Source organism: Limibacter armeniacum (genome assembly GCF_036880985.1).
In the GTDB taxonomy this organism is placed as follows: Bacteria; Bacteroidota; Bacteroidia; order Cytophagales; family Flammeovirgaceae; genus Limibacter; species Limibacter armeniacum.
In genome coordinates, this window is record NZ_JBAJNO010000007.1 from 1 (window position 1) to 56,142 (window position 56,142).

General features: G+C 42.7%; 64 protein-coding genes and 2 riboswitches (1 of these 66 only partly in view). Of the genes, 42 read left to right on the top strand and 22 right to left on the bottom strand.

Annotation, left to right across the window (positions count from 1 at the left end):
• From V6R21_RS05555 to V6R21_RS05615, 13 genes are all read left to right on the top strand, one after another.
• Window positions 1-434 (top strand): hypothetical protein (locus tag V6R21_RS05555; RefSeq protein ID WP_334241616.1); only part of this gene is annotated, 434 nt, incomplete at its 5' end.
• 203 nt (window positions 435-637) lie between these two features.
• Window positions 638-940 (top strand): TM2 domain-containing protein, encoded by a 303-nt coding sequence (locus V6R21_RS05560; protein ID WP_334241618.1) that lies wholly within the window; start codon window positions 638-640, stop codon window positions 938-940.
• Complete coding sequence (locus V6R21_RS05565; RefSeq protein WP_334241620.1) at window positions 933-1,433, top strand: hypothetical protein; 501 nt, start codon at window positions 933-935, stop codon at window positions 1,431-1,433. Before V6R21_RS05560 ends, V6R21_RS05565 begins: the two co-directional genes overlap by 8 nt.
• Before the next feature lie 247 nt (window positions 1,434-1,680).
• Complete coding sequence (locus V6R21_RS05570; protein WP_334241621.1) at window positions 1,681-2,268, top strand: hypothetical protein; 588 nt, start codon at window positions 1,681-1,683, stop codon at window positions 2,266-2,268.
• A 173-nt stretch (window positions 2,269-2,441) separates the two neighbouring features.
• Window positions 2,442-2,555: riboswitch (SAM-I-IV-variant riboswitch) on the top strand.
• 63 nt (window positions 2,556-2,618) lie between these two features.
• Complete coding sequence (locus V6R21_RS05575; RefSeq protein ID WP_334241623.1) at window positions 2,619-2,945, top strand: hypothetical protein; 327 nt, start codon at window positions 2,619-2,621, stop codon at window positions 2,943-2,945.
• A 75-nt stretch (window positions 2,946-3,020) separates the two neighbouring features.
• Complete coding sequence (locus V6R21_RS05580) at window positions 3,021-3,215, top strand: hypothetical protein (RefSeq protein ID WP_334241625.1); 195 nt, start codon at window positions 3,021-3,023, stop codon at window positions 3,213-3,215.
• A 27-nt stretch (window positions 3,216-3,242) separates the two neighbouring features.
• The gene (locus V6R21_RS05585; RefSeq protein WP_334241626.1) at window positions 3,243-3,677 is read left to right on the top strand and encodes a very short patch repair endonuclease; all 435 of its coding nucleotides are present in this window, start codon (window positions 3,243-3,245) and stop codon (window positions 3,675-3,677) included.
• A 59-nt stretch (window positions 3,678-3,736) separates the two neighbouring features.
• Entirely contained in the window at window positions 3,737-4,924 is a 1,188-nt protein-coding gene (locus tag V6R21_RS05590) for an MvaI/BcnI family restriction endonuclease (RefSeq protein ID WP_334241628.1), read from the top strand.
• A gap of 26 nt (window positions 4,925-4,950) precedes the next feature.
• Window positions 4,951-5,721 (top strand): hypothetical protein, encoded by a 771-nt coding sequence (locus V6R21_RS05595; RefSeq protein ID WP_334241630.1) that lies wholly within the window; start codon window positions 4,951-4,953, stop codon window positions 5,719-5,721.
• Between the two features lie 252 nt (window positions 5,722-5,973).
• Window positions 5,974-7,572: a DNA cytosine methyltransferase gene (locus V6R21_RS05600; protein WP_334241631.1), complete on the top strand. Its 1,599-nt coding sequence runs from the start codon at window positions 5,974-5,976 to the stop codon at window positions 7,570-7,572.
• 776 nt (window positions 7,573-8,348) lie between these two features.
• Entirely contained in the window at window positions 8,349-8,897 is a 549-nt protein-coding gene (locus tag V6R21_RS32460; RefSeq protein ID WP_334241633.1) for a 2Fe-2S iron-sulfur cluster-binding protein, read from the top strand.
• A gap of 58 nt (window positions 8,898-8,955) precedes the next feature.
• On the top strand, window positions 8,956-9,507 hold the full coding sequence (locus tag V6R21_RS05610; RefSeq protein WP_334241635.1) for a hypothetical protein: 552 nt from the start codon (window positions 8,956-8,958) through the stop codon (window positions 9,505-9,507).
• A 768-nt stretch (window positions 9,508-10,275) separates the two neighbouring features.
• Window positions 10,276-10,920, top strand: coding sequence for a toxin-antitoxin system HicB family antitoxin (locus V6R21_RS05615; protein WP_334241637.1), 645 nt, complete (start codon window positions 10,276-10,278; stop codon window positions 10,918-10,920).
• Window positions 10,921-11,767: 847 nt separating this feature from the next.
• Here the strand turns inward: V6R21_RS05615 and V6R21_RS05620 are convergent.
• Window positions 11,768-12,244: a hypothetical protein gene (locus tag V6R21_RS05620; RefSeq protein ID WP_334241639.1), complete on the bottom strand. Its 477-nt coding sequence runs from the start codon at window positions 12,242-12,244 to the stop codon at window positions 11,768-11,770.
• A 383-nt stretch (window positions 12,245-12,627) separates the two neighbouring features.
• Here V6R21_RS05620 and V6R21_RS05625 point away from each other — a divergent pair, with 383 nt between their 5' ends.
• Window positions 12,628-12,771: a hypothetical protein gene (locus V6R21_RS05625; RefSeq protein WP_334241640.1), complete on the top strand. Its 144-nt coding sequence runs from the start codon at window positions 12,628-12,630 to the stop codon at window positions 12,769-12,771.
• 144 nt (window positions 12,772-12,915) lie between these two features.
• Here V6R21_RS05625 and V6R21_RS05630 read toward each other — a convergent pair whose 3' ends face one another.
• The 4 genes from V6R21_RS05630 to V6R21_RS05645 all read right to left on the bottom strand — a co-directional run bounded on the left by V6R21_RS05630 (window position 12,916) and on the right by V6R21_RS05645 (window position 14,848).
• Window positions 12,916-13,587 (bottom strand): PD-(D/E)XK nuclease-like domain-containing protein, encoded by a 672-nt coding sequence (locus V6R21_RS05630; RefSeq protein ID WP_334241642.1) that lies wholly within the window; start codon window positions 13,585-13,587, stop codon window positions 12,916-12,918.
• Between the two features lie 205 nt (window positions 13,588-13,792).
• Window positions 13,793-14,359 carry a hypothetical protein gene (locus V6R21_RS05635; protein WP_334241644.1) on the bottom strand — a complete coding sequence of 189 codons (567 nt, stop codon included), beginning with the start codon at window positions 14,357-14,359 and terminating at the stop codon, window positions 13,793-13,795.
• A gap of 79 nt (window positions 14,360-14,438) precedes the next feature.
• A complete protein-coding gene (locus V6R21_RS05640) occupies window positions 14,439-14,681 on the bottom strand; it encodes a hypothetical protein (RefSeq protein ID WP_334241646.1) in 243 nt (80 codons plus the stop codon).
• The gene (locus V6R21_RS05645; protein WP_334241649.1) at window positions 14,675-14,848 is read right to left on the bottom strand and encodes a SymE family type I addiction module toxin; all 174 of its coding nucleotides are present in this window, start codon (window positions 14,846-14,848) and stop codon (window positions 14,675-14,677) included. Before V6R21_RS05645 ends, V6R21_RS05640 begins: the two co-directional genes overlap by 7 nt.
• 147 nt (window positions 14,849-14,995) lie before the next feature.
• Here V6R21_RS05645 and V6R21_RS05650 point away from each other — a divergent pair, with 147 nt between their 5' ends.
• Window positions 14,996-15,229 carry a hypothetical protein gene (locus V6R21_RS05650; protein ID WP_334241650.1) on the top strand — a complete coding sequence of 78 codons (234 nt, stop codon included), beginning with the start codon at window positions 14,996-14,998 and terminating at the stop codon, window positions 15,227-15,229.
• 1,051 nt (window positions 15,230-16,280) lie between these two features.
• Window positions 16,281-17,072, top strand: a complete 792-nt coding sequence (locus V6R21_RS05655) for a hypothetical protein (RefSeq protein WP_334241653.1) — start codon at window positions 16,281-16,283, stop codon at window positions 17,070-17,072.
• 81 nt (window positions 17,073-17,153) lie between these two features.
• Here V6R21_RS05655 and V6R21_RS05660 read toward each other — a convergent pair whose 3' ends face one another.
• Both V6R21_RS05660 and V6R21_RS05665 read right to left on the bottom strand, forming a co-directional pair.
• The gene (locus V6R21_RS05660) at window positions 17,154-17,378 is read right to left on the bottom strand and encodes a hypothetical protein (protein WP_334241655.1); all 225 of its coding nucleotides are present in this window, start codon (window positions 17,376-17,378) and stop codon (window positions 17,154-17,156) included.
• Window positions 17,379-17,475: 97 nt separating this feature from the next.
• Complete coding sequence (locus V6R21_RS05665) at window positions 17,476-18,510, bottom strand: replication initiation protein (RefSeq protein ID WP_334241657.1); 1,035 nt, start codon at window positions 18,508-18,510, stop codon at window positions 17,476-17,478.
• Between the two features lie 338 nt (window positions 18,511-18,848).
• On the opposite strand from V6R21_RS05665, the gene V6R21_RS05670 reads away from it, so the two are divergent.
• The 4 genes from V6R21_RS05670 (at window position 18,849) to V6R21_RS05685 (ending at window position 21,366) form a co-directional block, all read left to right on the top strand.
• Window positions 18,849-19,082, top strand: coding sequence for a hypothetical protein (locus V6R21_RS05670; protein ID WP_334241659.1), 234 nt, complete (start codon window positions 18,849-18,851; stop codon window positions 19,080-19,082).
• 140 nt (window positions 19,083-19,222) lie between these two features.
• Entirely contained in the window at window positions 19,223-20,056 is an 834-nt protein-coding gene (locus V6R21_RS05675) for a helix-turn-helix domain-containing protein (protein ID WP_334241661.1), read from the top strand.
• 41 nt (window positions 20,057-20,097) lie between these two features.
• Window positions 20,098-20,919 carry a ParB N-terminal domain-containing protein gene (locus V6R21_RS05680; RefSeq protein WP_334241664.1) on the top strand — a complete coding sequence of 274 codons (822 nt, stop codon included), beginning with the start codon at window positions 20,098-20,100 and terminating at the stop codon, window positions 20,917-20,919.
• A gap of 228 nt (window positions 20,920-21,147) precedes the next feature.
• Window positions 21,148-21,366 (top strand): hypothetical protein, encoded by a 219-nt coding sequence (locus tag V6R21_RS05685; protein ID WP_334241665.1) that lies wholly within the window; start codon window positions 21,148-21,150, stop codon window positions 21,364-21,366.
• Between the two features lie 271 nt (window positions 21,367-21,637).
• Here the strand turns inward: V6R21_RS05685 and V6R21_RS05690 are convergent, their stop codons facing one another.
• Both V6R21_RS05690 and V6R21_RS05695 read right to left on the bottom strand, forming a co-directional pair.
• Complete coding sequence (locus V6R21_RS05690) at window positions 21,638-22,303, bottom strand: hypothetical protein (RefSeq protein ID WP_334241667.1); 666 nt, start codon at window positions 22,301-22,303, stop codon at window positions 21,638-21,640.
• A 96-nt stretch (window positions 22,304-22,399) separates the two neighbouring features.
• Complete coding sequence (locus tag V6R21_RS05695; RefSeq protein ID WP_334241668.1) at window positions 22,400-23,911, bottom strand: tyrosine-type recombinase/integrase; 1,512 nt, start codon at window positions 23,909-23,911, stop codon at window positions 22,400-22,402.
• A 156-nt stretch (window positions 23,912-24,067) separates the two neighbouring features.
• Between V6R21_RS05695 and V6R21_RS05700 the strand changes: the two genes are divergently transcribed.
• Window positions 24,068-26,119 (top strand): beta clamp domain-containing protein, encoded by a 2,052-nt coding sequence (locus tag V6R21_RS05700; protein ID WP_334241669.1) that lies wholly within the window; start codon window positions 24,068-24,070, stop codon window positions 26,117-26,119.
• A gap of 194 nt (window positions 26,120-26,313) precedes the next feature.
• On the opposite strand, the gene V6R21_RS05705 is transcribed toward V6R21_RS05700, so the two are convergent.
• The 3 genes from V6R21_RS05705 to V6R21_RS05715 form a co-directional block, all read right to left on the bottom strand.
• Window positions 26,314-27,525, bottom strand: a complete 1,212-nt coding sequence (locus V6R21_RS05705) for a PD-(D/E)XK nuclease family protein (protein WP_334241670.1) — start codon at window positions 27,523-27,525, stop codon at window positions 26,314-26,316.
• A gap of 212 nt (window positions 27,526-27,737) precedes the next feature.
• Window positions 27,738-28,361, bottom strand: coding sequence for a hypothetical protein (locus V6R21_RS05710; protein WP_334241672.1), 624 nt, complete (start codon window positions 28,359-28,361; stop codon window positions 27,738-27,740).
• A 41-nt stretch (window positions 28,362-28,402) separates the two neighbouring features.
• Complete coding sequence (locus V6R21_RS05715) at window positions 28,403-29,641, bottom strand: metal-dependent hydrolase (protein ID WP_334241674.1); 1,239 nt, start codon at window positions 29,639-29,641, stop codon at window positions 28,403-28,405.
• Window positions 29,642-29,762: 121 nt separating this feature from the next.
• Here V6R21_RS05715 and V6R21_RS05720 point away from each other — a divergent pair, with 121 nt between their 5' ends.
• The 13 genes from V6R21_RS05720 to V6R21_RS05780 all read left to right on the top strand — a co-directional run bounded on the left by V6R21_RS05720 (window position 29,763) and on the right by V6R21_RS05780 (window position 40,665).
• Window positions 29,763-30,179 carry a hypothetical protein gene (locus V6R21_RS05720; protein ID WP_334241676.1) on the top strand — a complete coding sequence of 139 codons (417 nt, stop codon included), beginning with the start codon at window positions 29,763-29,765 and terminating at the stop codon, window positions 30,177-30,179.
• 203 nt (window positions 30,180-30,382) lie between these two features.
• Window positions 30,383-30,685, top strand: a complete 303-nt coding sequence (locus V6R21_RS05725; protein ID WP_334241618.1) for a TM2 domain-containing protein — start codon at window positions 30,383-30,385, stop codon at window positions 30,683-30,685.
• A complete protein-coding gene (locus V6R21_RS05730; RefSeq protein WP_334241620.1) occupies window positions 30,678-31,178 on the top strand; it encodes a hypothetical protein in 501 nt (166 codons plus the stop codon). Before V6R21_RS05725 ends, V6R21_RS05730 begins: the two co-directional genes overlap by 8 nt.
• 247 nt (window positions 31,179-31,425) lie before the next feature.
• Window positions 31,426-32,013, top strand: coding sequence for a hypothetical protein (locus tag V6R21_RS05735; RefSeq protein WP_334241621.1), 588 nt, complete (start codon window positions 31,426-31,428; stop codon window positions 32,011-32,013).
• Window positions 32,014-32,186: 173 nt separating this feature from the next.
• Window positions 32,187-32,300, top strand: a riboswitch (SAM-I-IV-variant riboswitch).
• A gap of 63 nt (window positions 32,301-32,363) precedes the next feature.
• On the top strand, window positions 32,364-32,690 hold the full coding sequence (locus V6R21_RS05740; RefSeq protein WP_334241623.1) for a hypothetical protein: 327 nt from the start codon (window positions 32,364-32,366) through the stop codon (window positions 32,688-32,690).
• A gap of 75 nt (window positions 32,691-32,765) precedes the next feature.
• Window positions 32,766-32,960: a hypothetical protein gene (locus V6R21_RS05745; RefSeq protein ID WP_334241625.1), complete on the top strand. Its 195-nt coding sequence runs from the start codon at window positions 32,766-32,768 to the stop codon at window positions 32,958-32,960.
• A 27-nt stretch (window positions 32,961-32,987) separates the two neighbouring features.
• The gene (locus tag V6R21_RS05750; RefSeq protein ID WP_334241626.1) at window positions 32,988-33,422 is read left to right on the top strand and encodes a very short patch repair endonuclease; all 435 of its coding nucleotides are present in this window, start codon (window positions 32,988-32,990) and stop codon (window positions 33,420-33,422) included.
• Window positions 33,423-33,481: 59 nt separating this feature from the next.
• Window positions 33,482-34,669 carry an MvaI/BcnI family restriction endonuclease gene (locus V6R21_RS05755; RefSeq protein WP_334241628.1) on the top strand — a complete coding sequence of 396 codons (1,188 nt, stop codon included), beginning with the start codon at window positions 33,482-33,484 and terminating at the stop codon, window positions 34,667-34,669.
• Between the two features lie 26 nt (window positions 34,670-34,695).
• A complete protein-coding gene (locus V6R21_RS05760; protein WP_334241630.1) occupies window positions 34,696-35,466 on the top strand; it encodes a hypothetical protein in 771 nt (256 codons plus the stop codon).
• Between the two features lie 252 nt (window positions 35,467-35,718).
• Entirely contained in the window at window positions 35,719-37,317 is a 1,599-nt protein-coding gene (locus V6R21_RS05765) for a DNA cytosine methyltransferase (protein WP_334241631.1), read from the top strand.
• 776 nt (window positions 37,318-38,093) lie between these two features.
• A complete protein-coding gene (locus tag V6R21_RS32465; RefSeq protein WP_334241633.1) occupies window positions 38,094-38,642 on the top strand; it encodes a 2Fe-2S iron-sulfur cluster-binding protein in 549 nt (182 codons plus the stop codon).
• Between the two features lie 58 nt (window positions 38,643-38,700).
• Entirely contained in the window at window positions 38,701-39,252 is a 552-nt protein-coding gene (locus tag V6R21_RS05775) for a hypothetical protein (RefSeq protein WP_334241635.1), read from the top strand.
• Window positions 39,253-40,020: 768 nt separating this feature from the next.
• On the top strand, window positions 40,021-40,665 hold the full coding sequence (locus V6R21_RS05780; protein WP_334241637.1) for a toxin-antitoxin system HicB family antitoxin: 645 nt from the start codon (window positions 40,021-40,023) through the stop codon (window positions 40,663-40,665).
• A gap of 847 nt (window positions 40,666-41,512) precedes the next feature.
• Here V6R21_RS05780 and V6R21_RS05785 read toward each other — a convergent pair.
• A complete protein-coding gene (locus V6R21_RS05785; protein ID WP_334241639.1) occupies window positions 41,513-41,989 on the bottom strand; it encodes a hypothetical protein in 477 nt (158 codons plus the stop codon).
• Window positions 41,990-42,372: 383 nt separating this feature from the next.
• Here V6R21_RS05785 and V6R21_RS05790 point away from each other — a divergent pair, with 383 nt between their 5' ends.
• Window positions 42,373-42,516, top strand: a complete 144-nt coding sequence (locus tag V6R21_RS05790; RefSeq protein WP_334241640.1) for a hypothetical protein — start codon at window positions 42,373-42,375, stop codon at window positions 42,514-42,516.
• 144 nt (window positions 42,517-42,660) lie between these two features.
• On the opposite strand, the gene V6R21_RS05795 is transcribed toward V6R21_RS05790, so the two are convergent.
• The 4 genes from V6R21_RS05795 to V6R21_RS05810 form a co-directional block, all read right to left on the bottom strand.
• The gene (locus V6R21_RS05795; protein WP_334241642.1) at window positions 42,661-43,332 is read right to left on the bottom strand and encodes a PD-(D/E)XK nuclease-like domain-containing protein; all 672 of its coding nucleotides are present in this window, start codon (window positions 43,330-43,332) and stop codon (window positions 42,661-42,663) included.
• Window positions 43,333-43,537: 205 nt separating this feature from the next.
• Window positions 43,538-44,104 (bottom strand): hypothetical protein, encoded by a 567-nt coding sequence (locus V6R21_RS05800; RefSeq protein WP_334241644.1) that lies wholly within the window; start codon window positions 44,102-44,104, stop codon window positions 43,538-43,540.
• A 79-nt stretch (window positions 44,105-44,183) separates the two neighbouring features.
• The gene (locus V6R21_RS05805; protein WP_334241646.1) at window positions 44,184-44,426 is read right to left on the bottom strand and encodes a hypothetical protein; all 243 of its coding nucleotides are present in this window, start codon (window positions 44,424-44,426) and stop codon (window positions 44,184-44,186) included.
• A complete protein-coding gene (locus tag V6R21_RS05810; protein ID WP_334241649.1) occupies window positions 44,420-44,593 on the bottom strand; it encodes a SymE family type I addiction module toxin in 174 nt (57 codons plus the stop codon). The genes V6R21_RS05805 and V6R21_RS05810 overlap by 7 nt, the downstream gene beginning before the upstream one ends.
• A 147-nt stretch (window positions 44,594-44,740) precedes the next feature.
• Here V6R21_RS05810 and V6R21_RS05815 point away from each other — a divergent pair, with 147 nt between their 5' ends.
• Together V6R21_RS05815 and V6R21_RS05820 are read left to right on the top strand one after the other, a co-directional pair.
• Window positions 44,741-44,974: a hypothetical protein gene (locus V6R21_RS05815; protein WP_334241650.1), complete on the top strand. Its 234-nt coding sequence runs from the start codon at window positions 44,741-44,743 to the stop codon at window positions 44,972-44,974.
• A gap of 1,051 nt (window positions 44,975-46,025) precedes the next feature.
• On the top strand, window positions 46,026-46,817 hold the full coding sequence (locus V6R21_RS05820; protein ID WP_334241653.1) for a hypothetical protein: 792 nt from the start codon (window positions 46,026-46,028) through the stop codon (window positions 46,815-46,817).
• An 81-nt stretch (window positions 46,818-46,898) separates the two neighbouring features.
• Here the strand turns inward: V6R21_RS05820 and V6R21_RS05825 are convergent, their stop codons facing one another.
• Window positions 46,899-47,123 (bottom strand): hypothetical protein, encoded by a 225-nt coding sequence (locus tag V6R21_RS05825; protein ID WP_334241655.1) that lies wholly within the window; start codon window positions 47,121-47,123, stop codon window positions 46,899-46,901.
• Window positions 47,124-47,220: 97 nt separating this feature from the next.
• Complete coding sequence (locus V6R21_RS05830; RefSeq protein WP_334241657.1) at window positions 47,221-48,255, bottom strand: replication initiation protein; 1,035 nt, start codon at window positions 48,253-48,255, stop codon at window positions 47,221-47,223.
• 338 nt (window positions 48,256-48,593) lie between these two features.
• On the opposite strand from V6R21_RS05830, the gene V6R21_RS05835 reads away from it, so the two are divergent.
• The 4 genes from V6R21_RS05835 to V6R21_RS05850 all read left to right on the top strand — a co-directional run bounded on the left by V6R21_RS05835 (window position 48,594) and on the right by V6R21_RS05850 (window position 51,111).
• Window positions 48,594-48,827, top strand: coding sequence for a hypothetical protein (locus V6R21_RS05835; protein ID WP_334241659.1), 234 nt, complete (start codon window positions 48,594-48,596; stop codon window positions 48,825-48,827).
• Window positions 48,828-48,967: 140 nt separating this feature from the next.
• The gene (locus V6R21_RS05840) at window positions 48,968-49,801 is read left to right on the top strand and encodes a helix-turn-helix domain-containing protein (protein ID WP_334241661.1); all 834 of its coding nucleotides are present in this window, start codon (window positions 48,968-48,970) and stop codon (window positions 49,799-49,801) included.
• 41 nt (window positions 49,802-49,842) lie between these two features.
• Entirely contained in the window at window positions 49,843-50,664 is an 822-nt protein-coding gene (locus V6R21_RS05845) for a ParB N-terminal domain-containing protein (protein ID WP_334241664.1), read from the top strand.
• A gap of 228 nt (window positions 50,665-50,892) precedes the next feature.
• Window positions 50,893-51,111, top strand: a complete 219-nt coding sequence (locus V6R21_RS05850; RefSeq protein ID WP_334241665.1) for a hypothetical protein — start codon at window positions 50,893-50,895, stop codon at window positions 51,109-51,111.
• 271 nt (window positions 51,112-51,382) lie between these two features.
• Here the strand turns inward: V6R21_RS05850 and V6R21_RS05855 are convergent, their stop codons facing one another.
• Both V6R21_RS05855 and V6R21_RS05860 read right to left on the bottom strand, forming a co-directional pair.
• On the bottom strand, window positions 51,383-52,048 hold the full coding sequence (locus V6R21_RS05855) for a hypothetical protein (protein WP_334241667.1): 666 nt from the start codon (window positions 52,046-52,048) through the stop codon (window positions 51,383-51,385).
• 96 nt (window positions 52,049-52,144) lie between these two features.
• Entirely contained in the window at window positions 52,145-53,656 is a 1,512-nt protein-coding gene (locus tag V6R21_RS05860) for a tyrosine-type recombinase/integrase (RefSeq protein WP_334241668.1), read from the bottom strand.
• A 156-nt stretch (window positions 53,657-53,812) separates the two neighbouring features.
• Here V6R21_RS05860 and V6R21_RS05865 point away from each other — a divergent pair, with 156 nt between their 5' ends.
• Window positions 53,813-55,864, top strand: coding sequence for a beta clamp domain-containing protein (locus tag V6R21_RS05865; RefSeq protein WP_334241669.1), 2,052 nt, complete (start codon window positions 53,813-53,815; stop codon window positions 55,862-55,864).
• A gap of 194 nt (window positions 55,865-56,058) precedes the next feature.
• Here V6R21_RS05865 and V6R21_RS05870 read toward each other — a convergent pair whose 3' ends face one another.
• Window positions 56,059-56,142, bottom strand: the 3' end of a protein-coding gene (locus V6R21_RS05870; RefSeq protein ID WP_334241670.1) for a PD-(D/E)XK nuclease family protein. 1,128 nt of this gene lie beyond the right edge of the window; 84 of the gene's 1,212 nt are visible here — the last part of the coding sequence; its start codon lies off the right edge, out of view — the gene reads right to left on this strand; it ends in the stop codon at window positions 56,059-56,061.

Here is a 56,142-nt window from a genome sequence, read left to right on the forward strand (position 1 = left end):
AAACCAATATAAAACCTATGAAAGCCTTACTTACCAGCTTGTTACTGTTATTTCTATTACCGTTAGCTGCCATTTGCCAAGATGGGGTAAACCGCAGCCTTCACCGCCCATGCCGCCTGTTTATCCAAAATAACAGCACCGAGATGGACATGACCTTGCTGATCAGGTTGACAGAACCCCGTCAGATTGTTTTCTACTACAACGGCAAGGAGCTGCGGCGCACCAAAGCACGGACTGGGGACTGCTATATGCGCCTGGAGCAGCAGCCAATTCTAGGGATTCAAACGGCGGTATGTCCGACAGAATACCGGATTTACCTTACCAGTGAGCTGGAGGAAGGCCAGTGGTTTATCGATGCGGAGCAGGAGCGGTGCAAGGAGTGTGACTTTGCGCCGGATGAGGAGAAGGGGCCTCAGGAATGGCGGGGAGTGTGAACACTATTGTTTTTTTTGTAAAGCTAGGCGATGTGATTGTCAAATAAAACAGGGCATTGATAAAGTGAACAGGGTGGAATCCGAACAAAAAAACTTAATTATCCAATTAAAGCAACTTAAAACTATTATCATCTATCGGAGGCCTTTCATTGTCCGGCAACACATGCAAAGGACTTTGAGAAGCCTGCAAAAACCTTAAAAGTATGAACAAGCACTATCTGCAATCGAAAGTAAAATCAACGGGCACGACCTATCTGTTCTGGTTCTTTTTTGGGGCCCATTATGCTTACCTCGGGATGTGGGGCATCCAGTTCCTGTACTGGTTTACGCTTGGGGGCGTAGGGGTTTGGGCCTTGATTGACCTTTTCCTGATACCTGGCAAAGTGAGTCGTTACAATGCCAAGCTGTTCGCTCAGATAGACCAGCTGGAGAAGAAGGAAAGGGATGAGGACATGGCCCGGAACATTTCCATGATACAGGCATCCAAAACAGATAGTAATGAGTAGGTGGCTACTTCTTTTACTGGTTCTGCTCACAGCCGCATGTAATATAAGTGAGAAAGATTCCGGTGTATTTGACAGTGACAAGCTGCAGGGCAGATACAAGGTGGACCTGACTCCTTTTGTGACTGAGGCACTCGGCACTCAAGAGGAAAAGGACGGTTGGGAGAAAATGGGGCAAGGGTTGATGGTGATGGCACTCTCTTCTGTCGAAATGGAGTTCAGTTTCTACGAAGGGAATCGGGCAGTTGTACATATGGATGGGGGGCTGGTCGATTTTGCCATGGCTTTCAGCGATGAGCCGATGAAGAAAACGCATGAACTGACCTACAAGGTAGAGCAGGACTCCGTACTGTATGTAAAAGGAGAGCAGGACCAGGATTTTAGGAAATGCGGGGTGATACAGCAGTATAGCGAAAGTTATGATCACTTCAAGCTGCTGGTGGGGAATGAAGGCGAGAAGAAGTTCTACCTGGACATGCACAAGGTAAAGGAATAGCGTATTGACAAGCCGCTTGATCGGTTATAAAAGCAGCCTGATACACGATCGTTTCAGGCTGTTTTTTTATGCTTATCCTTGGCTATTGCGGTGATCATAGATCTAATAAAGATCGGGACATGTGGCGATGGGTTTAAAGTATTTGTAAGAAAAGTAGGCTACTTTAATGATACTATTGTAGTTGTATTATTTCAAGAACACTTATTAAATCATATTTTTTATAATCATTTTAAAACTAAAACTAATAATGAGAAAAGCACTCATCTCCTTGTCGATGGTAGCATTACTTACTGGTTGTATGCAAACTAGATACATTACAGAACAGTATATCAAAACCAATGTAGAGAAGCACACAGAAGGAGAGTATAGTACGATTAGAACCTATACTGTATTTAAGGGTAAATCATATAATAGTAATTCTTATTTAGAACTCACAGGTTATAAATATAGGGATATTTCAAAATTGGTAATCGGTGCCGATAAATATTATCCGGACCGGAAGCAATTCGAGACTGATCAGACAAGAATAGCAGACATTACTTATATAGAACTGACATTAGAGCAGTGTAAAGCTATTTTACAAAACTATCAAATCCTTCAGGAGAAGATTAATAAAGAAAAACCTCTAAGAAACGAGGAAGTTTATCATGACTATACTGTATCAAAAGATTTATTCATTAGCTATAGAAAAGCGAAGGGGAGTATCTCGTCTACCTATATTGAATTTTGGGTACAAGGGGAGAAGTTTGTTGTTTCTACACCGATCATTATGGACAAACTTCGTAAGTTCATGGACTATGTAAAAGTGACTCCAGTACAGAATAAGGCTGTGTAATTGATAAATATGAGTCATCCCAATAATAACTCGGGATGACTCATATTCCGGTTATCCTCAACCTTACTTATTAGGATTGTCCTTTTTATTATCATCAGATTTCCCGAAGAACTTCTTGGTAGAGGTATTTATAAAAATATTTTGGATTAATTATAAAAAGAATCCTATACTTACAGTAGCATCAAGAATCCCATGGAAGGGGATACCAACCGAGCAAGACAAGCCACGGTGGTCCAGTGCGATGTGGTCCGAACCTCTTTTGGAGCAGGACAAAAAAATGCGCCTCACTATTTTCCTTCCCATTTCCTGATGCCATTTGGTTTATTTTTCACAACAAAACTAGAATGGTAATGGCAACACAATCATTTACAGAACTAATCAAGGAGTGTCGCTTGACGCTACACCGTGACAGTACCGAGCAACTGGTTGGGTACTTTAACAGACTCGTGGGCAACAAGGGATTTGCCACAAGAAAGGGGGCATATATGATTGCCCTTGCAGGAGAGTTGATCTCACGTGACCCTTCGCTGGCATCGAAGATAGTGTGTCAGTCTTCCTACCTGGAATTATGGCCCATCTACAACCTGAATAGCTGCCAACTGCTGTTTGGGGGCAATTGTATATCATTTGACCGGTGTATCAAGCTGAAAGAGGGAAAGCTTTCGATTGAGAACTGATTCCTCTTGCATGGGCCTGACTTCGATTGGGAGGAAGGCCCCCCTTCATTTTTACTGAAACAAGACTTCAATACCATGGAAAAGGTATATTACTGGTTCATTGAATGGCTGACCTCGCCTGTCACGGATTACATGACAGATCTAAGGGTTATGTTTATAGTAACAGTTGTTATGGGAGTGCCTTCGTGGCTTGATATAAGGGCTCTTAAAAAGAGGATTGCCAAGTCCAACAAGGAGCTTGAAGACGAAAAAAGGGGGAGAAAGAAGTGAATTTCGTAACTTCTCTTCCAAAAAGCGATGCCCGACAAGTTTAGCCCCGAAGTACGCAGCAGGATCATGGCCTCGATCAAGGGCAAGGATACGAGGCCTGAGCTGATTGTGAGGCGCTACCTGCACCGCCATGGCTTCCGCTTCCGGCTGCACGGCAGGTACAGGGGCAAAGTCCTGCCTGGCAAACCTGACATCGTGTTACCCAAGTACAAGACCGTGATCTTTGTCCATGGCTGCTTCTGGCATGGGCACCAAGACTGCAAGTACTACAAGCTGCCCAAGACCAACACAGAGTTTTGGCGTTGGAAAATCGCTCGGAACCGAGCCAATGACATTAGCCACCGTATGGACTTGTTGAGGGAAGGGTGGAATGTGATGACGGTTTGGGAGTGTGCTATTAGGTATGACAAAGAAAGGACCCTGAAAGTGCTAGATAGCTTGGTTGATATGATCAAGGTATGAGAATAATACTATTTATTGCTATAATGCAAACCAATTGTAAAAGCTAAACCAACTTAAACGTGAATCCATTTTTTATCCCCAATGAGGGGGAAGAACGCCTAATTGAGATTATCCAGAAATACTGTAGGGAAGAGTTTAGCCTGATCCGGATGACGGAAACAATGCTAAAGAAAAGTATTATTGACGCCTCAGGGGAGTTGAGGGAAATCCTCAAGCAAGGGAGAGTTGTGGATTTTAGTACAATGCCTCAGGGCGATGAGGGAAAGGTCTACTACAATACCGCCATCTTATCACAGAGCGAAGTGGCTGAGCAGAGGACCAGCTACTACCGGCCGAATACCAAGAAGGGGGACCCCCGATTCTGGCCATCACGCCTGCCCCGTTATGCGCAATCCAATGACTTGGTATACTTCACTGTCTACAAGGGACAGGTGATTGCTATTCCTCTCCGGGATACAGAGGGCTTTGAGGGTATGCTACTATCCTATTTTGGGGAGCCTGAAACAGCTGAGGATTATGTTGGCACCCTGATAAGCGAACTGAGAAAAATAAAAGGACAGTGGATAAGAAGTGTAAGCCCTCACAAGCTGAATCCAAAGGATGTGGGAGAAACATTGGAAAAAGCGCTGGGGATTCCGGTGAACAACCTCAAGAATGCTGACTACATGGGAGAGATTGAGATCAAGGCAAAAAGAGCGGCAACCAAGACAAAGGATACACTTTTCAGTAAGGTACCTAACTGGGACATTAGCCCTGTACCAACGGCTACAGATATGATGCTGACCCATGGCTACCAAAGTAAAAAGTACCCAGGGTACCAAGACTTGTATGTGACGGTAAGTAATACCCCGAATGCACAAGGTCTTTTCTTACAAAGTATTCCAGACAAGAACTTGCTGGTACAGAAGGCTGGACAGCTTGATGTAAACATTGACACCTGCTACTGGGAGTACGAGACCCTTAAGGAAGCGCTCTATAACAAGCACCCCAAAACGTTGTGGGTGGTTGGCGAACACAAGCTTATAGAAGGGGAGATCCACTTCCAGTACACGAAGGTGCAATTGACGCAACGACCAATTTTTTCCCAGTTCATTTCACTGATCGACCAGGGAATTGTCACTTATGACTGGAGAGGGAGAGTGCTACCGGATAGGACAGGCTATAAGGACAAGGGGCATGCCTTCAGGCTTAAATCAGCAAAAGACAGGGAAAAGCTTTTTGGCTCGGTAGAGGATATTGAGCTATAACTTTTGTAAAAAAACTAAAAACTAAAATGATGAATTTAATCGAATCTTTGAGAAAAAGAACTATTGATCAACTGTTTAAAGTGGAAAGCTTCGAAAAGCACTGGGAGCGTTGGCAAGTGGAGATTGAGAATAAATTGGGAGATGAAATAACAGCTGAAAAACTGATTGACTTAGGGGATCATCTTTCTGAAATTTTTCAGACAACTACAGAACCTGGTAGGTCCCAAGATACTTTATCTGGAGGAGGGACTGCTTGGGAATGTCTAATAACTTGGTATATCAATATGTGCAGTATTGGAAGCCGTGTTGTTGCATTTAAAAAAATGAGTGAAGTCCCTGAACCTGTAAGACGGGCGATTACAGTAAACTATGTCAATTTTAAATGTAATACAGAATCGGATATCACTGTTATTGTCTTCCCAGATAGGGACGAGTATACTCGCCCCATCAATGATATAGAATTAACAGACAGTAAGGGACGATTTAAGATCAGTAACAGTAAAGGACTTACAAACAAAAAGAGAGCTCTGGATTTTTTGTCTAATAGGGACTATGAATCTTATGAAGTGGGAATTGTCCAATGCAAAACAAACTGGAATGACAATTCACAAATTCCAATGATGTGGAGCATGATTTATAATGCTAACTCTTTCAGGGATCCCAATATATCTTTAGGGGATGCATCTTACTCATTAGACAGAATAAATAGATTCAGTTACTCATTTGTTACAGTACCTTCAAACAAAAATGAGTTTAAATCTGATTCAGTTGCCGTAAGAAGAGTAATATTGGGGTAAAGGGCATCGCCAAGGAGTTGTGAATTCTGTAAAGGACATTTTCGGTAAAAATTTCAGGAATGGATATTCTCAAAGGCAACAGATATGTTTGCAGAATGCACTGGAGGAAATCAATTCGACTTACAGTTTTATGAATCTTTCAGCATCTCAACCAGTCACGCAGGCCTGATGTTTAATAAGCATCCCTGGATTTTTTCATAATTGTATCTTAAATTTGCACAATTAGAGTGTTAGGAACTAGATACAGACAACGTGAATCATATAGAACTGTTTGCAGGATGTGGTGGCCTTTCATTGGGATTGGAATCGTTAGGATTTGAACTGGTGTTTGCCAATGAACTGTCACCGATGGCCAGCGAGACATTTGCCTACAACTTCTTTGGAGAGAACCTGACGGAGTTGGCAGGAAGAGAGGAGCCAGCCCAAATGACCTACTGGCTCAATAGCCAGTTTGAACGCAATAACCTTACTCGAAGGCTAAGGGAAAATCCACAGGAGGTTCCCGATGATGGGACTGGACACAACGACTTGCTGGATGAAGATGCAAACATACAGGGTAGTATGGTGGTGGGCAATATCATTGAACTCAACGGCTTTCTGGAGACACAACCGGAACTGCTACAGCGCATACAGCATGCGCTGGATCTGGAAGGGGATGAGGTGGATCTTGTATCCGGTGGGCCTCCTTGCCAAAGCTTTAGTATGGCGGGCCTCAGGCAACATGACAATGCCCGTAACCAGTTGCCATGGGAGTTTGCCCGGTTCGTCAGGCTGGTGAAGCCGAAAGTGGCCTTGCTAGAAAATGTTTCGGGTATTCTTAGGGCTTTCGATATAGATGGAAAAAAGCATTATGCTTGGTTTGAGGTAGCCAAGGCATTTGCCACAATCGGCTATGTCCCGATTTGCCTGCATGTCAATGCCAAGTACACTGGCACTGCCCAGAACAGGCCGAGGTATATCATGCTGGCCCTGAGGGAAGATGTTTTTCAGGAGTTTCAGGCAGGAGACAGGAACGAGGTGGAGCTATCATTGCTGGAGAACTCCCATGTTTTCTATACAGCCGTACAAGGGGAACAAGAGAACGAGATGGAGCCAGTAATGTTCGGTGATCTGGAATACCATGATATTGAGAAAAACCCTGAGCGATTTACCAATACTTTTCTCGCGCCACTGCTACAATTCAAAGAAGGGCAGTGGAGAAGCGTGACCGATGCCATTGATGACTTGCGAGGTGAAGGGATTGCACAAAGTGCATATGTTCAACAGGTTAACCATGAACTGCTGGGAAACAGGATCCTTGGAGGCTTTGAGCTGGGTAATCACGAGCACAGGGGCAATGGGGAACTTGTACAGAGAAGGTTCAGGCTGTACCAGGTGCTGGAGCAAGTAGTCCCGGCAACCAAGAAAAATATCAACGCTTTCCTGAGAAGGCCAGATGAAACCATATTGGAGGATGGGACTGTTGCCGAAATGCTGAGGTTCGATTTCCTGAACGAGGAAAACTATTATATCCGATTCAATGATGGATTGGAACTGGACCAGTACCTACGTACCCTGCTCACCAAGAAGCAGACACAACGGGCCTTGGTGGCAAATCGACCGGCACCGGCAGCACTGTCCATACCGGATGATGCCTGTCACTACCACCATGACGAGTTAAGGACCCTAACTGTCCGTGAGATGGCCAGAATACAGTCGTTCCCAGACTGGTTTGAATTCCGTTCGAAGGTGACTACCGGAGGGCAAATGAGAAAGTTTGAGGTACCGCAGTATACGCAAGTAGGGAATGCAGTACCCCCATTGCTGGGTAGGGCATTGGGGCAAGTAGTGACTAATGTACTAAATGCCTAATACCCTTTTGCATTTAAGCACAAAAAGAGGCTTGATATCTAGTATTTCAAGTCTCTTTTTTTGTGCTTAAAATTTAACAATACACAAAATTATCCTTTTGTTGGTATTAAATATTAGGCATACGAATAAGCAAATATTTAAAAGTTGATATGTACGATCAAAAGTAGTAATACTTCCCCTTCTGTACCATTTTTAATAAAAATAATTGATATAACTATTGTTACGATTGGAACATTTTAGCTTTTGTAAAGCAATGACATGTAATATTTGCATTTCAAAAATTGTAACATTATACACATTTAAAGATGTTAAATAACTCACTCCTATTAAATATATATTTGAATAATAACTCCTATATCAATATAGTTATACAAATATATATTACTTATTGATATAGATTGAATAAGTATTTTTTTGTACATATTATACATTCATCGTTTTCAACCAAATTTTTTATTATGTCTATAGCAAGACAATATAATCGACTTAAAAGAATTGATTATCTAATTCAAAAGAAAGCTACCGGCACTCCTCATGAGTTAGCTTTAAAGCTAAATATCTCGGAAAGAACCGTGCGACTTATCATTTCTGAAATGAAGAGTTATGGTGCAGAAATATATTACTCTAAAATTCATAGGAGTTATATATATAAGTATGATGGAGAGTTTATTTTAAAGTTTAACATTTTTTAATTTAATGGAAATTATATTACCGCTTCCTTTAATATGTTTGCATTATTAATCTAAATTTTTTTTAATATTTAATTATAATAACCTATGAAGTATTCAATTTTTTTCTCCCTTCTATTATTTTTTATATCATCATGTAATGATAATTCTGAAACCCTAAAGCCCGCAGATTTACAATCTTATGAAAGTTTTGTAGATACACATCAGTTTTCAAAATTTGCTAGTTATGAACAAATATGTTCCGTCTGGGGAGATTTTGCTAGCTATCAAAAATTCTATGATAGTCGTAACTCACTTCGTTCTAATAATATGTCAGGTTCAAATGAAAGAAGTGTATTTAGAGGCTACAGAGTTGGGTTAACCCAATTTGGTGGTGGTATAAATCAATTTATATCTGTTGAGCCAACTCTCTATATATTAGATGCTGCTTGGGAATATGGATTAGACCTTCCCTATTCTGATAGAGCTGGTGCTAGTAGCTCTTGTGCTTGCAAATTAACTAGTGGTACAGTTGATCAGTCTGAACAGTCTTATTTAAATGCAGAACAAATTGAACAAGGATATGTACTAATTTGTGTTGCAAAACCTACAAGTGATTGTAACTTAACAACACATATGGAAGAATTTTTATATTAATACTATATATAATAAAACACATTATTTTATCAAATAATGTGTTTTAAATACTTTTATTATGAGGATTATATTTATAATAATTACATTAATATGTATATCAAGTTGCGGTTCAAAAGTAAGTGGTGATAAGATAACATATTTGTCAAATGAAAATTACTTATATCTTGATGAGGATTACAATCCAGTAAATTTAAATAGCCAAATAATTGATTCTATTGCAAGAGGAGCTAAAGTTTTCAATAATCCATTAAAAACAAAACAAGAAATAGTTTCATTACTTATTTATGATAAAAATAATTATGCTGTAGGTCCTTCAAATTTAGAATTATATAGATTAAATGTTGGATGGCCTATAATTGGACAATATTTTATGGAAGATAGTGCTACTGTAAAAAATTGGGGAAAAGAATTAAACCTTAAATATCCTTCTGATTTACTGAGTTATTTCAATGATAGTACAATTAACAGTGTCTTTAAAAAAGAAAAAGAATTAAAACTAAGGGAGAAATGCTATTTATTATCAAAAGACTCTACAGTTTTCAATTTAGGTATTGAAGAATTAACATATTTTTCTTTCAAATTAGGTAGATCACACAATCATACTCATTGAGTATGACTTGTTATTTTTAATCATTAGTCTACTTTTTGTAAAATCCTTATCTATTATTTATAGATAAATGACAAAAATTTAGGAGATATTAGATATTCACTATTCATAATAGTTAGAATATTTTCACACACTAGATATTCTCTATACAGACGCCTAGATAATATAAAAGACTTCATACATAGCTTTGACCTCATTCAACACAGTAATCCGTTCAGTTATATCCTTTTCAGACCGGTATACCCCAAAGAACTTTTGAGAATTGTATTGTATAGGTCCAGTATCCAAAACCCATACAATAATCATTATGGTGAAGACTTTTCAGTACTCCAGAAACTCATCCAGCCCTTCTTCCTTAAAAGGTGCAGGTTTTTCTAAAGAGCAACGAAAAGGTTTAGCAGCCCTTGCACCAAGAAACTTGTATATTTTCCCTTTGGCATAAGATGACACTCTGATTCATACTGTATTTCTTCGTGCCCCACGAAACCATACCAACTATCTGGCATAGCTCCTGAGGACTTTATGGCTATTGGTTTAATTGCGCTACTACCTATATAAGTAGTAGCGCAATTATAAGCCTTGCTCAATTAAGTTCAAAGATTAAATTATAATTAATCTTAATAAAGATAGCAAATAACGAGCATACAGAAAAAAGACTCACCTATACTTAGGATATGTAGCTGCCCAACATGAAAAAAATCAAAGTAATTGTTGTGCAACTAAATACAGTTGCATAACTTAAAGCAAGTAACCATCTAAGCACCTATAACAATGAAACATTTCAAGTACAAAGGCTATACAGGTACCATAGAATACTGCACAGAAAACAAGCAACTGGAAGGAAAAGTGCTTGGCAACCATGCCCTACTCACCTATAGGGGCAGTACTGGAGAGGAACTGGAGCAAAACTTTATCAAGACTGTAGACAGTTATCTAGATGCTTGCAAGAAGCAGGGCATAGAACCTGACAAGCCATACAAGGGGAGTTTCAATGTACGCATTTCTCCAGACTTGCACCGCAGGGCGGCTCAGTTGGCAATAGATCATGACCAGTCACTGAACACTTTTGTGGAGGAGGCCATTGAGCGGCATGTGTCCATAGAGGACTTTGGCCAGGCAATCAAGCTGACGCGTGGAAGGTTTGGAGATGATCTTTCCAACTGCCTGAATAAGATGAGCCAGGAGCAGCGGGTACTGCTGGTGGCCAATGAGGAGCAGCCCTTTGCTGTAATTCCTCTGCCGGGTGGAAATTCCCTGAGTGAGACGATTTACCTGCTGTCCTCTAGAGCCAATGAGGAAAGGCTGCGGGAGTCAATCAGGCAACTGAAGCGAGGGGAAGGAATAGAAATGGATATGGAAATTTTTATGCGAGAGGGAAAGTTGGTTCCCAAAAAACATGTGAAAAGTAAGGAGTAATACTTGATGGGGTATAGCAAAGCTTATTTAGGATAACCACTCTTATCTTATGAACACCTAACCTATTCGGAGGGTGGGCTTCGCATCCAAAACCTCCGAACAGGCTACAATATTAGCCACTAGTGCCGGAAAAGCGAAAGGCTGGAGGCGAAAGCGGACAGCAGACCTAGCCGGTCACACCGAAGTGGGTTTTAGCGCGATGGCCGGCTGCTGAACGCCGCCGGAAGTCTGAAGTGAGCGGGTTGATAGTTGAATAGGTCTATTAGTTAGTTACAATCTGCAAAACAAGAAATCCCCACCGGCTTTGACTTTCACTAGTGTAGATTTTTCACATTCTAAGAAATGAGAAAAGTCTTGTAACTTGACTTTCTGTTATATAGACTTCGATCTTAATGAAACAGTGAGCAATGGATATGGCTTGTCAAATTTGGAAGTCTTTTCTACACACTGTTCACCAACTGTAAGATCCATGGCATCGATCCTTACGAATAGCTCAGGGATATACTGGAGAGAATTACTTCACATCCAATCAATCGGATAGAAGAGCTGCTACCTCAGAAATGGAAGCAAGCCAATCAGCAGCAGGAGAACTTCATAAAAGAAACCCTTTGGGAGACGCTATACCTCCCAAAGGGTTTCTGTTTTTTCAAATATGTGGTTTACCGGATGGTTACCTAATCCGGAGTATTTCTTAGTTGAATAGGATACTCATCATGTTAATAATCTGTCAATTACTAATTTTAAATGGTACTCTATTTAGCATGAATCCTTCTTAAAAGATGCTACAATTCGCAGGGCTTACGCCAAGTAAAAGCTCCTTAATTTTCAGAAGCTTTGCATTTTCCTTTTAGTTGTCAATCGGTTCAAAGGCCGGATTATCAGGTGGGAATATTACCTCAATCTCAGGGAGTGGCTTGAGGTTATCACCTCTCAATGAAATCAAAGAATCCCTATTTCTTCTAAAGAACCTTTTTTGTCCCCCTGTCAATAGATTTCTGTCATATAAATATTTATAATAGCCAATATGAAAAATTGTATCAACCTTTCCATTTTTAGGCTTCATTTCAAAATAGATAGTTGTGTCACATTTTACCAATCTGAAATTCAGAAAACTACTATCCGTTTCCAAATCATAATATCCCATTAATTCTGAGTCCTCAGTTTCTAAGTACAGGTTCAAAAATGCTTTATGCGCATCGCTTTGACTTTCCAAGTCAAAAATACCACCGCCCTGTCTAGTGATTTTCCATTGGGAACTCTCAGAAATCATTAAAGTTGGACATTGGTTGCTGATTTTTTCTAACAACATATCCTGAATCATCATTTGTTGCTCACCTTCATTTTCTTGCTTTGAATGAGAACAGGCTATGAGACACAACAAAAAAAAAGAAAACAATAAAATTCTATAGTCCAATCCTTTGTGCATAATTATGAAAATCTATGTGATCTGTAAATTCATTACGGGTAAGTTCCTGATATTGAAAGATATTGAAAACCACTTCAGGGAAATACCAGGAGAAACAATCGAATCTTAATACCTCTGGTTTTTAAAACACACAACTCGGATTCACATTGATAATCTAAAGATTGACCGTATCTGATGAGAATTGAGGGAATAAAAAAAGACACTATCCCAAAAAGTGTGTAAATCAATTTTAATTATAGGAACGAGTTGGTGGATTAAAACCAGACTCGTTCTTCAAATATATGGTATTCCCGATTAATGGAGAAAAGTTCAGTAGGGCTTGGAGCAGCGTAGTAAGCTTCTCCTCCACCTTAAACCACCCGCTAACTTCCATTGGACAGGCAGCGGGGTGGGATTATCGATTGAAGTGTATCTCTTTCCGTTAGCTGCTATCAGAAAAAAAGAAGCCCCAACTGCTTTTATTCAGTTGGGGCCATGAGCTCAAGAAGTCTTCAAAGTATGTACGAAATAAGCGACTATTAAGAACGGTATAAGCGGCTTGGTTAGCAAGTGCAAACTGTTGGCATTCCTTACACCTCCCTAGCGGCGAGTACCTGCCTCAATACTGCTGGCTGTTTTTGCAGGGTGCGGATAATGGCGGCCACCTTCTGTCTGCCTCTCAGGATAAAGTGATCGTCTTGGGCTAGGCTGATAAAGTAGACGCTGCCCAGCTTCTTCTTGCTGATACCGGCCAAGAGGTAACGCTTCGGTTGCAAGGCCATCCCATAGAAAGCGAGTTGCCGGTCATAATCAAAGCGCTCGGCATCCGAGATAAAACCCTCCAGACTCGCTGCTCTGGTGGTCTTGAGGTCTGCCACCAGCTGCCGCTCCCGCAGCAGGTCAATTCTGGCCTTGCAATCAATCTTTGTGATGGGGTCTTGCCACAATACCACTTGTTCCTTTCGGGTATAACAGCGTGCAAGCAGTTTTTCAAGGGCAGTGTTTTGCCTTGCGGCAGCGGCCAGTAGTTCTACCTTCTGGGCGGTGACTTGATCCGTTTCGGCTTTCCATTGCTGCCACCGCTCCGGCTCCAGTAGGCATAGGTGTACGGCTCTGCCAAAACGGAAGGCTGCCATGGGTTTGCTGTATGGAATACCCGCCAGCAGGTGCTTGGCTACGGTCAGGTCTGAGTTGGAGAGTGCCGGAAGGCGGCGGTAGTATTCTTCGGGCATGGTGATGATCTTGTAGTTGACTTTTAGCATTGGTATCTGTGGTTTTGTATTGTTCTTTTTCCTTGATGGAAAAGAACCAAAAAATCAAGGCTGTGGAGCTTGGGCTAAATTCTTCTTCCTTCGGCTAAAAATGCTGTAACTCGCTACGCTCAAACAGCAGCATTTTCTTTACGCCTCTGTCTGTCGAATTCTTTACGCCCATGCTCCAAGGCCGATTTCAATACTGTAGTACCGACTAGGGGTTCAGTCGGTTAAGTTCCTCGCGGGCGGCTTCTATCCTAGCCACCTCATAGCGGTGGAAGGCTTCCAGTTGGCAGGCTCCCGTGATGGTTTCGGTGCGGTAGAGTTTCATTCTGGCGGTGGCGGCTTTCAGCTTTTTGGTGGCTTCGGGGTCTGCCACTTCAAAGTCAAACTCGGCTATAAAGTACTTGGCGTTTGCTTTCTCGTTTTTCTTTTCCGAGAGGCTACAATGCAGGATAATCTCTGCCATGGTCACTTCGGAATAGAAGAGCTTGGCTGCTAGCCCTTCCAGATTCTCACGGCTGTAGCCGTGAAAGAGTAAGGCGGAAAGGCAGCCTTCGGCATCGACAAAAAACAGCTCTACCCATTTCCTTCTGTCCATGCCCAATATCTCGTCGGTAAAGAAACGCCAAGCCACGGGCTGAAAGGCCATTTGATTGCCCAGCGGCTCTATGCCGTTGAGGTTAAACTGTCCTGCCTTGCAGTCTGCCCGATACTGCTTTGGGGCGCCTTCGTAATATTTCACGGTATTTTGCGCTTTGCTTCGTGTGGTGTTTTTCATAGCTTCTCTAGCAAATGATGGTTTGTTAATATGTTATGTTGTTATGGGGCAGCTTCCAGCGATGGAAACTGCCCTTTTGTTATATATGCAGGTCATAAAAGGCTTCGGTGATTTCGGTGATAAGTCCGAGCCTTTCCACAAGGTCCGTGACATTGAGCCACTCGCCGCAGGGCTGCTGCACTTCTACCGTATGCAGGGCAAAACCGCCACGGTAACCCGTTTCGGGGTCGTCCCCGTCCACATACCCCGCTACCCTGAAAAGGAACTCCCCGCTAAACACTTCGGCGGAGAGCTCGAAAAGGTAAAAGCCTGGCATCAGCATTTTTCAATGGTGATTTTGTGGTGCTCGATGCTGACCTTGACCTTTTCGCCAGCGGCAAAGCCAGCGGTTTGGAGCTGTTTGCCTTCTAGGGCTAACGAAGGGAAGCATACCTCGCGGAAGCGGCGGCGGTAGTACTTCCGCTGCATAATCTTGAAAGTGGTTTTCATGGTTGGTGTGTTGGAATGGATGGGTGTAAAATGGGGAAGGCAATAGCCCGTAAAGGCTTACGGGCTGCAAGCATGCTAAAACGGCAGGTGGTTGAGCTCATCCTTTGAAAAAGATACGCCCCGCTCCGCTTCAAACTCCCGCCACTGGTGGCAGCGGCGAATAGCAGACAGGCGGACGCTGTAACGGATGGAGAGGTACATGCCAGCCGGCAAACCGATAATGCCGGTACAACGGTGCAAAAGGGAGAGCCACAAAAAAGCGGTATGGCGCAACTCCTGACGGTAGGCCAAATGATAGAGCATTGGCTCAGGATAGCGGGCTATATGGCTGAAATACTGCGCCATGGCCATAACAGTATGCTCCTTGACTACAGGCAGTAAGATTTTGGCATACTCAGGGGTGAAAATCTGCGGAGAATGGTTATTTTTCATAACGTTAGAATTTTTAAACGGGCTGCAACGGTTTGGCGACTTGGGCAGTCCGTTTTTTTTGTGGTTGGGTTTAAAATTGAACTTTTCAAAGAGGGGAGCGAAACGGCTAGCCTGCTCATTTCCTTAACTTGATACCTCAATATAGCCAAAAAATACCAAAATCACAACCTAAAACACTGATAAACAAGTACTTAAAGTTTAATTTTTTAGCAAAAAAACAACCCCATAAACTTGCACTAAAGAAAGAAAATCTACACACTGAGGGAGGACGGCGCATCCCCTTTTTAATGAAAAATATGAGCGAAGCGAATGCCGCTAACCGGGGCGGGTACAGACAAGGGCAAAAGCCCAGGAAAGAAAGCTACCCCGACGGAGCCACGGCTGCAGAACCCCTATGGCTGCAATTACTGCCCATGGCTTGGGCCAAAAGCAAAAGGAATTGGCAGTGGGATGGCTTGTGCGGCTTTTGCTTTTGGAATCGAGGGTTGGCATTTAGCGGCCATGGCTACCTTGCAGCATAAGGGGTACTGGCCAGTGGCGCAGTGGGGATTAGCTTTTCGGAGGGGTATTGCCCTTGACTGAGTGTGGTGGGAATAATCGCTAGAGGGGCATTTATTGGGGCGACCACTGCCCTATCGCGAAAACCAACCCTTTGCGGTGGGTGGGTTTGGCGCTTCAGCCCTCCATGCGAAGTAAAGCCCCCGGCGCCCAGCGTGGGAACCGCTGGCAGCAGGCGAATGGGAGCGGCAGACCGAAGTGGGATTTTGTGGGTGGACTGGCTGCCGAAACCCGCCGGATGACAGTGGCTAGCAGGGCATGGCAGTGGGGTGTGGGTTTTACGTGCCATCAGTTACTTCTTTCATAATCAAATGAAGATGCCTTTATATTGGTTTAAGTTAAAAGTCATTTTTTAGTTATGCATTTAAAATTAGTGGCAATAGCATTTTATTTATTTAGTATTGGAGAAAATTATTTAAACTCTACCATATTTTAAACTTATATGAGATATACAATCTTACTCCTGTTTTCATGCCTTTTATTTGCCTGTTCATCTGATACCGTTGATCTAGACGGTGATAATAATCCTGATGATTCTTTAGATAAAAAACCTACTAGATATTTATCAAGGGTTTTAGAAAATGGTAAAGTCATCAGGGAATTGACAAAATATGATAGCTATTGGGAACTGAATTTCACTGGGGGTATTTATCAGTACTATTTCAATGCTGAGGGACAAATTACCCATAGTAAATTGGTACAAGATTCACTGAACAAAAAAGAAAGGGAATATCACTACAATGATAATGGACTCCTAACTGATATCTTTTCCTATGATCTTGGTGATGGAACAAAAGCTCTTACCTTAGCTTATACATTCTCATATGATGGCAATGGAGTCTTCAAGAAATTGGTGCGAGAAAGGGCTGCTAATAAGTACATAAAAAAGAGCATTATGAAAATGGAAGTCACTTCCTATGATGAACATTTGCAACCAACCAGTCTCCATATAACTGGATATACTAATGGAGAAGTAACATATACAGATGACGTTGAATATGTTTATGACGATAAGGTTTCTACTTACTTTGGGCTTCCTGCTCCCATTACCCTTCAAATATCGGGACATTATACTCCATACTTGGTCAACAACTTCTCTTCCTTTACTGTCAAATATGAGGATGGCACTTCAAAAAAGGTAGACGAAGTATTCACCTACGATGAACAAGGCTATCCCATTCAAGGACAAGGAGGTAATGATCAGTTTAAATATGAGTATTTGCCTTGGAATTGAGATCAATAGACAATAAAAAAAACCGCCATCTCCCACAAACAGGGAAATGGCGGCTTTCCATTTAGCAACCTTCAAGGTAATCTAAGATACCTCCCAACTCCCATTCCACAGGCCTGCGGACTGGATCAGCTTTCTAAACTTATCACATTGGGAAGGTTGGTGGCGGCAAGCGGATTGATACACTTCTTTTAGCTCCTGAAGTAACTGGAAACGCTCGATGCCCAGCATCAGGTCTGGAGCAGTCACTCGTTCCAAAAGGTAAAAAAAGCGCACAGGGTCAGAAACATATTTTTTCTGTAAAGTCATCAGGTTAATAGGTTTTAGTTAAAAAAAACAACCGTATCCCCTTGGTAAGGAAACGGTTGCGTAAATATACTAATCAATACGATTTATTGAAATGCTTTTATAGTGAAAGTTGGTACCGATCCTTGAGCAGCTTCAGCGTATAGCTCTTCACGCTGGTGACCTTACCGTCCTTGACCCCCATCTTGATCTCATTGACCAGCTTCCAGATGCCGGTCTCCCCTTCTACCCCTACTTCCTTCACGACTACCATGGCCTGTCCGCTTGAAAGCTCCAGCTCCAGCAGCCGTGCATGCAGGCGGCGGTGTTTTTCGCTTTCAAAGGTAAATGTCTTGGGGACTGTCTCCCCGATGGTAAGCTGCTTGGGCGCTACACTGGAGGGACTGGCTGCCTTTTCCACTGCTTTCACTTTCACTTTCTCTGCGGGCTGCTTCAAATTCATCAGGAAACGGATGGCTGTGATCTTGTTGCGCTGCTTTTCGGCCTCTTCCCAACTTACATCCATATCGGTCTTTTCGGTAATCTCGGCGCAGGCCTTGTCCAGCACGGTCTGGCGGAACTTGCCAAACTTCTCGTAGGTCTTCAAACCGGCAATGCCCAGTATCTCCTTCAGTTCCTCGACGGAAAATTCCCGGCTGGCATAGCGGTCCACCCCTTGCTGCAACAGCTCGTAGATGCGGATGGCATAGGCACTCTTGAGCTCTGCCACATTGCGGTAAAGGTAAGAGGTGAAGTTCTTCTTCAGGTCCGTGATATGGGGCAGGATATGGCTGTTGAACTCAAAGGTGAGTTCCCCACGCATATTGTCGGCGACAATCTTGCCGAATACCGGCACATACTCGCCCAGCTGTACCTCGCCCTTGTCGTCGGTCTGCTCAAAAGCCACCATGGCAGAGGCCACACTCTTGCAGGCTTTCCGAAGGTCTCGGTACTGGCTGCTCTTGAGTTTGCGCTCGCCGAAAAAGTCCTGGAACTCGATCGTTAGCGGCCTGGAGGGCTCCGCACCATCCAGTTCGGTAATGGAAAAGAGAATCAGCTTCTGCTCCAATGCCGACAGGCTTACCTTCTCCCGGGCATTGATCAGGGCATTACTCTTGCGCACCTTGCGCGTCGTTTTGGTGATATGGTAATTCATAGGTAAAAAGTTCTCGTGACGGTTGTACAACCATTAGGGTATCGGAACAACCAAAAAGGTATCGGACGACGACCAAAAAGGTATCGCACAACAACCATTAGGGTATCGCTTAACAACCAAAAAGGTATCGGAGTGCAACCATTAAGGTATCGGAAGGTTACTTAAAACACTGTAAATCTGATAGATACACACCCTACAAATAAACAAAGAAAACAACCTTAACAAATCTCACAATACCTGGCAGTGCTCAAGAGAATTATAATAGTTTCAATTTTTTTATATCAGTTATCCAGTGTAAGGTTCTTCAAAAACCCTGTAAATGTGCACTGTACCTTGAAATGACAAGGCAAAAAAGGCACGCCAACGACCAAAAAGGTATCGGAAAACCCAATATTAACCGAGACAAGGCCCGTAACACGGTTGCGACAACCATTAAGGTATCGCATGCAGGGACCGGTTTTGGACAAAACACAGGGTTATCTAATTATTTTGAAAAAACCTTACATGCCTTTTGTCTGCATTTTGTTTACAACAAATACAGGACATTTCCCGTTGGGGTAGCTTCCGTTTGAAGCTTTCCACAAGCGATCAGGCTGCGGGCAAAGTTATCTTTTAGTGTAAAAAAAAGAAATTTTTTGCCCTTAATTCTCAATTTTCTATACTTGCAATTAAATAATAGTGTAACAAACGGGATAAACGGTAAGTAAAACGTATGATCGGGGAAAACATCGCAAGGCTTCGCAAGAAGCAAAACGTCAAGCAGAAGGAGCTGGCCGAAAAGGTAGGCCTTTCGGTGCAGGGCCTTATCAAGTGGGAAAAAGGCTCGGTGGAGATTCCTTACTCGGGGCTGTCAAAGGTGGCCGAGGTACTGGGCGTACCGCTGGATTACCTGGTAAAAGGGGAGCCGGCACGTGTGATCTCCTTTATCAACTCCAAGGGGGGCAATACCAAGTCTTCGCTGCTGCGCCAGATCGCCATGGGGCTGATTACCTTGGATGAGGGAACCCGTGTGCTTTGCGTCGATACCGATCCGCAGCAGACGCTGATGATGTATGCCGAAAACGGGGTGCACGAGCGCATTGCCGTGGAGGCGTTTGACTCCCGCTCGATTGCCGTTTCTGAAAAGTACCGCAAGCTGATTGACGAGCAGAAGTATGCCTACGACTATATCCTGGTGGACACTGCGGGTTATGTGGCCGTTACGGACCTTTTGACCAGCATTATCGCCTCTTCGGATGTGGTGGTGCCGATCACCCTGAACGAAACGGCTTTGGGGCCTACGATCTCCTCGATCAGCAACATTGCCGAGGTCAGGGACAGCCTTTCGCTGCCGACCCGCATTTTCGGGATCAAGAACCGTGTGAACCGTTCGGTGAAGGAATCCAAGATGCCTTTTGAGCTGGACGGTTATTTGGGGCTAAAGCTGCTGGAAAATTACTTGCCGGACAGCATCCGCTACCAGCGGGATACCAACTTTTCGGATACCGACGTTTCGGAAGAAGTACAGCTGATGGCCCGCGAGCTGCTTGTAGGCCTTAGCGTATAATCCTTTCCGTTTTACCGTATTCCCTAACGATATCATTACCCATGCTGAACCTGGATAAATTCAAGGCCAAGGAGGCCGAAAAAGCCAAGAACCATTCAACCGATTTCCAGCAGGCTGCCCAAGCCGAGGAGCAGCGGCAGATTACCTTCAAGACGCCGGCGGGATTCCATGTGGATCCGGCACTGGAGGCGCTGATCCGAAAGCAGACCGAGCAGGAGGCTGCCGAGTTTGAGGAGTCTGTACAGAAGGAGGGGGTGCGGGAGCCGATCCTCTACTGGCGCCACAGCGTTGGCCATTCGGTGGTGGAAACCGTGGTGGATGGTCACCACCGTTTGCGTGCTGCCCAGCGCCAGCGCATTGAGTATGTGCCTTGCCGTGAGCTGCACTTTGCTTCGGAGAATGAGGTCAGGATCTGGATGCTCAAGAACCAGCTGGGGCGACGGAACCTGTCGGATGCGGAGAAGATCTCGATCGGCTTGCAGCTGACCGCTTACCTGGAGGAGGAAGCCAAGCGCAACCAGGGCCATGGGGTAGAGAGTGAGAAGATTGACCGTTTGGCGCAGGTAGCCGAGCTGACCGATACCAGCCGCCGGAATGTGTCGAAGATGAAGAAGATTGCAGACTCTGGCGATGATGCGCTGAAGGCGGCCGTGATGGCGGGTGAGAAAAGTATCCACCGTGGGTATGAGGAGCTGAAGAGTCGTGAGCAGGAAGAGGAGAAAAAGCCTACTGCCAGCAAGGGCAAGCTGTATGCGGAGCCTGTCAAGAAGCTGTTCCGGAAGGCGGAACTGTGGAAAGCGGGCAAGCTGACCGATGACCAGTTTCGGGATGAGATGGAGAAACTGATGGGGTTAAGTGATTGAGAATAAGTAGGGACTTGAGTTTGTGCAAATTTGCACAAACGCTTTTGCCTGTAAAGATATTCGAGTTTTAATACTGAAAACTTAGGAGTGGGAGACCCTTGTGCAAATTTGTATAAGGGTCTTTTTTGTGGGGTATTTTTAGTTAGATGTAAATGACATCATTTGAATATATGTATATAATTCATGTTATTTAAGTACAAGACACTTAGCTAAACACCACTATCTGAAATGAATGGATTAATCAAAAAATACAATTTAAAACGTTTGGAACTGATCGATATGGTGGGAATAGCTTCTATGCAAATCGCTCGATACGATAAAGTTGGAGAACTTCCCAGAGGCTTTGATTCAATTGGGGAGCTGAGACAGTATCATGAAATGCTGCTGAAGCAGTATGAGATGTATACTGAAGTGTTTGAGGACTTACTGAAATATTCTTCCACCTAAAAGGGCGAACACTGCCGCAACTGCGAACACCCAAACCTTTGCCGGGGGGTGGGCCTGGCTACTTAAAGTCTAGGCGGACATCCGTTCTGGCTATTTGGGAGGGAACTTCTTGCTTTTGGCGGGACAGACCCAAGTGGCTTTTTTGTGTGCCGGATGGCTGCTCCCGATGGCACGGCAGACCGAAGTGGCCAATAGCGGGGTTTGGCTGCCGTTGCCCCTGCGGAAGCCCGAAATGGATTTGCAGGTAGGTTGGCTGGAGCAGGCCTGCCGCTTACCTTTCCGCTGCCAGTTTTTCGCCTTCTGTCTCCAGCCTGATCTTGGGTAATTGGTACCTTGCTTTCTTGTACAGTTCGGCTCGCAGCAGCAACATTTTCCTTAGGCTTATGGCCACTTTCTCCTTTTCTGTCAGCAGTTGTTTCTGTTTCAAGAGTAGTTCCATTGGGGTGATTTCGTGCTTTTCGTAGGCCTCCTTGACTATGGCAAACAGCTTCTCTTCCAGTTGTAGGATTTCCTCCAGTACCTGATGGTGTTCCAATTCCCCTATTAGCGTTTGATGGTCGATCATAACTTCCTGCAAAAGGGCATTCATCTCCAGCTCGTTTACTGCCTTGATTGCCGATAGCTTTACTGTTTTGACTTGGGTAGCCTGCCTTGCCTCATAGACCTTTCCCGTTCCCCAGCTTACCGACGGCAACCCGAAGCTGAAGCCTACTGTGGGCATATACTTCATCCACTTTCCCCGCTCCAGGTATAGGAATTCTTCCTGCTCTGCAGCCATCTTCCTGTGGTAATATTCCATGACCGATGCACTTAACGAATCGACGGATACGACACTGATCTGTGCCCAACTACTTGTACTTATAAAAGAAATCACCAATCCCACGGTTAGCATAACTTTTTTGTAATGGGGGGTGTGGGGGGTATACACTTTTCGCATTCTGTGTACACAGTTTTTGGGGCAAATGTTTACACTTTTTTTCAGGGTCAAATTTTGCATTTCCAAGAGGTAGAGGGGTGGTACAAATCCAAGGGGCTAGAAGCTGGAGCGTTTGAACGAATTGAAGAAGTAGCGGGCAAACAGCATAAAGATCATAAAGCAGCCTCCGATAAACCGCAGGGAGGTGTCGCCCACCTCAGCGGCGAGGTAACGCAGTACGGCAAGTCCGCCAAACAGCAGCAGGAAATAGATGCTCATATCGATCTGCTGCAACTCACGGCCTACATAGTTCTGCACGATCTCGGCGACCACTTCGCGGGTCAGCTCCGGTTCCTTGGCTAGCCTTTCACACAAGTCCACCATCATGCGGGGGTTGCCTTGGCTGGCCTCGTAGATCGCATTGCGGGCATAGGTATAGTCCTCGAACTTGATACCTGCCGATAGCCGGTAGATCATCTTCAGGCTGTCGGCTCTTGATAAAGGTTTCAGCTCGATACGTTCAAAGTTCCACAGGAAAGTGGAGTTCTTTAGGCTTACACTCCTGGCTGCGGTGATTATTACAAAGTGTCGGTTGAGTTTCTCGAGTGCTTTCACTACGGTGGGGGTGACCCCGTCCATATCCGAGATTTGCAGTACATATTCCCCCTTCTGCGTAACTGCCATCAGGATATCGCAGCAGCTGATAAGCGACTCCTTGCTGAGCCGGTTGGTGAGTTGCTCTTTGGAGATATCGCCAAACATCAGGCGCTTCAGCTCTTCCTTGTTGCCGTCGAGAATAAAAAGGATCGCATTCAGCACCGACTTCTTGAACTGCTTGGTGTCGTCAAAGACCAGTGTAGGCCGCAGGGCGCAGACGTTGTCCAGCAGCTGCTTTTTGCCTACGCCATAGGCACCGGTGATAATTACGTTCACCCCTTTTTCCAGTGCCGACTGGATTTTCATCACCTCCTCTTTCCGGCCGATCAGAAAGTCCTTGTCCAGTTGCTGGTAATTCAGGTTCAATACCCTTTTGCGGGAAAAGCGTCTGCGCAGTGTTTTAAGCCAGCTTTTCTTTTCGGTGCGGTTGATCATCTGACGCAGCTTCTCCTTATCCGCATGGGCATAGATCAAACTAGTGTCCACTTTCTCATGGCCCAGCAGGTCCCGGATATCCTCCAGCTTGGCATCCTCTGCCCTTAGGTGCGTGGCAAACGTATGGCGCAGCTTATGGGGATAAAGCTGTAGGTTGGCTACTTCGGGTACTTGCCTTTCGAGCCGCTTGAGCATATTGTAGACGGCGGCCCGGCTGATGGGTTTGTTTCGGTAGGTAAACAAGAGCTGTTCCCGTTCGATCCTTTGGCTGGAGCAGTAGTGGACCATGGCTTCCAAGAGGTCATCGGCCATGGGGATTTGCCTACTTTTTACTTTGCCCCGCTTTTTCAAACTCTTTTCTACGGTAAGCATCCGGTGCTTGAAATCGATATGGCGCAGCCGGATGGCGAGCATCTCGGAGACCCGTAGGCCGGCACGGAGCATCAGCAGCACCATCAGCCGGTGACGTGGGTTGTCGATACTTTCCAAAAGGGTAGAGGCCTGCTGTCGGGTCAGGAATTTTGGGGAGGTGGTCATAAATATTTGATAGTTAAAATCTTATATGCTTAGTGTTATGTGAAATGTATATGGTACTTTTTTGTAAATATTAGATGTAATTGGATTTGAACTATTCTAATATGAACTTATCTTTATAAGATAAACTATTTTTTAAAAGCTAAGAACTAAACTAACATGAACAAGGAAAGAGCAATAACATATAGTCTATTAGCCCATATAAGAAATAAAGGAACTTTAGTGGAAGGACCTATAGATATATTCAAGCCTCTTATTAAGAGAACTCTATCAAAACTTAGTAAAGATAGGGGGCAAATGAAGGGAAATGGAGTTAATGTAAAAGGTAATAGTATTCTTGAAATTAAAAAAGTGTCTGATGAGTTATACTCAATAGATTTTCCAATTCCAGTATTGAGAAATATTTTAAATGAAATTAGTGATGATATAAATACAAATGGAATTACTCATTTTTGTATTTATCAAGATAACTCTTTTGAAATATATAATTATGAATTTGATGATTATGATGATGTAATTAATAAACAAAAGAAAGTTGTGAATAACTTGGAGAAGTTATATCTTGATTTCTGTAAGTCTGAAGGTTTAAAAAATGTAAAAGGCGGGTCTATTTTTAAATTTATTGAAAAGAATAAATTTAACTTATCTAAGTATATATCAAATAAAGAATATTTAAATGGTAATAATTATACTCAAGAAGCTAAGTTTATTAACTTTTTCAAGAAAATACCTCAAGTGTATGAGCAAATTAAAGATATATATTTAGGAGCTATTATTACTAGTTTTATTGAATATGAAACTACTGATATTGAAAGGGATGTTGAATTGCTGTTAGATACTAATTTTATAGTTAGTTTGATTGATCTGAATACACCTGAATCTACTCATACATGTAAGACTCTTATAAATATAGCTAAACAAGAAGGGTTTAAAATTAAGGTTTTAAAAGATACTCTTGAGGAGACTAAAGGGTTGTTGACAGCTAAAGCATCAAACTTTCATAAAAGTTTTTTACAGAAAAAAATAAATTCAGAAGATGTTTATAATGCATGTGATAGAAAAGGATTTACAAAGGTTGACTTAGAAAGGATTATAGATAATATAGAAGATATAATAAAAGATCTGGATATACAAATAGTTTACTTAACGGATAAAGATAAAAATAAAGCTAGATTTTCAAATGAATTTACATCTTTGAAAAATGTGAGAAATAGTGAGCAAGCAGCTTTACATGACTCTTTAGCATTATTATATGTTAAGGAGAAAAGAGGGGGATTGGTTAAGGATTTTGATAAAGTTAATTGTTGGTTTGTGAATAATTCTGCTTCATCTGATAGTGGATATAATATAAATAAAAATAGATATCAGCCTGAAACAATTAAAGCAGATGAGCTATTAAATATCTTATGGCTCAGTAATCCTAGAGTGAATAAGTCAATAGATTCTAAAGATTTAGCTGAAATAGGATTAACTTCAATAGTGTCATTTACATTAAATAAAGCTTTACCCAAAGCAAAAATAATTCGAGATTTAGATGAAAATATACAGAAGTATGCTAAAGAAAAAATAACTGATCAAGATATAATTAGGATATCAACTAGAATAGTTGATAATCAATTAAATGATATTGAGGAACTTAATAGCATTTCTGAAAAGGACCAAAACTTATTTGTTAAAAGACTTGAAGAAGAGTCTAAGAAGCAAAAAGAAATTGATGATAGAAGAATTGAAGGTATAGAGAGAATAATGAAAGAATTTGAGGGTAAGATAAATAAGACTGAAGAGTTATATAAAAAAGTTCAAAGGTCTAATAAAGAATCAAAGGAAGATAAAGAAAATAAAAATAAGTATATTAAAGAGTTAGAGGATAAAATTAAGCGATCAGAACAGAAAGAAAAAGTCGTGAAATTAAAGGAGTGGGAAGATGGTGAGTTGATGAAGTGGAGAAGGAAATCTTGGATTAATTTATCTATATGTATTTTATTAATAATTACTAGTTTTGTAATTATTTTTATCGTATGCGATGGAGATACTGAGAATTTTAATGAATTATTAAAAGGTATTAAATCAAGTGTTTTGTTTCCATTATTTTCTACTTTAATAAGTCTTATTTTTTCAATTTTCATACTAAAGGCATTGTATGATAAATATCATAATCATTCAAATATTCAAAACTACTTGAACAGATTAGATAAGCCTGATTATTTATAATGGTGTTGTTTTATTAAATGTTTACCATATTAAAATAAAAAAAATAGTATGATATTAACTTTAGATATTTAATATTTAAAATATTATACCACAAACCCTTTTCCCGCTAGGCGCAGCTGAGTAGCATTTTATTTGATTGGAATAAGGACCTGCAACCTTGGTTGCTGGTCCTTTTGATTTATGATTAAGTGCCTCTACTTTTTCAGCAGTTCATCCAATGCTTCTACTGCCTTATCAACTGGTTGGGAGCTATGGTAAGATAATGCTTGAAGCAGCCTGGATTTGAGGGTTTCCTCAAAACCCTTTTCCCCAAAGTCTTTTATCTCGAACGAGATGGCGAAGATATGGTAAAAGGCTCCACCTAATGAGCCTCCGGTGCCTGGCTTCAGATGGGTTGAATAGGAGATATCCTTCAGCTTCTCTTTTAACAGGTCTCCGTATAGGGTATTGCTGCTGTTGAAAAGTTCAAAGAAAGCGACAAACTCCCCCTTGTCTTTCACCCTTTTTATATCTACCCAAACCCTGAACTTGTGTGCTGCGTCAAGATGATTTTTTATTGTTTCTGAGAGCAGCTCGCTATCTGCATTGAAGTGGAAAAACTTATGCTTGGATGGGTAGATACTCGAGGCGTTAAATCCTGCTTCGGCCATGGCGTTCACTACCGCATTGGTGACATACCTTAGCAGGTCGGCATCGAGGTTGATCAGTTTTTGAATGTTTTCTGCATTTTCATGAAATGATGTGAGTGTTGCATCCATTCTTTGTAAGTAGTTTTTGTCTTGATAAAATGAGTTGATGTTTGAGGTGTATTCTTTCAGGAAGAGCAGGTGCCTGTCGTCACTTCCCAGATAGACGGTGGGTAAGTTTCTGATTACCCTGTCTGCCAGCTCCTTGTGCGTGATGTTCACAAATGGAGGGTTTTCAGGCATTGTAATGGGGTGGAGCGAAAGCACAATTCCCAGCTTGTGGGGGCCATCCACCTCAACTGCATTCCAGTATTCTTCCAGGTCGTTGTAGAGGGCTGCATCCAGCTTGTTCTCGATGATGATGGCCCACTTGGGGTTTCCCTCTTCTACCGCTTCACATTCCTTGAGCACGAGGTCAATATACTTGCCTTTTGGGGTCAGGATTTCCCGCTCTACCGTGAACTGTGTTTCATAGTTTTCCCTGTCCGACTCGAAGCTGGGCATCTTGTCTGCATACAATCCCAGCAAGGCATCGAAAAACAAGGCACCTAAGTTGTGCTCTTCTTCCTTGTCCAGGTAAAACCTTAGCATGTTACTGTTGACGGTTTCCCGTTTGGGAAAACCTGCTATCTCGAAGATGTTTTTTCGGGTGTCAGGTTTTTTTGGAAACTCATTGACCAGTGATGCAATCCAGTCAAAGTTCATGGGTGTTTCATTCATTCTTATTCTGTCCTTTAGGTTATCAGTTATGTTGCTTGAAGCCTAACTTAGGCTATAATCTATTTTACTTCTATACCCATTTTATGCCCATAGGGTTGATATTCACTTGTCCGTTAGCTGCCATTAGCAAAGTGATGGTGTTACTGTTTGAGGCTTTGGCTACCTTGCTGGTGAGGGGCACTGCTAGTATGGTTTTAGGTTTTTCATATTAACTAATTTTGGGATTGACAGTTTTTAATTACTGCTCTCATCTTAGTTCTGAAATTATCCCATACTTCACTATCCCAGTCGCTTTTTTCCAATTCTTCTTTATATGAGTTTAGTTTTTTATCAAGTTCATCAGCAAATTTTGTAGCATTAATTGTCTTGGCTTCCAGAAGCTCTTTTTTAGGGTCTCGATTAATCATCCAACCTCCTGTAGTCTCTCCTTGATGTAGAATACCACAACGGATATGCTTATAGAAAGTAGTAGCTGACAAGGTGTTAACATTAAATATTGGATCTTTTTCGAAGAATTTTTTAAAGGCCTTTTGAGACTTTTGTTCAGTATCAGGCCATCCTTCTCTAAAAGATTGTAGTGTTTCAATTAACAAGCAACAGTTGGCCATAATAGCAAATCCATTTTTATATTGTGTTTTGAAGTTGTCATCATTATGTTGAAAGGGCTTTATATAACGACTATGCAACCTGTGGTAAATAAACTCAGCAATGGTTTTCCTTTTTTTATCTATATCCTCTTCTGCAAGCCAGTTGTTATAGATTTCGATTGTAATCTCAGTAGGGGTATCACTACTATCTTCATAATAACGAGCTAGTACTGTTCCTGAATGGTTCATAATTTTATTAGTTTTAGTTTATTTGTATCCAAGATATAAAATTACGGTGATTTGATTACCCGCCTCACCACCGCATCAAATACCTGTATCTTTTCCATCTCCATCAGCAACTGCTGCCGCTCCCGATCGAGTAGCAGCGTATCAGCCGTGACCACTTCAAAGCCCTCGATTTTAGTCTTCAGCGTCTTTAGCTCCCCAATCGCCTTGCCTTTTTCATAGTCACTCATTGCTGTAAACCCTTCCATCAGTAACTGTCGTTTTGTCTCCAGTTGCTTTAACGCTAGCCTGCTAGACTTCTCTTCTTGCCGCTGCTCAAAGATTCGGGCCTCCAGCTGGAAAAGCTTTTCGGTAAGTTGCTCACTGCGCTTTCGGGTAGGCTGGATCGTTACATGCTGGCTGTTGGTAAGGGTGGCGGAGTTACCCGTAGCCAAAAGGCCTGAGCCGTCCGGATACTGGAAAGGTTCTTCACTTCTGATTACCGCTTCAATAAAATGACCTGCCAGCAGTTGATTGAGTGAGTCGGCGCTAACGGAAACAAGGCTGACCGTCTCAATCCGGTAGCGAGGGCCATCTGAGAACGAGAGCAGCGGCTCATCGCTGCTGACCAGTTGCAGTCTGCCTGAGACCATCAAGAGCGGTTTGCCGGATTGGAAGGTGACCACATCACCTTCGACGGACTTAAACCGGGCGTGTAGCCCACGGCCTTTTTGGTATTCCTTCTCCAGGTGCATCACTGTAGAGAAGGCCTCGTTGTATTTGGTCCAGAAGCCTTTTTCATACAGGTCCCAGCAAAGGAAGTTCATTCCGATAAAAGCAAAAAACACCAGTGCCTCTGAGCGCAGGTCACCCGCCCGCAGCCGCATGGCAGGATTGGCGGGCAATACGCAGCGACGTTTGGTGAACGGTATAAAAAAAGGGATGCCCGCTCTAGTGCACATATCAAATACGAGGTGCGAAAGGTAGGCCAGGCAAGCAATCAGGGCGTAGGCATGGTGGGAGAGTTCCAGGGCATTCTCTACAAGCAGCACCATGGCGGTCACGGCAACGAGTGCGGGAAAGGAATGGGTAATGGTGCGGTGGCCGTAGTGGGTGTCCAAATACTTGGCCACTGGGTAAAACAGCTTGCCAATTAGGCTGGAGCGGTGGTCCACATCCGGCAGCAGGGCAAAGAAGGCAGTAGCGGCAATCCGTTCGGGGGTCTCGAAGATATTGGTGTCTGAGAAGCTGGCAAAGGTGGCCGTGAAGGCAAAACCGCCTGCCAGGTGGTTGAATCCCATCATAAAGTACTAGCGTGGTTGATGTAATCGGTATGTTAGGAGGCTATAGACCTTGTTAGTTAATTGGTTTTGTGTAACTTCTGATAAGTCCTTCCCAAAAGCAAACCAAACCAATATAAAACCTATGAAAGCCTTACTTACCAGCTTGTTACTGTTATTTCTATTACCGTTAGCTGCCATTTGCCAAGATGGGGTAAACCGCAGCCTTCACCGCCCATGCCGCCTGTTTATCCAAAATAACAGCACCGAGATGGACATGACCTTGCTGATCAGGTTGACAGAACCCCGTCAGATTGTTTTCTACTACAACGGCAAGGAGCTGCGGCGCACCAAAGCACGGACTGGGGACTGCTATATGCGCCTGGAGCAGCAGCCAATTCTAGGGATTCAAACGGCGGTATGTCCGACAGAATACCGGATTTACCTTACCAGTGAGCTGGAGGAAGGCCAGTGGTTTATCGATGCGGAGCAGGAGCGGTGCAAGGAGTGTGACTTTGCGCCGGATGAGGAGAAGGGGCCTCAGGAATGGCGGGGAGTGTGAACACTATTGTTTTTTTTGTAAAGCTAGGCGATGTGATTGTCAAATAAAACAGGGCATTGATAAAGTGAACAGGGTGGAATCCGAACAAAAAAACTTAATTATCCAATTAAAGCAACTTAAAACTATTATCATCTATCGGAGGCCTTTCATTGTCCGGCAACACATGCAAAGGACTTTGAGAAGCCTGCAAAAACCTTAAAAGTATGAACAAGCACTATCTGCAATCGAAAGTAAAATCAACGGGCACGACCTATCTGTTCTGGTTCTTTTTTGGGGCCCATTATGCTTACCTCGGGATGTGGGGCATCCAGTTCCTGTACTGGTTTACGCTTGGGGGCGTAGGGGTTTGGGCCTTGATTGACCTTTTCCTGATACCTGGCAAAGTGAGTCGTTACAATGCCAAGCTGTTCGCTCAGATAGACCAGCTGGAGAAGAAGGAAAGGGATGAGGACATGGCCCGGAACATTTCCATGATACAGGCATCCAAAACAGATAGTAATGAGTAGGTGGCTACTTCTTTTACTGGTTCTGCTCACAGCCGCATGTAATATAAGTGAGAAAGATTCCGGTGTATTTGACAGTGACAAGCTGCAGGGCAGATACAAGGTGGACCTGACTCCTTTTGTGACTGAGGCACTCGGCACTCAAGAGGAAAAGGACGGTTGGGAGAAAATGGGGCAAGGGTTGATGGTGATGGCACTCTCTTCTGTCGAAATGGAGTTCAGTTTCTACGAAGGGAATCGGGCAGTTGTACATATGGATGGGGGGCTGGTCGATTTTGCCATGGCTTTCAGCGATGAGCCGATGAAGAAAACGCATGAACTGACCTACAAGGTAGAGCAGGACTCCGTACTGTATGTAAAAGGAGAGCAGGACCAGGATTTTAGGAAATGCGGGGTGATACAGCAGTATAGCGAAAGTTATGATCACTTCAAGCTGCTGGTGGGGAATGAAGGCGAGAAGAAGTTCTACCTGGACATGCACAAGGTAAAGGAATAGCGTATTGACAAGCCGCTTGATCGGTTATAAAAGCAGCCTGATACACGATCGTTTCAGGCTGTTTTTTTATGCTTATCCTTGGCTATTGCGGTGATCATAGATCTAATAAAGATCGGGACATGTGGCGATGGGTTTAAAGTATTTGTAAGAAAAGTAGGCTACTTTAATGATACTATTGTAGTTGTATTATTTCAAGAACACTTATTAAATCATATTTTTTATAATCATTTTAAAACTAAAACTAATAATGAGAAAAGCACTCATCTCCTTGTCGATGGTAGCATTACTTACTGGTTGTATGCAAACTAGATACATTACAGAACAGTATATCAAAACCAATGTAGAGAAGCACACAGAAGGAGAGTATAGTACGATTAGAACCTATACTGTATTTAAGGGTAAATCATATAATAGTAATTCTTATTTAGAACTCACAGGTTATAAATATAGGGATATTTCAAAATTGGTAATCGGTGCCGATAAATATTATCCGGACCGGAAGCAATTCGAGACTGATCAGACAAGAATAGCAGACATTACTTATATAGAACTGACATTAGAGCAGTGTAAAGCTATTTTACAAAACTATCAAATCCTTCAGGAGAAGATTAATAAAGAAAAACCTCTAAGAAACGAGGAAGTTTATCATGACTATACTGTATCAAAAGATTTATTCATTAGCTATAGAAAAGCGAAGGGGAGTATCTCGTCTACCTATATTGAATTTTGGGTACAAGGGGAGAAGTTTGTTGTTTCTACACCGATCATTATGGACAAACTTCGTAAGTTCATGGACTATGTAAAAGTGACTCCAGTACAGAATAAGGCTGTGTAATTGATAAATATGAGTCATCCCAATAATAACTCGGGATGACTCATATTCCGGTTATCCTCAACCTTACTTATTAGGATTGTCCTTTTTATTATCATCAGATTTCCCGAAGAACTTCTTGGTAGAGGTATTTATAAAAATATTTTGGATTAATTATAAAAAGAATCCTATACTTACAGTAGCATCAAGAATCCCATGGAAGGGGATACCAACCGAGCAAGACAAGCCACGGTGGTCCAGTGCGATGTGGTCCGAACCTCTTTTGGAGCAGGACAAAAAAATGCGCCTCACTATTTTCCTTCCCATTTCCTGATGCCATTTGGTTTATTTTTCACAACAAAACTAGAATGGTAATGGCAACACAATCATTTACAGAACTAATCAAGGAGTGTCGCTTGACGCTACACCGTGACAGTACCGAGCAACTGGTTGGGTACTTTAACAGACTCGTGGGCAACAAGGGATTTGCCACAAGAAAGGGGGCATATATGATTGCCCTTGCAGGAGAGTTGATCTCACGTGACCCTTCGCTGGCATCGAAGATAGTGTGTCAGTCTTCCTACCTGGAATTATGGCCCATCTACAACCTGAATAGCTGCCAACTGCTGTTTGGGGGCAATTGTATATCATTTGACCGGTGTATCAAGCTGAAAGAGGGAAAGCTTTCGATTGAGAACTGATTCCTCTTGCATGGGCCTGACTTCGATTGGGAGGAAGGCCCCCCTTCATTTTTACTGAAACAAGACTTCAATACCATGGAAAAGGTATATTACTGGTTCATTGAATGGCTGACCTCGCCTGTCACGGATTACATGACAGATCTAAGGGTTATGTTTATAGTAACAGTTGTTATGGGAGTGCCTTCGTGGCTTGATATAAGGGCTCTTAAAAAGAGGATTGCCAAGTCCAACAAGGAGCTTGAAGACGAAAAAAGGGGGAGAAAGAAGTGAATTTCGTAACTTCTCTTCCAAAAAGCGATGCCCGACAAGTTTAGCCCCGAAGTACGCAGCAGGATCATGGCCTCGATCAAGGGCAAGGATACGAGGCCTGAGCTGATTGTGAGGCGCTACCTGCACCGCCATGGCTTCCGCTTCCGGCTGCACGGCAGGTACAGGGGCAAAGTCCTGCCTGGCAAACCTGACATCGTGTTACCCAAGTACAAGACCGTGATCTTTGTCCATGGCTGCTTCTGGCATGGGCACCAAGACTGCAAGTACTACAAGCTGCCCAAGACCAACACAGAGTTTTGGCGTTGGAAAATCGCTCGGAACCGAGCCAATGACATTAGCCACCGTATGGACTTGTTGAGGGAAGGGTGGAATGTGATGACGGTTTGGGAGTGTGCTATTAGGTATGACAAAGAAAGGACCCTGAAAGTGCTAGATAGCTTGGTTGATATGATCAAGGTATGAGAATAATACTATTTATTGCTATAATGCAAACCAATTGTAAAAGCTAAACCAACTTAAACGTGAATCCATTTTTTATCCCCAATGAGGGGGAAGAACGCCTAATTGAGATTATCCAGAAATACTGTAGGGAAGAGTTTAGCCTGATCCGGATGACGGAAACAATGCTAAAGAAAAGTATTATTGACGCCTCAGGGGAGTTGAGGGAAATCCTCAAGCAAGGGAGAGTTGTGGATTTTAGTACAATGCCTCAGGGCGATGAGGGAAAGGTCTACTACAATACCGCCATCTTATCACAGAGCGAAGTGGCTGAGCAGAGGACCAGCTACTACCGGCCGAATACCAAGAAGGGGGACCCCCGATTCTGGCCATCACGCCTGCCCCGTTATGCGCAATCCAATGACTTGGTATACTTCACTGTCTACAAGGGACAGGTGATTGCTATTCCTCTCCGGGATACAGAGGGCTTTGAGGGTATGCTACTATCCTATTTTGGGGAGCCTGAAACAGCTGAGGATTATGTTGGCACCCTGATAAGCGAACTGAGAAAAATAAAAGGACAGTGGATAAGAAGTGTAAGCCCTCACAAGCTGAATCCAAAGGATGTGGGAGAAACATTGGAAAAAGCGCTGGGGATTCCGGTGAACAACCTCAAGAATGCTGACTACATGGGAGAGATTGAGATCAAGGCAAAAAGAGCGGCAACCAAGACAAAGGATACACTTTTCAGTAAGGTACCTAACTGGGACATTAGCCCTGTACCAACGGCTACAGATATGATGCTGACCCATGGCTACCAAAGTAAAAAGTACCCAGGGTACCAAGACTTGTATGTGACGGTAAGTAATACCCCGAATGCACAAGGTCTTTTCTTACAAAGTATTCCAGACAAGAACTTGCTGGTACAGAAGGCTGGACAGCTTGATGTAAACATTGACACCTGCTACTGGGAGTACGAGACCCTTAAGGAAGCGCTCTATAACAAGCACCCCAAAACGTTGTGGGTGGTTGGCGAACACAAGCTTATAGAAGGGGAGATCCACTTCCAGTACACGAAGGTGCAATTGACGCAACGACCAATTTTTTCCCAGTTCATTTCACTGATCGACCAGGGAATTGTCACTTATGACTGGAGAGGGAGAGTGCTACCGGATAGGACAGGCTATAAGGACAAGGGGCATGCCTTCAGGCTTAAATCAGCAAAAGACAGGGAAAAGCTTTTTGGCTCGGTAGAGGATATTGAGCTATAACTTTTGTAAAAAAACTAAAAACTAAAATGATGAATTTAATCGAATCTTTGAGAAAAAGAACTATTGATCAACTGTTTAAAGTGGAAAGCTTCGAAAAGCACTGGGAGCGTTGGCAAGTGGAGATTGAGAATAAATTGGGAGATGAAATAACAGCTGAAAAACTGATTGACTTAGGGGATCATCTTTCTGAAATTTTTCAGACAACTACAGAACCTGGTAGGTCCCAAGATACTTTATCTGGAGGAGGGACTGCTTGGGAATGTCTAATAACTTGGTATATCAATATGTGCAGTATTGGAAGCCGTGTTGTTGCATTTAAAAAAATGAGTGAAGTCCCTGAACCTGTAAGACGGGCGATTACAGTAAACTATGTCAATTTTAAATGTAATACAGAATCGGATATCACTGTTATTGTCTTCCCAGATAGGGACGAGTATACTCGCCCCATCAATGATATAGAATTAACAGACAGTAAGGGACGATTTAAGATCAGTAACAGTAAAGGACTTACAAACAAAAAGAGAGCTCTGGATTTTTTGTCTAATAGGGACTATGAATCTTATGAAGTGGGAATTGTCCAATGCAAAACAAACTGGAATGACAATTCACAAATTCCAATGATGTGGAGCATGATTTATAATGCTAACTCTTTCAGGGATCCCAATATATCTTTAGGGGATGCATCTTACTCATTAGACAGAATAAATAGATTCAGTTACTCATTTGTTACAGTACCTTCAAACAAAAATGAGTTTAAATCTGATTCAGTTGCCGTAAGAAGAGTAATATTGGGGTAAAGGGCATCGCCAAGGAGTTGTGAATTCTGTAAAGGACATTTTCGGTAAAAATTTCAGGAATGGATATTCTCAAAGGCAACAGATATGTTTGCAGAATGCACTGGAGGAAATCAATTCGACTTACAGTTTTATGAATCTTTCAGCATCTCAACCAGTCACGCAGGCCTGATGTTTAATAAGCATCCCTGGATTTTTTCATAATTGTATCTTAAATTTGCACAATTAGAGTGTTAGGAACTAGATACAGACAACGTGAATCATATAGAACTGTTTGCAGGATGTGGTGGCCTTTCATTGGGATTGGAATCGTTAGGATTTGAACTGGTGTTTGCCAATGAACTGTCACCGATGGCCAGCGAGACATTTGCCTACAACTTCTTTGGAGAGAACCTGACGGAGTTGGCAGGAAGAGAGGAGCCAGCCCAAATGACCTACTGGCTCAATAGCCAGTTTGAACGCAATAACCTTACTCGAAGGCTAAGGGAAAATCCACAGGAGGTTCCCGATGATGGGACTGGACACAACGACTTGCTGGATGAAGATGCAAACATACAGGGTAGTATGGTGGTGGGCAATATCATTGAACTCAACGGCTTTCTGGAGACACAACCGGAACTGCTACAGCGCATACAGCATGCGCTGGATCTGGAAGGGGATGAGGTGGATCTTGTATCCGGTGGGCCTCCTTGCCAAAGCTTTAGTATGGCGGGCCTCAGGCAACATGACAATGCCCGTAACCAGTTGCCATGGGAGTTTGCCCGGTTCGTCAGGCTGGTGAAGCCGAAAGTGGCCTTGCTAGAAAATGTTTCGGGTATTCTTAGGGCTTTCGATATAGATGGAAAAAAGCATTATGCTTGGTTTGAGGTAGCCAAGGCATTTGCCACAATCGGCTATGTCCCGATTTGCCTGCATGTCAATGCCAAGTACACTGGCACTGCCCAGAACAGGCCGAGGTATATCATGCTGGCCCTGAGGGAAGATGTTTTTCAGGAGTTTCAGGCAGGAGACAGGAACGAGGTGGAGCTATCATTGCTGGAGAACTCCCATGTTTTCTATACAGCCGTACAAGGGGAACAAGAGAACGAGATGGAGCCAGTAATGTTCGGTGATCTGGAATACCATGATATTGAGAAAAACCCTGAGCGATTTACCAATACTTTTCTCGCGCCACTGCTACAATTCAAAGAAGGGCAGTGGAGAAGCGTGACCGATGCCATTGATGACTTGCGAGGTGAAGGGATTGCACAAAGTGCATATGTTCAACAGGTTAACCATGAACTGCTGGGAAACAGGATCCTTGGAGGCTTTGAGCTGGGTAATCACGAGCACAGGGGCAATGGGGAACTTGTACAGAGAAGGTTCAGGCTGTACCAGGTGCTGGAGCAAGTAGTCCCGGCAACCAAGAAAAATATCAACGCTTTCCTGAGAAGGCCAGATGAAACCATATTGGAGGATGGGACTGTTGCCGAAATGCTGAGGTTCGATTTCCTGAACGAGGAAAACTATTATATCCGATTCAATGATGGATTGGAACTGGACCAGTACCTACGTACCCTGCTCACCAAGAAGCAGACACAACGGGCCTTGGTGGCAAATCGACCGGCACCGGCAGCACTGTCCATACCGGATGATGCCTGTCACTACCACCATGACGAGTTAAGGACCCTAACTGTCCGTGAGATGGCCAGAATACAGTCGTTCCCAGACTGGTTTGAATTCCGTTCGAAGGTGACTACCGGAGGGCAAATGAGAAAGTTTGAGGTACCGCAGTATACGCAAGTAGGGAATGCAGTACCCCCATTGCTGGGTAGGGCATTGGGGCAAGTAGTGACTAATGTACTAAATGCCTAATACCCTTTTGCATTTAAGCACAAAAAGAGGCTTGATATCTAGTATTTCAAGTCTCTTTTTTTGTGCTTAAAATTTAACAATACACAAAATTATCCTTTTGTTGGTATTAAATATTAGGCATACGAATAAGCAAATATTTAAAAGTTGATATGTACGATCAAAAGTAGTAATACTTCCCCTTCTGTACCATTTTTAATAAAAATAATTGATATAACTATTGTTACGATTGGAACATTTTAGCTTTTGTAAAGCAATGACATGTAATATTTGCATTTCAAAAATTGTAACATTATACACATTTAAAGATGTTAAATAACTCACTCCTATTAAATATATATTTGAATAATAACTCCTATATCAATATAGTTATACAAATATATATTACTTATTGATATAGATTGAATAAGTATTTTTTTGTACATATTATACATTCATCGTTTTCAACCAAATTTTTTATTATGTCTATAGCAAGACAATATAATCGACTTAAAAGAATTGATTATCTAATTCAAAAGAAAGCTACCGGCACTCCTCATGAGTTAGCTTTAAAGCTAAATATCTCGGAAAGAACCGTGCGACTTATCATTTCTGAAATGAAGAGTTATGGTGCAGAAATATATTACTCTAAAATTCATAGGAGTTATATATATAAGTATGATGGAGAGTTTATTTTAAAGTTTAACATTTTTTAATTTAATGGAAATTATATTACCGCTTCCTTTAATATGTTTGCATTATTAATCTAAATTTTTTTTAATATTTAATTATAATAACCTATGAAGTATTCAATTTTTTTCTCCCTTCTATTATTTTTTATATCATCATGTAATGATAATTCTGAAACCCTAAAGCCCGCAGATTTACAATCTTATGAAAGTTTTGTAGATACACATCAGTTTTCAAAATTTGCTAGTTATGAACAAATATGTTCCGTCTGGGGAGATTTTGCTAGCTATCAAAAATTCTATGATAGTCGTAACTCACTTCGTTCTAATAATATGTCAGGTTCAAATGAAAGAAGTGTATTTAGAGGCTACAGAGTTGGGTTAACCCAATTTGGTGGTGGTATAAATCAATTTATATCTGTTGAGCCAACTCTCTATATATTAGATGCTGCTTGGGAATATGGATTAGACCTTCCCTATTCTGATAGAGCTGGTGCTAGTAGCTCTTGTGCTTGCAAATTAACTAGTGGTACAGTTGATCAGTCTGAACAGTCTTATTTAAATGCAGAACAAATTGAACAAGGATATGTACTAATTTGTGTTGCAAAACCTACAAGTGATTGTAACTTAACAACACATATGGAAGAATTTTTATATTAATACTATATATAATAAAACACATTATTTTATCAAATAATGTGTTTTAAATACTTTTATTATGAGGATTATATTTATAATAATTACATTAATATGTATATCAAGTTGCGGTTCAAAAGTAAGTGGTGATAAGATAACATATTTGTCAAATGAAAATTACTTATATCTTGATGAGGATTACAATCCAGTAAATTTAAATAGCCAAATAATTGATTCTATTGCAAGAGGAGCTAAAGTTTTCAATAATCCATTAAAAACAAAACAAGAAATAGTTTCATTACTTATTTATGATAAAAATAATTATGCTGTAGGTCCTTCAAATTTAGAATTATATAGATTAAATGTTGGATGGCCTATAATTGGACAATATTTTATGGAAGATAGTGCTACTGTAAAAAATTGGGGAAAAGAATTAAACCTTAAATATCCTTCTGATTTACTGAGTTATTTCAATGATAGTACAATTAACAGTGTCTTTAAAAAAGAAAAAGAATTAAAACTAAGGGAGAAATGCTATTTATTATCAAAAGACTCTACAGTTTTCAATTTAGGTATTGAAGAATTAACATATTTTTCTTTCAAATTAGGTAGATCACACAATCATACTCATTGAGTATGACTTGTTATTTTTAATCATTAGTCTACTTTTTGTAAAATCCTTATCTATTATTTATAGATAAATGACAAAAATTTAGGAGATATTAGATATTCACTATTCATAATAGTTAGAATATTTTCACACACTAGATATTCTCTATACAGACGCCTAGATAATATAAAAGACTTCATACATAGCTTTGACCTCATTCAACACAGTAATCCGTTCAGTTATATCCTTTTCAGACCGGTATACCCCAAAGAACTTTTGAGAATTGTATTGTATAGGTCCAGTATCCAAAACCCATACAATAATCATTATGGTGAAGACTTTTCAGTACTCCAGAAACTCATCCAGCCCTTCTTCCTTAAAAGGTGCAGGTTTTTCTAAAGAGCAACGAAAAGGTTTAGCAGCCCTTGCACCAAGAAACTTGTATATTTTCCCTTTGGCATAAGATGACACTCTGATTCATACTGTATTTCTTCGTGCCCCACGAAACCATACCAACTATCTGGCATAGCTCCTGAGGACTTTATGGCTATTGGTTTAATTGCGCTACTACCTATATAAGTAGTAGCGCAATTATAAGCCTTGCTCAATTAAGTTCAAAGATTAAATTATAATTAATCTTAATAAAGATAGCAAATAACGAGCATACAGAAAAAAGACTCACCTATACTTAGGATATGTAGCTGCCCAACATGAAAAAAATCAAAGTAATTGTTGTGCAACTAAATACAGTTGCATAACTTAAAGCAAGTAACCATCTAAGCACCTATAACAATGAAACATTTCAAGTACAAAGGCTATACAGGTACCATAGAATACTGCACAGAAAACAAGCAACTGGAAGGAAAAGTGCTTGGCAACCATGCCCTACTCACCTATAGGGGCAGTACTGGAGAGGAACTGGAGCAAAACTTTATCAAGACTGTAGACAGTTATCTAGATGCTTGCAAGAAGCAGGGCATAGAACCTGACAAGCCATACAAGGGGAGTTTCAATGTACGCATTTCTCCAGACTTGCACCGCAGGGCGGCTCAGTTGGCAATAGATCATGACCAGTCACTGAACACTTTTGTGGAGGAGGCCATTGAGCGGCATGTGTCCATAGAGGACTTTGGCCAGGCAATCAAGCTGACGCGTGGAAGGTTTGGAGATGATCTTTCCAACTGCCTGAATAAGATGAGCCAGGAGCAGCGGGTACTGCTGGTGGCCAATGAGGAGCAGCCCTTTGCTGTAATTCCTCTGCCGGGTGGAAATTCCCTGAGTGAGACGATTTACCTGCTGTCCTCTAGAGCCAATGAGGAAAGGCTGCGGGAGTCAATCAGGCAACTGAAGCGAGGGGAAGGAATAGAAATGGATATGGAAATTTTTATGCGAGAGGGAAAGTTGGTTCCCAAAAAACATGTGAAAAGTAAGGAGTAATACTTGATGGGGTATAGCAAAGCTTATTTAGGATAACCACTCTTATCTTATGAACACCTAACCTATTCGGAGGGTGGGCTTCGCATCCAAAACCTCCGAACAGGCTACAATATTAGCCACTAGTGCCGGAAAAGCGAAAGGCTGGAGGCGAAAGCGGACAGCAGACCTAGCCGGTCACACCGAAGTGGGTTTTAGCGCGATGGCCGGCTGCTGAACGCCGCCGGAAGTCTGAAGTGAGCGGGTTGATAGTTGAATAGGTCTATTAGTTAGTTACAATCTGCAAAACAAGAAATCCCCACCGGCTTTGACTTTCACTAGTGTAGATTTTTCACATTCTAAGAAATGAGAAAAGTCTTGTAACTTGACTTTCTGTTATATAGACTTCGATCTTAATGAAACAGTGAGCAATGGATATGGCTTGTCAAATTTGGAAGTCTTTTCTACACACTGTTCACCAACTGTAAGATCCATGGCATCGATCCTTACGAATAGCTCAGGGATATACTGGAGAGAATTACTTCACATCCAATCAATCGGATAGAAGAGCTGCTACCTCAGAAATGGAAGCAAGCCAATCAGCAGCAGGAGAACTTCATAAAAGAAACCCTTTGGGAGACGCTATACCTCCCAAAGGGTTTCTGTTTTTTCAAATATGTGGTTTACCGGATGGTTACCTAATCCGGAGTATTTCTTAGTTGAATAGGATACTCATCATGTTAATAATCTGTCAATTACTAATTTTAAATGGTACTCTATTTAGCATGAATCCTTCTTAAAAGATGCTACAATTCGCAGGGCTTACGCCAAGTAAAAGCTCCTTAATTTTCAGAAGCTTTGCATTTTCCTTTTAGTTGTCAATCGGTTCAAAGGCCGGATTATCAGGTGGGAATATTACCTCAATCTCAGGGAGTGGCTTGAGGTTATCACCTCTCAATGAAATCAAAGAATCCCTATTTCTTCTAAAGAACCTTTTTTGTCCCCCTGTCAATAGATTTCTGTCATATAAATATTTATAATAGCCAATATGAAAAATTGTATCAACCTTTCCATTTTTAGGCTTCATTTCAAAATAGATAGTTGTGTCACATTTTACCAATCTGAAATTCAGAAAACTACTATCCGTTTCCAAATCATAATATCCCATTAATTCTGAGTCCTCAGTTTCTAAGTACAGGTTCAAAAATGCTTTATGCGCATCGCTTTGACTTTCCAAGTCAAAAATACCACCGCCCTGTCTAGTGATTTTCCATTGGGAACTCTCAGAAATCATTAAAGTTGGACATTGGTTGCTGATTTTTTCTAACAACATATCCTGAATCATCATTTGTTGCTCACCTTCATTTTCTTGCTTTGAATGAGAACAGGCTATGAGACACAACAAAAAAAAAGAAAACAATAAAATTCTATAGTCCAATCCTTTGTGCATAATTATGAAAATCTATGTGATCTGTAAATTCATTACGGGTAAGTTCCTGATATTGAAAGATATTGAAAACCACTTCAGGGAAATACCAGGAGAAACAATCGAATCTTAATACCTCTGGTTTTTAAAACACACAACTCGGATTCACATTGATAATCTAAAGATTGACCGTATCTGATGAGAATTGAGGGAATAAAAAAAGACACTATCCCAAAAAGTGTGTAAATCAATTTTAATTATAGGAACGAGTTGGTGGATTAAAACCAGACTCGTTCTTCAAATATATGGTATTCCCGATTAATGGAGAAAAGTTCAGTAGGGCTTGGAGCAGCGTAGTAAGCTTCTCCTCCACCTTAAACCACCCGCTAACTTCCATTGGACAGGCAGCGGGGTGGGATTATCGATTGAAGTGTATCTCTTTCCGTTAGCTGCTATCAGAAAAAAAGAAGCCCCAACTGCTTTTATTCAGTTGGGGCCATGAGCTCAAGAAGTCTTCAAAGTATGTACGAAATAAGCGACTATTAAGAACGGTATAAGCGGCTTGGTTAGCAAGTGCAAACTGTTGGCATTCCTTACACCTCCCTAGCGGCGAGTACCTGCCTCAATACTGCTGGCTGTTTTTGCAGGGTGCGGATAATGGCGGCCACCTTCTGTCTGCCTCTCAGGATAAAGTGATCGTCTTGGGCTAGGCTGATAAAGTAGACGCTGCCCAGCTTCTTCTTGCTGATACCGGCCAAGAGGTAACGCTTCGGTTGCAAGGCCATCCCATAGAAAGCGAGTTGCCGGTCATAATCAAAGCGCTCGGCATCCGAGATAAAACCCTCCAGACTCGCTGCTCTGGTGGTCTTGAGGTCTGCCACCAGCTGCCGCTCCCGCAGCAGGTCAATTCTGGCCTTGCAATCAATCTTTGTGATGGGGTCTTGCCACAATACCACTTGTTCCTTTCGGGTATAACAGCGTGCAAGCAGTTTTTCAAGGGCAGTGTTTTGCCTTGCGGCAGCGGCCAGTAGTTCTACCTTCTGGGCGGTGACTTGATCCGTTTCGGCTTTCCATTGCTGCCACCGCTCCGGCTCCAGTAGGCATAGGTGTACGGCTCTGCCAAAACGGAAGGCTGCCATGGGTTTGCTGTATGGAATACCCGCCAGCAGGTGCTTGGCTACGGTCAGGTCTGAGTTGGAGAGTGCCGGAAGGCGGCGGTAGTATTCTTCGGGCATGGTGATGATCTTGTAGTTGACTTTTAGCATTGGTATCTGTGGTTTTGTATTGTTCTTTTTCCTTGATGGAAAAGAACCAAAAAATCAAGGCTGTGGAGCTTGGGCTAAATTCTTCTTCCTTCGGCTAAAAATGCTGTAACTCGCTACGCTCAAACAGCAGCATTTTCTTTACGCCTCTGTCTGTCGAATTCTTTACGCCCATGCTCCAAGGCCGATTTCAATACTGTAGTACCGACTAGGGGTTCAGTCGGTTAAGTTCCTCGCGGGCGGCTTCTATCCTAGCCACCTCATAGCGGTGGAAGGCTTCCAGTTGGCAGGCTCCCGTGATGGTTTCGGTGCGGTAGAGTTTCATTCTGGCGGTGGCGGCTTTCAGCTTTTTGGTGGCTTCGGGGTCTGCCACTTCAAAGTCAAACTCGGCTATAAAGTACTTGGCGTTTGCTTTCTCGTTTTTCTTTTCCGAGAGGCTACAATGCAGGATAATCTCTGCCATGGTCACTTCGGAATAGAAGAGCTTGGCTGCTAGCCCTTCCAGATTCTCACGGCTGTAGCCGTGAAAGAGTAAGGCGGAAAGGCAGCCTTCGGCATCGACAAAAAACAGCTCTACCCATTTCCTTCTGTCCATGCCCAATATCTCGTCGGTAAAGAAACGCCAAGCCACGGGCTGAAAGGCCATTTGATTGCCCAGCGGCTCTATGCCGTTGAGGTTAAACTGTCCTGCCTTGCAGTCTGCCCGATACTGCTTTGGGGCGCCTTCGTAATATTTCACGGTATTTTGCGCTTTGCTTCGTGTGGTGTTTTTCATAGCTTCTCTAGCAAATGATGGTTTGTTAATATGTTATGTTGTTATGGGGCAGCTTCCAGCGATGGAAACTGCCCTTTTGTTATATATGCAGGTCATAAAAGGCTTCGGTGATTTCGGTGATAAGTCCGAGCCTTTCCACAAGGTCCGTGACATTGAGCCACTCGCCGCAGGGCTGCTGCACTTCTACCGTATGCAGGGCAAAACCGCCACGGTAACCCGTTTCGGGGTCGTCCCCGTCCACATACCCCGCTACCCTGAAAAGGAACTCCCCGCTAAACACTTCGGCGGAGAGCTCGAAAAGGTAAAAGCCTGGCATCAGCATTTTTCAATGGTGATTTTGTGGTGCTCGATGCTGACCTTGACCTTTTCGCCAGCGGCAAAGCCAGCGGTTTGGAGCTGTTTGCCTTCTAGGGCTAACGAAGGGAAGCATACCTCGCGGAAGCGGCGGCGGTAGTACTTCCGCTGCATAATCTTGAAAGTGGTTTTCATGGTTGGTGTGTTGGAATGGATGGGTGTAAAATGGGGAAGGCAATAGCCCGTAAAGGCTTACGGGCTGCAAGCATGCTAAAACGGCAGGTGGTTGAGCTCATCCTTTGAAAAAGATACGCCCCGCTCCGCTTCAAACTCCCGCCACTGGTGGCAGCGGCGAATAGCAGACAGGCGGACGCTGTAACGGATGGAGAGGTACATGCCAGCCGGCAAACCGATAATGCCGGTACAACGGTGCAAAAGGGAGAGCCACAAAAAAGCGGTATGGCGCAACTCCTGACGGTAGGCCAAATGATAGAGCATTGGCTCAGGATAGCGGGCTATATGGCTGAAATACTGCGCCATGGCCATAACAGTATGCTCCTTGACTACAGGCAGTAAGATTTTGGCATACTCAGGGGTGAAAATCTGCGGAGAATGGTTATTTTTCATAACGTTAGAATTTTTAAACGGGCTGCAACGGTTTGGCGACTTGGGCAGTCCGTTTTTTTTGTGGTTGGGTTTAAAATTGAACTTTTCAAAGAGGGGAGCGAAACGGCTAGCCTGCTCATTTCCTTAACTTGATACCTCAATATAGCCAAAAAATACCAAAATCACAACCTAAAACACTGATAAACAAGTACTTAAAGTTTAATTTTTTAGCAAAAAAACAACCCCATAAACTTGCACTAAAGAAAGAAAATCTACACACTGAGGGAGGACGGCGCATCCCCTTTTTAATGAAAAATATGAGCGAAGCGAATGCCGCTAACCGGGGCGGGTACAGACAAGGGCAAAAGCCCAGGAAAGAAAGCTACCCCGACGGAGCCACGGCTGCAGAACCCCTATGGCTGCAATTACTGCCCATGGCTTGGGCCAAAAGCAAAAGGAATTGGCAGTGGGATGGCTTGTGCGGCTTTTGCTTTTGGAATCGAGGGTTGGCATTTAGCGGCCATGGCTACCTTGCAGCATAAGGGGTACTGGCCAGTGGCGCAGTGGGGATTAGCTTTTCGGAGGGGTATTGCCCTTGACTGAGTGTGGTGGGAATAATCGCTAGAGGGGCATTTATTGGGGCGACCACTGCCCTATCGCGAAAACCAACCCTTTGCGGTGGGTGGGTTTGGCGCTTCAGCCCTCCATGCGAAGTAAAGCCCCCGGCGCCCAGCGTGGGAACCGCTGGCAGCAGGCGAATGGGAGCGGCAGACCGAAGTGGGATTTTGTGGGTGGACTGGCTGCCGAAACCCGCCGGATGACAGTGGCTAGCAGGGCATGGCAGTGGGGTGTGGGTTTTACGTGCCATCAGTTACTTCTTTCATAATCAAATGAAGATGCCTTTATATTGGTTTAAGTTAAAAGTCATTTTTTAGTTATGCATTTAAAATTAGTGGCAATAGCATTTTATTTATTTAGTATTGGAGAAAATTATTTAAACTCTACCATATTTTAAACTTATATGAGATATACAATCTTACTCCTGTTTTCATGCCTTTTATTTGCCTGTTCATCTGATACCGTTGATCTAGACGGTGATAATAATCCTGATGATTCTTTAGATAAAAAACCTACTAGATATTTATCAAGGGTTTTAGAAAATGGTAAAGTCATCAGGGAATTGACAAAATATGATAGCTATTGGGAACTGAATTTCACTGGGGGTATTTATCAGTACTATTTCAATGCTGAGGGACAAATTACCCATAGTAAATTGGTACAAGATTCACTGAACAAAAAAGAAAGGGAATATCACTACAATGATAATGGACTCCTAACTGATATCTTTTCCTATGATCTTGGTGATGGAACAAAAGCTCTTACCTTAGCTTATACATTCTCATATGATGGCAATGGAGTCTTCAAGAAATTGGTGCGAGAAAGGGCTGCTAATAAGTACATAAAAAAGAGCATTATGAAAATGGAAGTCACTTCCTATGATGAACATTTGCAACCAACCAGTCTCCATATAACTGGATATACTAATGGAGAAGTAACATATACAGATGACGTTGAATATGTTTATGACGATAAGGTTTCTACTTACTTTGGGCTTCCTGCTCCCATTACCCTTCAAATATCGGGACATTATACTCCATACTTGGTCAACAACTTCTCTTCCTTTACTGTCAAATATGAGGATGGCACTTCAAAAAAGGTAGACGAAGTATTCACCTACGATGAACAAGGCTATCCCATTCAAGGACAAGGAGGTAATGATCAGTTTAAATATGAGTATTTGCCTTGGAATTGAGATCAATAGACAATAAAAAAAACCGCCATCTCCCACAAACAGGGAAATGGCGGCTTTCCATTTAGCAACCTTCAAGGTAATCTAAGATACCTCCCAACTCCCATTCCACAGGCCTGCGGACTGGATCAGCTTTCTAAACTTATCACATTGGGAAGGTTGGTGGCGGCAAGCGGATTGATACACTTCTTTTAGCTCCTGAAGTAACTGGAAACGCTCGATGCCCAGCATCAGGTCTGGAGCAGTCACTCGTTCCAAAAGGTAAAAAAAGCGCACAGGGTCAGAAACATATTTTTTCTGTAAAGTCATCAGGTTAATAGGTTTTAGTTAAAAAAAACAACCGTATCCCCTTGGTAAGGAAACGGTTGCGTAAATATACTAATCAATACGATTTATTGAAATGCTTTTATAGTGAAAGTTGGTACCGATCCTTGAGCAGCTTCAGCGTATAGCTCTTCACGCTGGTGACCTTACCGTCCTTGACCCCCATCTTGATCTCATTGACCAGCTTCCAGATGCCGGTCTCCCCTTCTACCCCTACTTCCTTCACGACTACCATGGCCTGTCCGCTTGAAAGCTCCAGCTCCAGCAGCCGTGCATGCAGGCGGCGGTGTTTTTCGCTTTCAAAGGTAAATGTCTTGGGGACTGTCTCCCCGATGGTAAGCTGCTTGGGCGCTACACTGGAGGGACTGGCTGCCTTTTCCACTGCTTTCACTTTCACTTTCTCTGCGGGCTGCTTCAAATTCATCAGGAAACGGATGGCTGTGATCTTGTTGCGCTGCTTTTCGGCCTCTTCCCAACTTACATCCATATCGGTCTTTTCGGTAATCTCGGCGCAGGCCTTGTCCAGCACGGTCTGGCGGAACTTGCCAAACTTCTCGTAGGTCTTCAAACCGGCAATGCCCAGTATCTCCTTCAGTTCCTCGACGGAAAATTCCCGGCTGGCATAGCGGTCCACCCCTTGCTGCAACAGCTCGTAGATGCGGATGGCATAGGCACTCTTGAGCTCTGCCACATTGCGGTAAAGGTAAGAGGTGAAGTTCTTCTTCAGGTCCGTGATATGGGGCAGGATATGGCTGTTGAACTCAAAGGTGAGTTCCCCACGCATATTGTCGGCGACAATCTTGCCGAATACCGGCACATACTCGCCCAGCTGTACCTCGCCCTTGTCGTCGGTCTGCTCAAAAGCCACCATGGCAGAGGCCACACTCTTGCAGGCTTTCCGAAGGTCTCGGTACTGGCTGCTCTTGAGTTTGCGCTCGCCGAAAAAGTCCTGGAACTCGATCGTTAGCGGCCTGGAGGGCTCCGCACCATCCAGTTCGGTAATGGAAAAGAGAATCAGCTTCTGCTCCAATGCCGACAGGCTTACCTTCTCCCGGGCATTGATCAGGGCATTACTCTTGCGCACCTTGCGCGTCGTTTTGGTGATATGGTAATTCATAGGTAAAAAGTTCTCGTGACGGTTGTACAACCATTAGGGTATCGGAACAACCAAAAAGGTATCGGACGACGACCAAAAAGGTATCGCACAACAACCATTAGGGTATCGCTTAACAACCAAAAAGGTATCGGAGTGCAACCATTAAGGTATCGGAAGGTTACTTAAAACACTGTAAATCTGATAGATACACACCCTACAAATAAACAAAGAAAACAACCTTAACAAATCTCACAATACCTGGCAGTGCTCAAGAGAATTATAATAGTTTCAATTTTTTTATATCAGTTATCCAGTGTAAGGTTCTTCAAAAACCCTGTAAATGTGCACTGTACCTTGAAATGACAAGGCAAAAAAGGCACGCCAACGACCAAAAAGGTATCGGAAAACCCAATATTAACCGAGACAAGGCCCGTAACACGGTTGCGACAACCATTAAGGTATCGCATGCAGGGACCGGTTTTGGACAAAACACAGGGTTATCTAATTATTTTGAAAAAACCTTACATGCCTTTTGTCTGCATTTTGTTTACAACAAATACAGGACATTTCCCGTTGGGGTAGCTTCCGTTTGAAGCTTTCCACAAGCGATCAGGCTGCGGGCAAAGTTATCTTTTAGTGTAAAAAAAAGAAATTTTTTGCCCTTAATTCTCAATTTTCTATACTTGCAATTAAATAATAGTGTAACAAACGGGATAAACGGTAAGTAAAACGTATGATCGGGGAAAACATCGCAAGGCTTCGCAAGAAGCAAAACGTCAAGCAGAAGGAGCTGGCCGAAAAGGTAGGCCTTTCGGTGCAGGGCCTTATCAAGTGGGAAAAAGGCTCGGTGGAGATTCCTTACTCGGGGCTGTCAAAGGTGGCCGAGGTACTGGGCGTACCGCTGGATTACCTGGTAAAAGGGGAGCCGGCACGTGTGATCTCCTTTATCAACTCCAAGGGGGGCAATACCAAGTCTTCGCTGCTGCGCCAGATCGCCATGGGGCTGATTACCTTGGATGAGGGAACCCGTGTGCTTTGCGTCGATACCGATCCGCAGCAGACGCTGATGATGTATGCCGAAAACGGGGTGCACGAGCGCATTGCCGTGGAGGCGTTTGACTCCCGCTCGATTGCCGTTTCTGAAAAGTACCGCAAGCTGATTGACGAGCAGAAGTATGCCTACGACTATATCCTGGTGGACACTGCGGGTTATGTGGCCGTTACGGACCTTTTGACCAGCATTATCGCCTCTTCGGATGTGGTGGTGCCGATCACCCTGAACGAAACGGCTTTGGGGCCTACGATCTCCTCGATCAGCAACATTGCCGAGGTCAGGGACAGCCTTTCGCTGCCGACCCGCATTTTCGGGATCAAGAACCGTGTGAACCGTTCGGTGAAGGAATCCAAGATGCCTTTTGAGCTGGACGGTTATTTGGGGCTAAAGCTGCTGGAAAATTACTTGCCGGACAGCATCCGCTACCAGCGGGATACCAACTTTTCGGATACCGACGTTTCGGAAGAAGTACAGCTGATGGCCCGCGAGCTGCTTGTAGGCCTTAGCGTATAATCCTTTCCGTTTTACCGTATTCCCTAACGATATCATTACCCATGCTGAACCTGGATAAATTCAAGGCCAAGGAGGCCGAAAAAGCCAAGAACCATTCAACCGATTTCCAGCAGGCTGCCCAAGCCGAGGAGCAGCGGCAGATTACCTTCAAGACGCCGGCGGGATTCCATGTGGATCCGGCACTGGAGGCGCTGATCCGAAAGCAGACCGAGCAGGAGGCTGCCGAGTTTGAGGAGTCTGTACAGAAGGAGGGGGTGCGGGAGCCGATCCTCTACTGGCGCCACAGCGTTGGCCATTCGGTGGTGGAAACCGTGGTGGATGGTCACCACCGTTTGCGTGCTGCCCAGCGCCAGCGCATTGAGTATGTGCCTTGCCGTGAGCTGCACTTTGCTTCGGAGAATGAGGTCAGGATCTGGATGCTCAAGAACCAGCTGGGGCGACGGAACCTGTCGGATGCGGAGAAGATCTCGATCGGCTTGCAGCTGACCGCTTACCTGGAGGAGGAAGCCAAGCGCAACCAGGGCCATGGGGTAGAGAGTGAGAAGATTGACCGTTTGGCGCAGGTAGCCGAGCTGACCGATACCAGCCGCCGGAATGTGTCGAAGATGAAGAAGATTGCAGACTCTGGCGATGATGCGCTGAAGGCGGCCGTGATGGCGGGTGAGAAAAGTATCCACCGTGGGTATGAGGAGCTGAAGAGTCGTGAGCAGGAAGAGGAGAAAAAGCCTACTGCCAGCAAGGGCAAGCTGTATGCGGAGCCTGTCAAGAAGCTGTTCCGGAAGGCGGAACTGTGGAAAGCGGGCAAGCTGACCGATGACCAGTTTCGGGATGAGATGGAGAAACTGATGGGGTTAAGTGATTGAGAATAAGTAGGGACTTGAGTTTGTGCAAATTTGCACAAACGCTTTTGCCTGTAAAGATATTCGAGTTTTAATACTGAAAACTTAGGAGTGGGAGACCCTTGTGCAAATTTGTATAAGGGTCTTTTTTGTGGGGTATTTTTAGTTAGATGTAAATGACATCATTTGAATATATGTATATAATTCATGTTATTTAAGTACAAGACACTTAGCTAAACACCACTATCTGAAATGAATGGATTAATCAAAAAATACAATTTAAAACGTTTGGAACTGATCGATATGGTGGGAATAGCTTCTATGCAAATCGCTCGATACGATAAAGTTGGAGAACTTCCCAGAGGCTTTGATTCAATTGGGGAGCTGAGACAGTATCATGAAATGCTGCTGAAGCAGTATGAGATGTATACTGAAGTGTTTGAGGACTTACTGAAATATTCTTCCACCTAAAAGGGCGAACACTGCCGCAACTGCGAACACCCAAACCTTTGCCGGGGGGTGGGCCTGGCTACTTAAAGTCTAGGCGGACATCCGTTCTGGCTATTTGGGAGGGAACTTCTTGCTTTTGGCGGGACAGACCCAAGTGGCTTTTTTGTGTGCCGGATGGCTGCTCCCGATGGCACGGCAGACCGAAGTGGCCAATAGCGGGGTTTGGCTGCCGTTGCCCCTGCGGAAGCCCGAAATGGATTTGCAGGTAGGTTGGCTGGAGCAGGCCTGCCGCTTACCTTTCCGCTGCCAGTTTTTCGCCTTCTGTCTCCAGCCTGATCTTGGGTAATTGGTACCTTGCTTTCTTGTACAGTTCGGCTCGCAGCAGCAACATTTTCCTTAGGCTTATGGCCACTTTCTCCTTTTCTGTCAGCAGTTGTTTCTGTTTCAAGAGTAGTTCCATTGGGGTGATTTCGTGCTTTTCGTAGGCCTCCTTGACTATGGCAAACAGCTTCTCTTCCAGTTGTAGGATTTCCTCCAGTACCTGATGGTGTTCCAATTCCCCTATTAGCGTTTGATGGTCGATCATAACTTCCTGCAAAAGGGCATTCATCTCCAGCTCGTTTACTGCCTTGATTGCCGATAGCTTTACTGTTTTGACTTGGGTAGCCTGCCTTGCCTCATAGACCTTTCCCGTTCCCCAGCTTACCGACGGCAACCCGAAGCTGAAGCCTACTGTGGGCATATACTTCATCCACTTTCCCCGCTCCAGGTATAGGAATTCTTCCTGCTCTGCAGCCATCTTCCTGTGGTAATATTCCATGACCGATGCACTTAACGAATCGACGGATACGACACTGATCTGTGCCCAACTACTTGTACTTATAAAAGAAATCACCAATCCCACGGTTAGCATAACTTTTTTGTAATGGGGGGTGTGGGGGGTATACACTTTTCGCATTCTGTGTACACAGTTTTTGGGGCAAATGTTTACACTTTTTTTCAGGGTCAAATTTTGCATTTCCAAGAGGTAGAGGGGTGGTACAAATCCAAGGGGCTAGAAGCTGGAGCGTTTGAACGAATTGAAGAAGTAGCGGGCAAACAGCATAAAGATCATAAAGCAGCCTCCGATAAACCGCAGGGAGGTGTCGCCCACCTCAGCGGCGAGGTAACGCAGTACGGCAAGTCCGCCAAACAGCAGCAGGAAATAGATGCTCATATCGATCTGCTGCAACTCACGGCCTACATAGTTCTGCACGATCTCGGCGACCACTTCGCGGGTCAGCTCCGGTTCCTTGGCTAGCCTTTCACACAAGTCCACCATCATGCGGGGGTTGCCTTGGCTGGCCTCGTAGATCGCATTGCGGGCATAGGTATAGTCCTCGAACTTGATACCTGCCGATAGCCGGTAGATCATCTTCAGGCTGTCGGCTCTTGATAAAGGTTTCAGCTCGATACGTTCAAAGTTCCACAGGAAAGTGGAGTTCTTTAGGCTTACACTCCTGGCTGCGGTGATTATTACAAAGTGTCGGTTGAGTTTCTCGAGTGCTTTCACTACGGTGGGGGTGACCCCGTCCATATCCGAGATTTGCAGTACATATTCCCCCTTCTGCGTAACTGCCATCAGGATATCGCAGCAGCTGATAAGCGACTCCTTGCTGAGCCGGTTGGTGAGTTGCTCTTTGGAGATATCGCCAAACATCAGGCGCTTCAGCTCTTCCTTGTTGCCGTCGAGAATAAAAAGGATCGCATTCAGCACCGACTTCTTGAACTGCTTGGTGTCGTCAAAGACCAGTGTAGGCCGCAGGGCGCAGACGTTGTCCAGCAGCTGCTTTTTGCCTACGCCATAGGCACCGGTGATAATTACGTTCACCCCTTTTTCCAGTGCCGACTGGATTTTCATCACCTCCTCTTTCCGGCCGATCAGAAAGTCCTTGTCCAGTTGCTGGTAATTCAGGTTCAATACCCTTTTGCGGGAAAAGCGTCTGCGCAGTGTTTTAAGCCAGCTTTTCTTTTCGGTGCGGTTGATCATCTGACGCAGCTTCTCCTTATCCGCATGGGCATAGATCAAACTAGTGTCCACTTTCTCATGGCCCAGCAGGTCCCGGATATCCTCCAGCTTGGCATCCTCTGCCCTTAGGTGCGTGGCAAACGTATGGCGCAGCTTATGGGGATAAAGCTGTAGGTTGGCTACTTCGGGTACTTGCCTTTCGAGCCGCTTGAGCATATTGTAGACGGCGGCCCGGCTGATGGGTTTGTTTCGGTAGGTAAACAAGAGCTGTTCCCGTTCGATCCTTTGGCTGGAGCAGTAGTGGACCATGGCTTCCAAGAGGTCATCGGCCATGGGGATTTGCCTACTTTTTACTTTGCCCCGCTTTTTCAAACTCTTTTCTACGGTAAGCATCCGGTGCTTGAAATCGATATGGCGCAGCCGGATGGCGAGCATCTCGGAGACCCGTAGGCCGGCACGGAGCATCAGCAGCACCATCAGCCGGTGACGTGGGTTGTCGATACTTTCCAAAAGGGTAGAGGCCTGCTGTCGGGTCAGGAATTTTGGGGAGGTGGTCATAAATATTTGATAGTTAAAATCTTATATGCTTAGTGTTATGTGAAATGTATATGGTACTTTTTTGTAAATATTAGATGTAATTGGATTTGAACTATTCTAATATGAACTTATCTTTATAAGATAAACTATTTTTTAAAAGCTAAGAACTAAACTAACATGAACAAGGAAAGAGCAATAACATATAGTCTATTAGCCCATATAAGAAATAAAGGAACTTTAGTGGAAGGACCTATAGATATATTCAAGCCTCTTATTAAGAGAACTCTATCAAAACTTAGTAAAGATAGGGGGCAAATGAAGGGAAATGGAGTTAATGTAAAAGGTAATAGTATTCTTGAAATTAAAAAAGTGTCTGATGAGTTATACTCAATAGATTTTCCAATTCCAGTATTGAGAAATATTTTAAATGAAATTAGTGATGATATAAATACAAATGGAATTACTCATTTTTGTATTTATCAAGATAACTCTTTTGAAATATATAATTATGAATTTGATGATTATGATGATGTAATTAATAAACAAAAGAAAGTTGTGAATAACTTGGAGAAGTTATATCTTGATTTCTGTAAGTCTGAAGGTTTAAAAAATGTAAAAGGCGGGTCTATTTTTAAATTTATTGAAAAGAATAAATTTAACTTATCTAAGTATATATCAAATAAAGAATATTTAAATGGTAATAATTATACTCAAGAAGCTAAGTTTATTAACTTTTTCAAGAAAATACCTCAAGTGTATGAGCAAATTAAAGATATATATTTAGGAGCTATTATTACTAGTTTTATTGAATATGAAACTACTGATATTGAAAGGGATGTTGAATTGCTGTTAGATACTAATTTTATAGTTAGTTTGATTGATCTGAATACACCTGAATCTACTCATACATGTAAGACTCTTATAAATATAGCTAAACAAGAAGGGTTTAAAATTAAGGTTTTAAAAGATACTCTTGAGGAGACTAAAGGGTTGTTGACAGCTAAAGCATCAAACTTTCATAAAAGTTTTTTACAGAAAAAAATAAATTCAGAAGATGTTTATAATGCATGTGATAGAAAAGGATTTACAAAGGTTGACTTAGAAAGGATTATAGATAATATAGAAGATATAATAAAAGATCTGGATATACAAATAGTTTACTTAACGGATAAAGATAAAAATAAAGCTAGATTTTCAAATGAATTTACATCTTTGAAAAATGTGAGAAATAGTGAGCAAGCAGCTTTACATGACTCTTTAGCATTATTATATGTTAAGGAGAAAAGAGGGGGATTGGTTAAGGATTTTGATAAAGTTAATTGTTGGTTTGTGAATAATTCTGCTTCATCTGATAGTGGATATAATATAAATAAAAATAGATATCAGCCTGAAACAATTAAAGCAGATGAGCTATTAAATATCTTATGGCTCAGTAATCCTAGAGTGAATAAGTCAATAGATTCTAAAGATTTAGCTGAAATAGGATTAACTTCAATAGTGTCATTTACATTAAATAAAGCTTTACCCAAAGCAAAAATAATTCGAGATTTAGATGAAAATATACAGAAGTATGCTAAAGAAAAAATAACTGATCAAGATATAATTAGGATATCAACTAGAATAGTTGATAATCAATTAAATGATATTGAGGAACTTAATAGCATTTCTGAAAAGGACCAAAACTTATTTGTTAAAAGACTTGAAGAAGAGTCTAAGAAGCAAAAAGAAATTGATGATAGAAGAATTGAAGGTATAGAGAGAATAATGAAAGAATTTGAGGGTAAGATAAATAAGACTGAAGAGTTATATAAAAAAGTTCAAAGGTCTAATAAAGAATCAAAGGAAGATAAAGAAAATAAAAATAAGTATATTAAAGAGTTAGAGGATAAAATTAAGCGATCAGAACAGAAAGAAAAAGTCGTGAAATTAAAGGAGTGGGAAGATGGTGAGTTGATGAAGTGGAGAAGGAAATCTTGGATTAATTTATCTATATGTATTTTATTAATAATTACTAGTTTTGTAATTATTTTTATCGTATGCGATGGAGATACTGAGAATTTTAATGAATTATTAAAAGGTATTAAATCAAGTGTTTTGTTTCCATTATTTTCTACTTTAATAAGTCTTATTTTTTCAATTTTCATACTAAAGGCATTGTATGATAAATATCATAATCATTCAAATATTCAAAACTACTTGAACAGATTAGATAAGCCTGATTATTTATAATGGTGTTGTTTTATTAAATGTTTACCATATTAAAATAAAAAAAATAGTATGATATTAACTTTAGATATTTAATATTTAAAATATTATACCACAAACCCTTTTCCCGCTAGGCGCAGCTGAGTAGCATTTTATTTGATTGGAATAAGGACCTGCAACCTTGGTTGCTGGTCCTTTTGATTTATGATTAAGTGCCTCTACTTTTTCAGCAGTTCATCCAATGCTTCTACTGCCTTATCAACTGGTTGGGAGCTATGGTAAGATAATGCTTGAAGCAGCCT

Bases quoted from the DNA above. Each gene is read 5' to 3' on its own strand.
- V6R21_RS05730 (WP_334241620.1), top strand. From the start codon at position 30,678: ATGAGTAGGTGGCTACTTCTTTTACTGGTTCTGCTCACAGCCGCATGT.
- V6R21_RS05865 (WP_334241669.1), top strand. From the start codon at position 53,813: ATGAACAAGGAAAGAGCAATAACATATAGTCTATTAGCCCATATAAGA.
- V6R21_RS05820 (WP_334241653.1), top strand. From the start codon at position 46,026: ATGAGATATACAATCTTACTCCTGTTTTCATGCCTTTTATTTGCCTGT.
- V6R21_RS05615 (WP_334241637.1), top strand. From the start codon at position 10,276: ATGAAACATTTCAAGTACAAAGGCTATACAGGTACCATAGAATACTGC.
- V6R21_RS05745 (WP_334241625.1), top strand. From the start codon at position 32,766: ATGGAAAAGGTATATTACTGGTTCATTGAATGGCTGACCTCGCCTGTC.
- V6R21_RS05565 (WP_334241620.1), top strand. From the start codon at position 933: ATGAGTAGGTGGCTACTTCTTTTACTGGTTCTGCTCACAGCCGCATGT.
- V6R21_RS05780 (WP_334241637.1), top strand. From the start codon at position 40,021: ATGAAACATTTCAAGTACAAAGGCTATACAGGTACCATAGAATACTGC.
- V6R21_RS05710 (WP_334241672.1), bottom strand. From the start codon at position 28,361: ATGAACCATTCAGGAACAGTACTAGCTCGTTATTATGAAGATAGTAGT.
- V6R21_RS05855 (WP_334241667.1), bottom strand. From the start codon at position 52,048: ATGCGAAAAGTGTATACCCCCCACACCCCCCATTACAAAAAAGTTATG.
- V6R21_RS05785 (WP_334241639.1), bottom strand. From the start codon at position 41,989: ATGATGATTCAGGATATGTTGTTAGAAAAAATCAGCAACCAATGTCCA.
- V6R21_RS05830 (WP_334241657.1), bottom strand. From the start codon at position 48,255: ATGAATTACCATATCACCAAAACGACGCGCAAGGTGCGCAAGAGTAAT.
- V6R21_RS05845 (WP_334241664.1), top strand. From the start codon at position 49,843: ATGCTGAACCTGGATAAATTCAAGGCCAAGGAGGCCGAAAAAGCCAAG.
- V6R21_RS05720 (WP_334241676.1), top strand. From the start codon at position 29,763: ATGAAAGCCTTACTTACCAGCTTGTTACTGTTATTTCTATTACCGTTA.
- V6R21_RS32460 (WP_334241633.1), top strand. From the start codon at position 8,349: ATGAAGTATTCAATTTTTTTCTCCCTTCTATTATTTTTTATATCATCA.
- V6R21_RS05795 (WP_334241642.1), bottom strand. From the start codon at position 43,332: ATGCTAAAAGTCAACTACAAGATCATCACCATGCCCGAAGAATACTAC.
- V6R21_RS05580 (WP_334241625.1), top strand. From the start codon at position 3,021: ATGGAAAAGGTATATTACTGGTTCATTGAATGGCTGACCTCGCCTGTC.
- V6R21_RS05800 (WP_334241644.1), bottom strand. From the start codon at position 44,104: ATGAAAAACACCACACGAAGCAAAGCGCAAAATACCGTGAAATATTAC.
- V6R21_RS05825 (WP_334241655.1), bottom strand. From the start codon at position 47,123: ATGACTTTACAGAAAAAATATGTTTCTGACCCTGTGCGCTTTTTTTAC.
- V6R21_RS05655 (WP_334241653.1), top strand. From the start codon at position 16,281: ATGAGATATACAATCTTACTCCTGTTTTCATGCCTTTTATTTGCCTGT.
- V6R21_RS05840 (WP_334241661.1), top strand. From the start codon at position 48,968: ATGATCGGGGAAAACATCGCAAGGCTTCGCAAGAAGCAAAACGTCAAG.
- V6R21_RS05585 (WP_334241626.1), top strand. From the start codon at position 3,243: ATGCCCGACAAGTTTAGCCCCGAAGTACGCAGCAGGATCATGGCCTCG.
- V6R21_RS05575 (WP_334241623.1), top strand. From the start codon at position 2,619: ATGGCAACACAATCATTTACAGAACTAATCAAGGAGTGTCGCTTGACG.
- V6R21_RS05695 (WP_334241668.1), bottom strand. From the start codon at position 23,911: ATGACCACCTCCCCAAAATTCCTGACCCGACAGCAGGCCTCTACCCTT.
- V6R21_RS05750 (WP_334241626.1), top strand. From the start codon at position 32,988: ATGCCCGACAAGTTTAGCCCCGAAGTACGCAGCAGGATCATGGCCTCG.
- V6R21_RS05760 (WP_334241630.1), top strand. From the start codon at position 34,696: ATGATGAATTTAATCGAATCTTTGAGAAAAAGAACTATTGATCAACTG.
- V6R21_RS05810 (WP_334241649.1), bottom strand. From the start codon at position 44,593: ATGAAAACCACTTTCAAGATTATGCAGCGGAAGTACTACCGCCGCCGC.
- V6R21_RS05735 (WP_334241621.1), top strand. From the start codon at position 31,426: ATGAGAAAAGCACTCATCTCCTTGTCGATGGTAGCATTACTTACTGGT.
- V6R21_RS05560 (WP_334241618.1), top strand. From the start codon at position 638: ATGAACAAGCACTATCTGCAATCGAAAGTAAAATCAACGGGCACGACC.
- V6R21_RS05775 (WP_334241635.1), top strand. From the start codon at position 38,701: ATGAGGATTATATTTATAATAATTACATTAATATGTATATCAAGTTGC.
- V6R21_RS05725 (WP_334241618.1), top strand. From the start codon at position 30,383: ATGAACAAGCACTATCTGCAATCGAAAGTAAAATCAACGGGCACGACC.
- V6R21_RS05595 (WP_334241630.1), top strand. From the start codon at position 4,951: ATGATGAATTTAATCGAATCTTTGAGAAAAAGAACTATTGATCAACTG.
- V6R21_RS05660 (WP_334241655.1), bottom strand. From the start codon at position 17,378: ATGACTTTACAGAAAAAATATGTTTCTGACCCTGTGCGCTTTTTTTAC.
- V6R21_RS05610 (WP_334241635.1), top strand. From the start codon at position 8,956: ATGAGGATTATATTTATAATAATTACATTAATATGTATATCAAGTTGC.
- V6R21_RS05790 (WP_334241640.1), top strand. From the start codon at position 42,373: ATGGTATTCCCGATTAATGGAGAAAAGTTCAGTAGGGCTTGGAGCAGC.
- V6R21_RS05675 (WP_334241661.1), top strand. From the start codon at position 19,223: ATGATCGGGGAAAACATCGCAAGGCTTCGCAAGAAGCAAAACGTCAAG.
- V6R21_RS05570 (WP_334241621.1), top strand. From the start codon at position 1,681: ATGAGAAAAGCACTCATCTCCTTGTCGATGGTAGCATTACTTACTGGT.
- V6R21_RS05625 (WP_334241640.1), top strand. From the start codon at position 12,628: ATGGTATTCCCGATTAATGGAGAAAAGTTCAGTAGGGCTTGGAGCAGC.
- V6R21_RS05635 (WP_334241644.1), bottom strand. From the start codon at position 14,359: ATGAAAAACACCACACGAAGCAAAGCGCAAAATACCGTGAAATATTAC.
- V6R21_RS05640 (WP_334241646.1), bottom strand. From the start codon at position 14,681: ATGCTGATGCCAGGCTTTTACCTTTTCGAGCTCTCCGCCGAAGTGTTT.
- V6R21_RS05645 (WP_334241649.1), bottom strand. From the start codon at position 14,848: ATGAAAACCACTTTCAAGATTATGCAGCGGAAGTACTACCGCCGCCGC.
- V6R21_RS05705 (WP_334241670.1), bottom strand. From the start codon at position 27,525: ATGAATGAAACACCCATGAACTTTGACTGGATTGCATCACTGGTCAAT.
- V6R21_RS05700 (WP_334241669.1), top strand. From the start codon at position 24,068: ATGAACAAGGAAAGAGCAATAACATATAGTCTATTAGCCCATATAAGA.
- V6R21_RS05715 (WP_334241674.1), bottom strand. From the start codon at position 29,641: ATGATGGGATTCAACCACCTGGCAGGCGGTTTTGCCTTCACGGCCACC.
- V6R21_RS05685 (WP_334241665.1), top strand. From the start codon at position 21,148: ATGAATGGATTAATCAAAAAATACAATTTAAAACGTTTGGAACTGATC.
- V6R21_RS05690 (WP_334241667.1), bottom strand. From the start codon at position 22,303: ATGCGAAAAGTGTATACCCCCCACACCCCCCATTACAAAAAAGTTATG.
- V6R21_RS05740 (WP_334241623.1), top strand. From the start codon at position 32,364: ATGGCAACACAATCATTTACAGAACTAATCAAGGAGTGTCGCTTGACG.
- V6R21_RS05835 (WP_334241659.1), top strand. From the start codon at position 48,594: ATGACAAGGCAAAAAAGGCACGCCAACGACCAAAAAGGTATCGGAAAA.
- V6R21_RS05680 (WP_334241664.1), top strand. From the start codon at position 20,098: ATGCTGAACCTGGATAAATTCAAGGCCAAGGAGGCCGAAAAAGCCAAG.
- V6R21_RS05620 (WP_334241639.1), bottom strand. From the start codon at position 12,244: ATGATGATTCAGGATATGTTGTTAGAAAAAATCAGCAACCAATGTCCA.
- V6R21_RS05630 (WP_334241642.1), bottom strand. From the start codon at position 13,587: ATGCTAAAAGTCAACTACAAGATCATCACCATGCCCGAAGAATACTAC.
- V6R21_RS05860 (WP_334241668.1), bottom strand. From the start codon at position 53,656: ATGACCACCTCCCCAAAATTCCTGACCCGACAGCAGGCCTCTACCCTT.
- V6R21_RS32465 (WP_334241633.1), top strand. From the start codon at position 38,094: ATGAAGTATTCAATTTTTTTCTCCCTTCTATTATTTTTTATATCATCA.
- V6R21_RS05670 (WP_334241659.1), top strand. From the start codon at position 18,849: ATGACAAGGCAAAAAAGGCACGCCAACGACCAAAAAGGTATCGGAAAA.
- V6R21_RS05850 (WP_334241665.1), top strand. From the start codon at position 50,893: ATGAATGGATTAATCAAAAAATACAATTTAAAACGTTTGGAACTGATC.
- V6R21_RS05665 (WP_334241657.1), bottom strand. From the start codon at position 18,510: ATGAATTACCATATCACCAAAACGACGCGCAAGGTGCGCAAGAGTAAT.
- V6R21_RS05805 (WP_334241646.1), bottom strand. From the start codon at position 44,426: ATGCTGATGCCAGGCTTTTACCTTTTCGAGCTCTCCGCCGAAGTGTTT.